General features: G+C 40.6%; 48 protein-coding genes and 1 pseudogene (2 of these 49 running past the window's edge). 19 read left to right on the forward strand and 30 right to left on the reverse strand.

Annotated elements, in window-relative coordinates:
* From H6G96_RS03695 to H6G96_RS03710, 4 genes are all read right to left on the reverse strand, one after another.
* Positions 1 to 2822: the 5' portion of a glycosyltransferase gene (locus H6G96_RS03695; RefSeq protein WP_190910192.1), read on the reverse strand. 931 nt of this gene lie to the left of the window's left edge; only the first 2822 of its 3753 coding nucleotides appear in the window; its start codon is at positions 2820 to 2822; its stop codon lies off the left edge, out of view.
* A gap of 25 nt (positions 2823 to 2847) precedes the next feature.
* Positions 2848 to 4206 (reverse strand): class I SAM-dependent methyltransferase, encoded by a 1359-nt coding sequence (locus H6G96_RS03700; protein WP_190910193.1) that lies wholly within the window; start codon positions 4204 to 4206, stop codon positions 2848 to 2850.
* A gap of 201 nt (positions 4207 to 4407) precedes the next feature.
* Positions 4408 to 5148 carry an ABC transporter ATP-binding protein gene (locus H6G96_RS03705; protein ID WP_190910194.1) on the reverse strand — a complete coding sequence of 247 codons (741 nt, stop codon included), beginning with the start codon at positions 5146 to 5148 and terminating at the stop codon, positions 4408 to 4410.
* Positions 5149 to 5955 (reverse strand): ABC transporter permease, encoded by an 807-nt coding sequence (locus H6G96_RS03710; RefSeq protein ID WP_190910195.1) that lies wholly within the window; start codon positions 5953 to 5955, stop codon positions 5149 to 5151.
* A gap of 437 nt (positions 5956 to 6392) precedes the next feature.
* Here H6G96_RS03710 and H6G96_RS03715 point away from each other — a divergent pair, with 437 nt between their 5' ends.
* The 4 genes from H6G96_RS03715 (at position 6393) to H6G96_RS41105 (ending at position 9318) form a co-directional block, all read left to right on the forward strand.
* Positions 6393 to 6584 (forward strand): DUF2862 domain-containing protein, encoded by a 192-nt coding sequence (locus H6G96_RS03715; protein ID WP_190910196.1) that lies wholly within the window; start codon positions 6393 to 6395, stop codon positions 6582 to 6584.
* 120 nt (positions 6585 to 6704) lie between these two features.
* Positions 6705 to 7805: an ArsA family ATPase gene (locus H6G96_RS03720; protein WP_190910197.1), complete on the forward strand. Its 1101-nt coding sequence runs from the start codon at positions 6705 to 6707 to the stop codon at positions 7803 to 7805.
* Positions 7806 to 7888: 83 nt separating this feature from the next.
* A complete protein-coding gene (gene chlG, locus H6G96_RS03725; RefSeq protein WP_190910198.1) occupies positions 7889 to 8935 on the forward strand; it encodes a chlorophyll synthase ChlG in 1047 nt (348 codons plus the stop codon).
* Between the two features lie 95 nt (positions 8936 to 9030).
* The gene (locus tag H6G96_RS41105; RefSeq protein WP_347242171.1) at positions 9031 to 9318 is read left to right on the forward strand and encodes a hypothetical protein; all 288 of its coding nucleotides are present in this window, start codon (positions 9031 to 9033) and stop codon (positions 9316 to 9318) included.
* A gap of 232 nt (positions 9319 to 9550) precedes the next feature.
* On the opposite strand, the gene H6G96_RS03730 is transcribed toward H6G96_RS41105, so the two are convergent.
* The 4 genes from H6G96_RS03730 to H6G96_RS03745 all read right to left on the reverse strand — a co-directional run bounded on the left by H6G96_RS03730 (position 9551) and on the right by H6G96_RS03745 (position 13727).
* Positions 9551 to 10507 carry an alcohol dehydrogenase catalytic domain-containing protein gene (locus tag H6G96_RS03730; protein WP_190910199.1) on the reverse strand — a complete coding sequence of 319 codons (957 nt, stop codon included), beginning with the start codon at positions 10505 to 10507 and terminating at the stop codon, positions 9551 to 9553.
* 105 nt (positions 10508 to 10612) lie between these two features.
* Positions 10613 to 11182, reverse strand: coding sequence for a hypothetical protein (locus H6G96_RS03735; RefSeq protein WP_190910200.1), 570 nt, complete (start codon positions 11180 to 11182; stop codon positions 10613 to 10615).
* Positions 11183 to 11402: 220 nt separating this feature from the next.
* Positions 11403 to 12209 carry an inositol monophosphatase family protein gene (locus H6G96_RS03740; RefSeq protein ID WP_190910201.1) on the reverse strand — a complete coding sequence of 269 codons (807 nt, stop codon included), beginning with the start codon at positions 12207 to 12209 and terminating at the stop codon, positions 11403 to 11405.
* An 84-nt stretch (positions 12210 to 12293) separates the two neighbouring features.
* Entirely contained in the window at positions 12294 to 13727 is a 1434-nt protein-coding gene (locus H6G96_RS03745; protein ID WP_190910202.1) for a BCD family MFS transporter, read from the reverse strand.
* A 335-nt stretch (positions 13728 to 14062) separates the two neighbouring features.
* Between H6G96_RS03745 and H6G96_RS03750 the strand changes: the two genes are divergently transcribed.
* The 3 genes from H6G96_RS03750 to H6G96_RS03760 all read left to right on the forward strand — a co-directional run bounded on the left by H6G96_RS03750 (position 14063) and on the right by H6G96_RS03760 (position 16810).
* The gene (locus H6G96_RS03750) at positions 14063 to 14440 is read left to right on the forward strand and encodes a hypothetical protein (protein ID WP_190910203.1); all 378 of its coding nucleotides are present in this window, start codon (positions 14063 to 14065) and stop codon (positions 14438 to 14440) included.
* A 926-nt stretch (positions 14441 to 15366) separates the two neighbouring features.
* Positions 15367 to 15591 (forward strand): hypothetical protein, encoded by a 225-nt coding sequence (locus tag H6G96_RS03755; RefSeq protein WP_190910204.1) that lies wholly within the window; start codon positions 15367 to 15369, stop codon positions 15589 to 15591.
* A gap of 271 nt (positions 15592 to 15862) precedes the next feature.
* Positions 15863 to 16810: an aldo/keto reductase gene (locus tag H6G96_RS03760; RefSeq protein ID WP_190910205.1), complete on the forward strand. Its 948-nt coding sequence runs from the start codon at positions 15863 to 15865 to the stop codon at positions 16808 to 16810.
* Positions 16811 to 16820: 10 nt separating this feature from the next.
* Here H6G96_RS03760 and H6G96_RS03765 read toward each other — a convergent pair whose 3' ends face one another.
* From H6G96_RS03765 to rimO, 3 genes are all read right to left on the reverse strand, one after another.
* Positions 16821 to 17399 (reverse strand): Uma2 family endonuclease, encoded by a 579-nt coding sequence (locus H6G96_RS03765; protein ID WP_190910206.1) that lies wholly within the window; start codon positions 17397 to 17399, stop codon positions 16821 to 16823.
* A gap of 197 nt (positions 17400 to 17596) precedes the next feature.
* The gene (locus tag H6G96_RS03770; protein WP_190910207.1) at positions 17597 to 19126 is read right to left on the reverse strand and encodes a DEAD/DEAH box helicase; all 1530 of its coding nucleotides are present in this window, start codon (positions 19124 to 19126) and stop codon (positions 17597 to 17599) included.
* Positions 19127 to 19393: 267 nt separating this feature from the next.
* Positions 19394 to 20713, reverse strand: coding sequence for a 30S ribosomal protein S12 methylthiotransferase RimO (gene rimO, locus H6G96_RS03775; RefSeq protein ID WP_190910208.1), 1320 nt, complete (start codon positions 20711 to 20713; stop codon positions 19394 to 19396).
* Between the two features lie 678 nt (positions 20714 to 21391).
* Here rimO and btpA point away from each other — a divergent pair.
* The 4 genes from btpA to H6G96_RS03795 all read left to right on the forward strand — a co-directional run bounded on the left by btpA (position 21392) and on the right by H6G96_RS03795 (position 26725).
* Positions 21392 to 22240: a photosystem I biogenesis protein BtpA gene (btpA, locus tag H6G96_RS03780; RefSeq protein ID WP_190910209.1), complete on the forward strand. Its 849-nt coding sequence runs from the start codon at positions 21392 to 21394 to the stop codon at positions 22238 to 22240.
* A 77-nt stretch (positions 22241 to 22317) separates the two neighbouring features.
* The gene (locus tag H6G96_RS03785) at positions 22318 to 23301 is read left to right on the forward strand and encodes a vitamin K epoxide reductase family protein (RefSeq protein ID WP_190910210.1); all 984 of its coding nucleotides are present in this window, start codon (positions 22318 to 22320) and stop codon (positions 23299 to 23301) included.
* Between the two features lie 421 nt (positions 23302 to 23722).
* Positions 23723 to 25933, forward strand: a complete 2211-nt coding sequence (locus H6G96_RS03790; RefSeq protein ID WP_190910211.1) for a CHASE2 domain-containing protein — start codon at positions 23723 to 23725, stop codon at positions 25931 to 25933.
* Between the two features lie 564 nt (positions 25934 to 26497).
* Entirely contained in the window at positions 26498 to 26725 is a 228-nt protein-coding gene (locus tag H6G96_RS03795; protein ID WP_190910212.1) for a hypothetical protein, read from the forward strand.
* 57 nt (positions 26726 to 26782) lie between these two features.
* Here the strand turns inward: H6G96_RS03795 and nadB are convergent, their stop codons facing one another.
* From nadB to H6G96_RS03810, 3 genes are all read right to left on the reverse strand, one after another.
* Positions 26783 to 28459: an L-aspartate oxidase gene (nadB, locus tag H6G96_RS03800; protein ID WP_190910213.1), complete on the reverse strand. Its 1677-nt coding sequence runs from the start codon at positions 28457 to 28459 to the stop codon at positions 26783 to 26785.
* A gap of 144 nt (positions 28460 to 28603) precedes the next feature.
* Positions 28604 to 29029, reverse strand: a complete 426-nt coding sequence (gene psbU / locus H6G96_RS03805; protein WP_190910214.1) for a photosystem II complex extrinsic protein PsbU — start codon at positions 29027 to 29029, stop codon at positions 28604 to 28606.
* 645 nt (positions 29030 to 29674) lie between these two features.
* Complete coding sequence (locus tag H6G96_RS03810; RefSeq protein WP_190910215.1) at positions 29675 to 30454, reverse strand: DUF3120 domain-containing protein; 780 nt, start codon at positions 30452 to 30454, stop codon at positions 29675 to 29677.
* Between the two features lie 459 nt (positions 30455 to 30913).
* Between H6G96_RS03810 and H6G96_RS03815 the strand changes: the two genes are divergently transcribed.
* The 5 genes from H6G96_RS03815 (at position 30914) to H6G96_RS03835 (ending at position 38068) form a co-directional block, all read left to right on the forward strand.
* A complete protein-coding gene (locus H6G96_RS03815; RefSeq protein ID WP_190910216.1) occupies positions 30914 to 31738 on the forward strand; it encodes an undecaprenyl-diphosphate phosphatase in 825 nt (274 codons plus the stop codon).
* 78 nt (positions 31739 to 31816) lie between these two features.
* Positions 31817 to 33157 carry a TIGR03279 family radical SAM protein gene (locus tag H6G96_RS03820; protein WP_190910217.1) on the forward strand — a complete coding sequence of 447 codons (1341 nt, stop codon included), beginning with the start codon at positions 31817 to 31819 and terminating at the stop codon, positions 33155 to 33157.
* A 97-nt stretch (positions 33158 to 33254) separates the two neighbouring features.
* Positions 33255 to 36047, forward strand: coding sequence for a family 10 glycosylhydrolase (locus H6G96_RS03825; RefSeq protein WP_190910218.1), 2793 nt, complete (start codon positions 33255 to 33257; stop codon positions 36045 to 36047).
* Between the two features lie 245 nt (positions 36048 to 36292).
* Positions 36293 to 36472 (forward strand): hypothetical protein, encoded by a 180-nt coding sequence (locus H6G96_RS03830; protein WP_190910219.1) that lies wholly within the window; start codon positions 36293 to 36295, stop codon positions 36470 to 36472.
* Between the two features lie 402 nt (positions 36473 to 36874).
* Positions 36875 to 38068: an EAL domain-containing response regulator gene (locus H6G96_RS03835; RefSeq protein ID WP_190910220.1), complete on the forward strand. Its 1194-nt coding sequence runs from the start codon at positions 36875 to 36877 to the stop codon at positions 38066 to 38068.
* A 131-nt stretch (positions 38069 to 38199) separates the two neighbouring features.
* Here the strand turns inward: H6G96_RS03835 and H6G96_RS41110 are convergent, their stop codons facing one another.
* Positions 38200 to 38508, reverse strand: coding sequence for a hypothetical protein (locus tag H6G96_RS41110; protein WP_242063160.1), 309 nt, complete (start codon positions 38506 to 38508; stop codon positions 38200 to 38202).
* Here H6G96_RS41110 and H6G96_RS03840 point away from each other — a divergent pair.
* Complete coding sequence (locus tag H6G96_RS03840) at positions 38501 to 39592, forward strand: sorbosone dehydrogenase family protein (RefSeq protein ID WP_347242172.1); 1092 nt, start codon at positions 38501 to 38503, stop codon at positions 39590 to 39592. The two genes, H6G96_RS41110 and H6G96_RS03840, sit on opposite strands and share 8 nt — an antisense overlap.
* A gap of 115 nt (positions 39593 to 39707) precedes the next feature.
* Positions 39708 to 40112, forward strand: a complete 405-nt coding sequence (locus H6G96_RS03845; protein WP_190910222.1) for a phosphomannose isomerase type II C-terminal cupin domain — start codon at positions 39708 to 39710, stop codon at positions 40110 to 40112.
* Between the two features lie 59 nt (positions 40113 to 40171).
* Here H6G96_RS03845 and H6G96_RS03850 read toward each other — a convergent pair whose 3' ends face one another.
* From H6G96_RS03850 to dndC, 9 genes are all read right to left on the reverse strand, one after another.
* Positions 40172 to 40930, reverse strand: a complete 759-nt coding sequence (locus tag H6G96_RS03850; protein WP_190910223.1) for a HEAT repeat domain-containing protein — start codon at positions 40928 to 40930, stop codon at positions 40172 to 40174.
* Positions 40931 to 41106: 176 nt separating this feature from the next.
* The gene (locus H6G96_RS03855; protein ID WP_347242173.1) at positions 41107 to 41646 is read right to left on the reverse strand and encodes a GNAT family N-acetyltransferase; all 540 of its coding nucleotides are present in this window, start codon (positions 41644 to 41646) and stop codon (positions 41107 to 41109) included.
* A gap of 21 nt (positions 41647 to 41667) precedes the next feature.
* Positions 41668 to 41856, reverse strand: a complete 189-nt coding sequence (locus tag H6G96_RS03860) for a hypothetical protein (RefSeq protein WP_190910224.1) — start codon at positions 41854 to 41856, stop codon at positions 41668 to 41670.
* 314 nt (positions 41857 to 42170) lie between these two features.
* Entirely contained in the window at positions 42171 to 42575 is a 405-nt protein-coding gene (locus H6G96_RS03865) for an ABC transporter permease (protein ID WP_190910225.1), read from the reverse strand.
* Positions 42560 to 43852: an AmpG family muropeptide MFS transporter gene (locus H6G96_RS03870; protein ID WP_190910226.1), complete on the reverse strand. Its 1293-nt coding sequence runs from the start codon at positions 43850 to 43852 to the stop codon at positions 42560 to 42562. Before H6G96_RS03870 ends, H6G96_RS03865 begins: the two co-directional genes overlap by 16 nt.
* A 251-nt stretch (positions 43853 to 44103) precedes the next feature.
* Positions 44104 to 45555, reverse strand: coding sequence for a DNA phosphorothioation-associated putative methyltransferase (locus tag H6G96_RS03875; RefSeq protein WP_190910227.1), 1452 nt, complete (start codon positions 45553 to 45555; stop codon positions 44104 to 44106).
* Positions 45556 to 45606: 51 nt separating this feature from the next.
* Positions 45607 to 45993 carry a DNA sulfur modification protein DndE gene (gene dndE / locus H6G96_RS03880; RefSeq protein WP_190910228.1) on the reverse strand — a complete coding sequence of 129 codons (387 nt, stop codon included), beginning with the start codon at positions 45991 to 45993 and terminating at the stop codon, positions 45607 to 45609.
* Between the two features lie 104 nt (positions 45994 to 46097).
* The gene (gene dndD, locus H6G96_RS03885; protein ID WP_190910229.1) at positions 46098 to 48086 is read right to left on the reverse strand and encodes a DNA sulfur modification protein DndD; all 1989 of its coding nucleotides are present in this window, start codon (positions 48084 to 48086) and stop codon (positions 46098 to 46100) included.
* Positions 48087 to 48157: 71 nt separating this feature from the next.
* Entirely contained in the window at positions 48158 to 49837 is a 1680-nt protein-coding gene (dndC, locus tag H6G96_RS03890; RefSeq protein WP_190910230.1) for a DNA phosphorothioation system sulfurtransferase DndC, read from the reverse strand.
* Positions 49838 to 50008: 171 nt separating this feature from the next.
* On the opposite strand from dndC, the gene H6G96_RS03895 reads away from it, so the two are divergent.
* On the forward strand, positions 50009 to 51607 hold the full coding sequence (locus H6G96_RS03895; protein WP_190910231.1) for a DGQHR domain-containing protein: 1599 nt from the start codon (positions 50009 to 50011) through the stop codon (positions 51605 to 51607).
* 70 nt (positions 51608 to 51677) lie between these two features.
* Here H6G96_RS03895 and H6G96_RS03900 read toward each other — a convergent pair whose 3' ends face one another.
* The 6 genes and pseudogenes from H6G96_RS03900 to H6G96_RS03925 form a co-directional block, all read right to left on the reverse strand.
* The gene (locus tag H6G96_RS03900) at positions 51678 to 52625 is read right to left on the reverse strand and encodes an HNH endonuclease signature motif containing protein (RefSeq protein ID WP_190910232.1); all 948 of its coding nucleotides are present in this window, start codon (positions 52623 to 52625) and stop codon (positions 51678 to 51680) included.
* A gap of 17 nt (positions 52626 to 52642) precedes the next feature.
* Positions 52643 to 54376 (reverse strand): hypothetical protein, encoded by a 1734-nt coding sequence (locus H6G96_RS03905; protein WP_190910233.1) that lies wholly within the window; start codon positions 54374 to 54376, stop codon positions 52643 to 52645.
* Positions 54377 to 54388: 12 nt separating this feature from the next.
* Entirely contained in the window at positions 54389 to 54868 is a 480-nt protein-coding gene (locus H6G96_RS03910; protein WP_190910234.1) for a DNA phosphorothioation-associated protein 4, read from the reverse strand.
* A gap of 94 nt (positions 54869 to 54962) precedes the next feature.
* Positions 54963 to 55337: pseudogene (locus H6G96_RS03915) on the reverse strand (Uma2 family endonuclease); the annotation flags it as partial.
* A 55-nt stretch (positions 55338 to 55392) separates the two neighbouring features.
* Entirely contained in the window at positions 55393 to 57291 is a 1899-nt protein-coding gene (locus H6G96_RS03920; RefSeq protein ID WP_190910236.1) for a DUF3370 family protein, read from the reverse strand.
* 105 nt (positions 57292 to 57396) lie between these two features.
* Positions 57397 to 57671 carry the 3' end of an AAA family ATPase gene (locus H6G96_RS03925; protein WP_190910237.1) on the reverse strand. It continues 1798 nt past the right edge of the window, so the window shows 275 of its 2073 coding nt (coding positions 1799–2073); the start codon falls outside the window, past its right edge — the gene reads right to left on this strand; its stop codon occupies positions 57397 to 57399.

The following is a 57671-nucleotide window of genomic DNA, read 5'->3' on the forward strand; positions in this document are numbered from 1 at the left end:
GGTAAATCTAACGGTTTTGGATTCAAATCTATACCAGTGTGATTGTCAATAGAGTAAGGATACAATTTATCGAACCATTCAAAGTACCAATTTCCAGCACATCCAATACTTAATATTTTTTTAGCTTTTGGTATCTTTGCAAGGCAAATAGAACGACACGCGTGTAAAAAATCATTAAAGTTCAGTTCTTTTTGTAGATAAGGTTGTGCTGGTATAACAGTATTATTGAGATTAGAATTTTCAAATACTTTTTGTACTTCTACTTTTTCTTCTTGTTTATAGCAGTTATCAATAGCTTTAGCAAAGTTAGTAAACACTTTTTCAGATATATTGGGTGCAAGTTTAGCTAATTCGCGCCCTACATAGTCAGCGAGATTTTTGCTTTTTGCTTGTGGTGAACAAAGTACTTGCTGAATAAATTCAGAATATAGATTAGCACATCTTTCTGGTGAATGTTCCTCGGCAATATACTTGTATGCATTTTGGCTCAGAGAATTCCTATGGTCTGAGTTTTGAGTTAGCAAAACCAGAGCTTTCAATATCTCTTCTACTTCATCACATTGCCCAGGCTGGGGTATTTTTAACACTACATCATTAGGAAAATCAGAGAAGGAACCGATATCTGTAACAATAGTAGGCTTACCAACAGACAAGATACGCAGAAGAGATGCAGAACTTTCTCCGTTAAAAGGAAATCTTAAATTGAGGCATATATCTGATACTTCTATATATCGGTAAAAGTCCAGCATATTGATATAGCCAGTAACTTTTACTTGACCTTGTAAACTTAGTTTTATAATTTCATCTTCTATATTAATTGTACCAAGGTAATCAGTACCACCCACTAGTACTAAGAAAGCATTAGGTTGAGTTGCAAGATACTTCTTAAATGCATAAAGAAGTTGTAGCGGACGTTTGGTATTATTGATAAAACCAAAAGTTGATATTATAAGTTTATCGTTCGGAAGACCCAACTCTTTATGTTGATCTCTTAGTGATTTTTCCTTAACAACATATTTTGGCACTATTTGAGGTATATGAACAATATAGTTATTATCATTAGCAAATTCTTTAATAGCAGAGTTATAAGCCCATTTACTGTGTAATATAACTCCTAAAGAACGTGTAAAAATTCTTCTATTTACATAAATACCTATTTCAGATAACTTTTCATTAACATCCAAATCTTTTGTTTTTAAAAGTTTTAAAATTTTTATTGCTCTATCTTTTCCGTAACTGTGTTCTAGTTCATTAGAGAATTTAACACCTAGTTCTGGACAACGAGCTTCCATATAATTAATTAGTCCTCCCAAGTAATAGTCATGTAACACAGATATTCCAGAATATCTCATTAACTGGGAGTACATATAAGAATGGTAACTACTGTTCCCTATCTGGTAAATAATACCTTCATATGCTTGACATTTTAATCTTTCTTCAAATTCACTATGAGAGAATAAGTTGTTACTGATATTAATGTCGGGCAAATAACTATCATCATGGTATAAATCAAGGTTAATATGTTGCCCCAAAGATGGCAACAAATCCTGAGTATAGTCTGCTATACCAGATTTCGCTGGTGGAAATGGGCTAAAAAAAGCTATTTGTGGCTTTTGATTAACTCTCGTAACTCTATTAAATGATATAGATACTTTATTTAGTGGCTCATGCTCTTGGAACACGTCTAATATATTTTTAGCAACAGATTCCCAAGAAAATTTTGCTGATTGCTGAAGAGCATCTTCTGAATTCTTTTTTCTAAAGCTCTCATCAGATAAAACTTTTTGCATGATCCTAGCCATATCATAAGGCGAGTAGGGATCAAACAACAATTCATTAGAACCTAAAATCTCTGGCAAAGATGAGTTATTACTTGCAATAGCTGGTGCGCCACATGAAATAGCCTCAAGTAGTGGTAAACCAAAGCCTTCATAAAAAGAAGGAAAAACAAATAGAGAACAGGTTGAGTATAAAGCTCTTAGTTCTTCATCTGTAACATAATTTGTTAATATTATGGATTTCTTAATTTCTAATTTTGATGCTAAACTATTTATTTCTTTACTAAAATTTTCAGAAACTTTACAAGCAACCACTAACTGGTAGCATTCCTGTAAACTCTTTGGTAACTTAGAAAAAGCGATAACTAACCCTTCAATATTCTTTCGCCAGTCTTCACCTCCCGTATAAAGTATAAATTTATTGTCAATACCAAATTTCCTTGCAAAAGTTTCGAGCCAAGCTTGCTGTTCATGAGCGTGAATTGGAGTAAAGAAAGGAGAGACACCACCTGAAACGTTTAAAACTCTTTCAGGGGATATGTCCAGGTATTTAATTACATCTTGACGAGTAGATTCAGAAATGGCAAATATAAAATCAGCATTTTGTATATTTTTTAATCGCTTCATGTACAAGGAGCGCATATTTGGATCATTTAAGTATCTATTAGAAAATATAAGGGGGATTAAATCATAGCAAATAACAAAAACTTTTTTAGGAAAATCACTATAGTCAGGTATTGTGGAGTCTAAACCTTCCATTGGGCTGGGTACAAATATTATGTCAGCATCTGCTACCATGAAAACACTTTTTAATAGCAGATCATTTATGTCACAACTCCCACTGTATGGGTAATCTAGGGAATTATATTGAAAGTAATTTTCATCCAGTTCTGGAGCTGGTAGAGTATTATTAGTATATAATTGGTAGCTGAACCTATTTTGCTGTCTAAATAGAGCTTCTATTACAGATTGTGTATAACGTCCAATACCTCTACTTCTAGAATTATTTGTTTGCAGAGCTTGAATATCAATGGCTATTTTCATGTTATGTCTATTCTGATTTTAGTTTTTATACAAGATTTTTTTTACATACCAGCATAGCTACTGCACCAGGAAGGTAATTATTGGGATTATGTTCCTTTTCAGATGCTTCTAATTCGTTTTCAGTAATAGTCCAAGTAAAGTCATCCTTACGTACTCCATAAGATATTTGAACTACTTTGAAATCTTGAATCAGCTCTTGGAGTGATTCTTGATTATATATTCTATGTACTGGCGTTAAAGCTTTTTTCCCATAGGGAACTGTGAGTATAAAACTACCTTCTGGCTTTAAAAGTAAACTAATCTGTTGTACAGCTTTAATATCATAACTCTCTCCTGTTTCATCTCCATACCATCCCAAGCCAATATGTTCTAAAGTAGATAAAGCAATAACACAATCAAAACTAGCTGGTGGTAATACAGGTTTGCAGATATCAGTTTTAACAAACTTCAAGTTGGGATGAAATAACGCTATGGGGCGAATATCTATTGCTGTAACTGAGTAATTAAAACTAGCTAACTCATACGAAAGGAGACTTTCGGCAGCACCTACATCTAGAATTTCTATATGTCTAGATTGATACAAGTAAGCCAGACAATGCATCACAAAAGTCTTTTCTAAAATTCTTTCAGTAGTCTCAACCCAGTAGGCTTCGCCATTATCACGATAACCTACCCAGATTGGATCATTAAACCATAACCCACTCTTAATTTTTGCTTCCTCAGCAGAAGCAAATTTACTAGTTACACTATTATTAACTTGTAGTTCAGTAGAGAGCTGTTCTACTTTCTGTTCCAGTTGAGGAAGCTGTTCTACTTTGTGTTCCAGTTGAGAAAGCTGTTCTACTTTGTGTTCCAGTTGAGAAAGCTGTTCTACTTTGTGTTCCAATTGAGAAAGCTGTTCTACTTTCTGTTCCAGTTGAGGAAGCTGTTCTACTTTCTGTTCTAGTTGAGAAAGCTGTTCTACTTTCTGTTCTAGTTGAGAAAGCTGTTCTACTTTGTGTTCCAGTTGAGAAAGCTGTTCTACTTTCTGTTCCAGTTGAGAAAGCTTCTCGTTTACTTCTCGATCTCTTGTAGAATATTCCTCACTTTCTTGTATTAACTGATATAAAAGTTGTCTAACAGCAGAATTATAATAAACTTGTCTTTTCAAAATAGGCCATGCTATTTTCTTTAAAATATTTTTTAACCCTTTACGAATAGTATTTGTATATATATCATTAAAAAATAGTAAATAGTTACCATCAATTTCTGTAACGGAACTATTATGAATTAATTTATTAGGTATATTTATTACTTTATTTTGATCCTTTCCAGCAGGATGATAAAACATAAGAGATTCTTGATAAACGTTATGAATACGGTCTAGTAATTTGTCGTAATCCATCTGATTTTCCTAAAATTTATCATTCTGTGGAAAAGAATATATTTTTATTAGCAAATTTTACAAAAAGCTTAAGTAAATCTCTGCCTAAGTCTATCTAATAATATACTAATCTCATTTATCTATCTCACTAAACAGTTTAGTTAAAACAGAATTACTAATATAAGTCAATAACTTATATTAGGTAGTCTACATTAAATTAAGTTAAATTTGATTTATTGAGTTTAAATAGTAATCGGTGGTTTCATCTGCGTATCCCATAAAACGCACTCTTCCTTGATCTAACCAAATTCCTCGAACACAAGACTGTTTTATAAACTTTAAATCATGGGAAACTACTAATACAGTAGCGTTATGATCCCAAAATTGCTCAATTCTTCGCTTACACTTATTTTTGAAACTTTCATCTCCGACCGACAACACTTCATCCAATATCAAAATGTCTGGCTGTATGTCTGTGGCGATCGCAAATCCTAATCGCGCTACCATACCAGAAGATAATCCCTTCACTGGTACTAATGCATAATCTTCTAACTCTGCAAACTCTAATATTGAAAACGTTCTTTCCCGCATTTCTGCTCGAGAATATCCTAGTAATACACCATATAACAGAATATTATCCATCACAGAAATCTCTGCATCAAACCCTGCTCCAAGTTCAATCAATGGAGCAATTTGACCGCGCACTCGTACTAAACCACTGGTAGGTTGTAAAATTCCAGAAATTATCTTTAATAGTGTTGATTTACCAGAGCCATTTGCCCCTATAATACCTATTTTTTCGCCTCTTTCAACAACCAAATCAATTTCATTTAGCACCAGTTTCTTCGCAGGTTGGTGATATTTACCTTCCAAAACAGATAGCAAAGTTTTCTTGAGGTCATAAGAAAACTCTTCTTGTGTCCGTCGCCACAGCGAAACTTGATTTAGGCGAATTACTTCCATTCACAGCAAATCCATAAATTGATGCCGCCACAATTGAAAACAAACCCATCCCAGTGACAAAATAATTATGCCACTGAGCAAGGCTCCCCAAATTAAAGTTAAATCCGGCAACGCTCCCGATAGTGTAATCTGACGGATACTTTCAATAATTGGTGATAAAGGATTTAATCCTAAAAACGTTTTTACTGCTTTTGGAACAATGTCCGGCGGATAAAATACAGGACTACTGATCCAAATTACAAATATAATTAACTCATAAAAATAAGGTAAATCTCTAAAAAATACATATAAAGCGCTTACCAAAAAACCAACTCCCGTACAGACTAAAATTAGTGCTAGAAATGGAAACAGCAATGCTAGCACATTTACTAAACTTTTAGATTTAACGAAAGTTATGACTGCTAGCAAGGGCAACACCCCGACGGCAAACTGAAATACATTTGCTGCAATCATTGATATAGGAAAAATACTGACTGGCAGACGAATTTTATTCAAAAGTGAGCCATTACCCACTACACTACTCAATGCCTGAGAAGTAGCAGCTGAAAAAAAATTGATTACCACAAGCCCAGTAAACGCTGCTAATACATAATTTGGGATCGAGTTATTGTAATAGGACGCAAACGTTGTCCCAAAAATTGCAGTGTACAACCCCGTCATAATCAACGGGTTCAAAAGTGACCAATAAACCCCCAGGAATGAACCTCGGTAACGCACTTTAAGATTCCGTCCTACCAATACATGCAGCAATTCCCAGTAGCGCAACACTTGCAACCAAGTTGAATTACTTTTAACCGAAAGCTTCATCCTCACACACCGGTATACATCACAGGTAAATTATTCGCAAATTTTATACTATTGGTGGGTACTTTACCGCATTACTTTAACAATAAAAACTGTATTTTAAAAAGCATTGTTAAACATACAAGTTACTAATTACCATTTTTATACTCTTAACCACATTTTATCCCGGCAAGACCAGTTAATTTATCAATTGGTTCCTAGAACTCTCTGCCACAATCAACAAGCTTCGCTTATCACAAAAATAATTAAAAGTCAAACATCTTCTCTTCTAGCTGTTGTACTGTAACAAACATCATCGTTGTAGCTATTTGGTTGTTGATTTAATTTTAAGCTGTTAGCTCAGGAGTTTGGAATTTTATCCCTTATTTCCACTGAATTTGTGAAAGCAGAGTCACGGATTCCGCTACACTGAGACTTGGTTTATTGCATTGTAATCAGGCATGGAAATCGGACAAAAGGTTAAAGTCTATCGTTTGCGCGATCGCGTCTCTGCCCCTGTTGTAAAAAAACTAGGACAAGTGGGTATCATCCAAGGCTACAAAGTCACCGATGGGCGTGGGATTGGTGTAGTCGTGATGTTTGACGACAATACTTCTACTTGGTTTTTTGAAGATGAAATCAAACCTGTGTAACTCTAAAGAACTCAGAACCGGGTTTTTCTAGGAATCTGAAACTTAAAGTACAGGCTGAGAATCTTTGTTGAGTGCTAAGTTGGAGTTGAAAAAACCGGCGGTGAAAATAGGAATCAAGTAATGGCTCTAATATTGACATTTTTGGGCAAAGGCGGCACCGCTCGTACCAAAATTGCGATCGCCGCCGCCAAATTATTGGCAAGTCAAGGCAAGCGTGTACTCCTAGCAGGACATCCAGAACCAACGTTACCAACCCTCCTGGGTACCCCCATTTCTGCCGATCCTCAGGAAATCGCCCCCAATTTGCAAGTAGTCCAGTTTCAAGCATCTGTACTGCTAGAACGCAACTGGGACGAAGCCAAAAAACTTGAGGCTCAATACCTCCGCACGCCCATTTTCAAAGACGTTTTTGGTCAAGAACTGGTAGTATTGCCGGGGATGGACAGCGCTCTAGCCCTAAATGCTATCCGCGAATATGATGCCAGTGGCAAATATGATGCGATCGTATATGATGGCACAGGCGACTCTTTAACGTTGCGAATGTTGGGTTTGCCAGAATCTCTCAGTTGGTATGTCCGGCGATTTCGACAATTGTTTATCAACTCCGATTTGGGGAAGACGATTACTGAATCGCCCTTGATTCAACCGTTGATTAGCAGCTTTTTCAATGTCAACTGGACAACAGATAACTTTGCAGCGCCCACTAATCAAGTCAATAATTTATTAGAAAAGGGGAGAGCCGCTCTTACTGACCCCAAACGTCTCGCTGCTTTCTTAGTGACCACAGGGGATCCCATAGAGGTAGCAAATGCTCGTTATTTGTGGGGTAGTGCTCAACAAATTGGTTTAACTGTCGGTGGTGTTCTGCTTGTGTCTCCTGAGACAAATATCAACCTATCAGAGCAATTTATCCCCCTACCTGTGAGCGTCGTTCCCGACTTGCCCACAGGTGACTGGCAACCACTAATAGACGCTTTACCAAACTTTGAAGCACAAGCTCTACAGGCTCCCAAACCCATTGAAATAGACATCCACAATCGTCAAGTACGCTTATTTTTGCCAGGATTTGACAAAAAGCAAGTCAAGCTCACCCAATATGGACCAGAAGTCACCGTAGAAGCAGGAGATCAGCGACGAAATATTTCCCTACCCCCAGCTTTGAGTGGCAAACCTGTTGCTGGAGCAAAGTTTCAGAATAATTATTTGATAATTTCGTTTTAAGTTAGTAAGGAGTTAGGAGTGAAGAGTTAGGAATAAACAATAATTCATAACTCCTAACTCCTTACTTAAAAAAAATACGCCTTATGTCAGAATCAAATCCCATTACCCCAGACCCCAACTCAACTGAGGCACTAGACTCAGTGGCAAATAATCCCAACGAGCAAGCGATCGCATCTGCTGATCGTAATGCCAAAACTAGGCAGCTACTGGGGATGAAAGGTGCAGCTGCTGGGGAAACTTCAATTTGGAAAATTCGCTTGCAGCTAATGAAGCCCATTACCTGGATTCCCCTAATTTGGGGCGTAGTCTGTGGTGCGGCTTCTTCTGGTAACTATACTTGGACACTGGAAAATGTGTTGAAGGTAGCAACCTGTATGCTGCTGGCTGGGCCATTGATGACAGGTTACACCCAAATCCTCAATGATTACTACGATCGCGAAATCGATGCCATCAATGAACCTTATCGCCCAATTCCCTCTGGGGCAATTCCTTTACCCCAGGTAATTACTCAGATTTGGGTATTACTGATTGCTGGCTATGGTTTGGCATTTGTGCTAGATGTGTGGTCTGGTCATGAATTCCCAACAATTACAGCGATCGCGATCATTGGTTCTTTCATCGCCTACATTTATTCTGCGCCTCCCCTGAAACTCAAGCAAAACGGTTGGCTAGGTAGCTACGCCTTGGGTGCAAGCTATATCACCTTACCTTGGTCTACAGGACACGCTTTGTTTGGCGATCTCAATTCCACAATTGTGATTTTGACAATGTTCTACAGCTTGGCTGGATTGGGAATTGCGATTGTCAATGACTTCAAGAGTGTAGAAGGCGATCGCCAGTTAGGATTACAGTCACTACCCGTAATGTTTGGCATCACCACTGCGGCATGGATTTGTGTAGTAACGATTGATGTATTTCAAGGATTGATAGCAGCTTATCTCGTCAGCATCCATGAGAATTTGTATGCAACAATACTAATACTCTTAATCATTCCGCAAATCACCTTGCAGGATATGTATTTCCTGCGTGACCCGGTGAAGAATGATGTTAAGTACCAAGCCAGCGCCCAACCGTTTCTTGTTCTAGGAATGCTCGTCACTGGTTTAGCGCTGGGTCATGCTGGCGTTTAATATACTTCTATAGTGAGAAGTTATGAGTGAGAAGTTACGAGTTAGGAGTTAAGAGTTAATATACTTTTAACTACTAATTTGTATCAGCAAATGCCGTGTTAGAAATAATATCTTTCCTTATTCATGGGATTCAGCCTTTTTTAATCCCTATTTGCTTTATCACTGCTTGGACTGTAACTATTCTCGTTGTTTTGAATCTCTGGACAGCTGCGCGAGATAGTGTTAGTACAGCCAAACAAATGCATCAAATACCCTGTACTGGTTGCCAATTTTTTACCGACAATTACCGTCTTAAATGTACTGTACGCCCATCTATTGCCAATACAGAAGAAGCGATCCATTGTTTGGATTATCAACCGAAGACAAATCCTTATTTGTATTAGTTAGAGAGTGGGGAGTAGGGAATAGAGAAAATAAGGGAGATGAAGGGGCAGAGGGAAAGTAATTAATGCCCAATGCCCAATACTTCTCTAGGGGAGGCTTTGCCCGAAGCCTAGCTATGCCGGAGGCTTTACGGTTTCTCTATGAACGTGAACAGGGTGTCGGAGACAGACGCTACGCGTAGCTTGCTTATCGGTAAGAGTACGCTCAGTAAAAGTGCCCAATGCCCAATAACTATTTACTAATATCAAGCAATATTTTTAAAACACCCCGACTCTGAGCGTGTTCAAAAGCTGCAAGTCCTTCAATGAGGGGATAGGAAGCTTGAATCAGAGGTTGCACGTCAACTTGTTCTGTGGCTAGCAACTGGAGTGCTGGAGTAAAGGGACCGCAACGGGAGCCGATGAGGGTAATTTCATCCACTACTAACGAGGAAGCATCAAGACTGAGGTTGCCAGCATAAGTACTTTTAAGCACTAAGGTTCCACGGGGGCGTAAGGCGCGGCGGGCGATCGCAAATCCTTCTGGGTTTCCAGTACATTCTACTGAGATATCGAAATATCCATCTTTTACAGCATTAGCTAAACCAGTTTTAATCCCCCGTGCCTCTAAGTTAGCCAATTTGTCTCGATGTCGCCCCACAGCTAAGAGTTCACAGCCAGTTAGGGCTAATGTCTGAGCTACTAACTGCCCTAGTTTGCCATCTCCAACCACCAGCACCCGATCATCTGGATGCAATGGTACTTGTTGCTGAATTTCCAAAGCTGCTGCTATAGGTTCGGTAAATGTTGCTACTTCTGTTGGCACATTATCAGGTACTAAATGTAAATTTTCCACTGGCAAACAGAGATATTCACCAAAGGCTCCATTACGGTTAACAATACCTAACACTGTGCGATTTTCGCAGTGAGTTGATTGCCCTCTGCGACAAAATCGACAATGCCCACATACAGCGTTGATTTCTCCAACTACGCGTTGGTTTATTAAATGTTCTGGCCCTTTTTCAACTATGCCGACAAATTCATGCCCCAAAATACCAGTGTAGGGATAATAGCCTCTGAGAAGTTCCAAGTCAGTGTTACAAATACCCGCACGTAAAACACGTATCAAGGCTTCTCCCAATGGTGGTTCAGGAATGGGAATATCCGTGCGTAAGTGCAACTGGTTGTTTTCGAGCCAGAGTCCTTTCATTTTTCTTTACGTAATTTGCCTAATATTTTGTCATACTACTTTCAAAAATTTTTGTAAAATAATCAATTGGCTCTGTGGATGTATAGATGTAGCGCATAGGAACGCCTATGTTTCTGTAGTGGTTATTTCTTTAATTTTGATATCAACCTTACTTAACCAAGTAACTAGGTCATCTGAGTCAAGTGCTATCTCACTTCCTAAAGTTTTGATATAGAGCAGTCCGTCGCTAATAATTAAATCTCTGATTGGATACCATGAACTTCGTTTTCTAATCAGAAGTTCTAACGGAATCCCTAGGCTTGAGGCATACTTGCGATATTTCCACCAAGCTCGCCATAAAATTACAGACCTAGTACAGTGCATCTCATAGCCCTTGGGAACTTCACAGTATTGATACTGATAGAAACCCCGACTATCTACTTCTCCTTTAAGGAGATAACTATATTCTGCTAATGCCTGATTTATCAATTCCCACTGAGATGATTTTGGAGAAACCGAAAATTCAGGTAGTGTGGTAGATAGTTGAACGATGGCTATCACGCCTTCAGATTTCGCTGTCAGTTGGTTTGTTTTATATACTGTTTGCGCTGTCAAAGCAGGATTTGACAACAAAACGTCTTTTTTATGAATAGAGTTTTGCACAAACTCTCGAATTAAATCTAGATTAGACAACATAAAATTACTTGTACCAAGTTAATCAGTGTAACCGAAGCTACAATACTGCTTAAATTAGTAACTACACTGATTTTGCATTTAAATCAGGATTATCACCAGCTTTATTTATACTCAATTCTTTGTTTAACTAGGGTTTTATTAAGTTTAATGTCGGGGATGTCGCCACTTGGTAGCTTATTTGACAAAATCCCTGTTTCCAAATAACGGAGTGGCGGATTAGCTAAATTTTTACGCCATCTAAAAAAGGTGTAAATACCGAAACTAATTCGGGGCGACTAACCACAAGGGTGGGAAAAGAGCGATCGCTATAATCCTCTCCCGGTGACAACGGAAAGGGTTCTGACTTCAGCGATAACCAGGCCCCACCAGCAGCCTGGACGATTACCCAAGCCCCGGCTAAGTCCCAAACTTTTGGTGTTGCCTCAATACCACCCAGAGTAGCCCCAGTTGCAACCGTCAAAAAGTTATAGCTAGCCACACCCAACATCCGAATTTTGCAGGGAAAGCCGTTTTGCATAGCTGCGGTGCTGCGGGAGCAGAGGTTGAAAAAGTGATTGTTGCTGGGACTATCAATACTCGTGTGGATGGGGTGGAGATTGAGAAATGCTCCTATGGGCGTTGCTAACCCAGATGAACCTGCCCAGAAACCATGAAAAGCTTGATTTAAGGTTGGTGCATAAATATAACCAAAAATGGGTGTGCCTCGATATAGCAAACCCAGAGATATTGTCCAGATAGGGATGCCGCGTGTGAAGTTGGTTGTACCATCGAGAGGATCAATTACCCAGCACCACTCAGTACCGGGAAATGACTGATCGCTCTCTTCGCTCAAAATGCCGTAACCAGAGAAAGTAGAAGCGATCGCATCCCGAATTTCCTGATCTGCCCATTTATCTGCTTGCGTCACCAAACTACCATCAGCTTTTTGGGAAGCTTGTACTTGCCCAAAATCTTGCATTAGCTGCTTGCCCACTCTGGTAGTGGTAGTTTGGGCAAAATCTAAAATTGTTGTCCAAAAATCATTCATTGGTTAATATTCATTTGTCATTTGTCATTGGTCATTGGTCATTTGTCCCATGCCCAATGCCCAATGCCCCATGCCCTATACAGTTTAATCCAAATCGCTTTCTAAAACCGAAGCGATCGCTTGCTTTGTACTTGTTTGAAATTCTGTGATGTTCACCCGATTCAGAAACCAAATTGACACCACCATTCCCACTGCTTCTAAAACGAATACCAGTCCATAAGCTAACTCTAGGCTAGGTAGCAGCTTGCGTCCAATATCGAAAACTGTACCTCCGATTACCACCGCTATTCCTCTAGACATGGACTGTGCTAATCCCCATGCCCCAATAAACGTACCTGCGGCTTCTGCTGCGGTAAGATCCAACATCAAGCTAATTGCAGCCGTTGTTAAGAAACCTGTGGCTAAACCGAACAAGACTAAACCTAGTTTGAGAACAGCTGCATTAGCTGTGAATCCTGATATACCTAGCAATATTGCACAGAATGCTACCAACATACAGCCTAGACGTGCAGTTCTGCGCTTACCTAATCGCGGCACTATGAAAAAGCCCGTAACGCCGTAGGCAATCAGTAGACCCGTTCCATAAAAAATATTTAATTTGGTACTTTCCGCTAGGGGCATTTTAAACACTTGACCCGCATAAGGTTCCAAAATCGGGTCTTGCATAAACAAACTGATAGTCATCACCAATAAAAAGGTGAAAAATATACCTGTTTGTGGGCTAGCTGTCAAGATTTTCCAAGCATTGCCTAAAGTAATACTGTCTTCCCGGTTCGCCAGTGTGGAACGGGTTGAGTATTGGGAGTATTTTTTTTCTACGCCGAATGTGGCTGCGATCGCTAAACCAAATACAATTGCTGGGACGATAGTAAACAATCTGTTGATTGCTGGCTGCAAGGTTTCTATAGTTGCTTCTGGAGTTAACTGCTTGAGCAAGCTGGCACTAATAATCGCCCCAACAATAATCCCCACCATTAGCATCGACCAAACCACACCGACTACTTTAGAACGGTTATCTTCTTCAGATATATCCACCAACAAAGCAGCAAAGGCAGTACCACTAGCACAAATTCCTAGACCGTATATAGCGAAAACTAAAGCCAAAAGCGCTGTCCAGCCGATTGTTTGGGTTGTCCATATCCAAGTACCTGCACTATTTCCAGCAATATTCATCTGCCACATTACTTGTACAGCTAAAAATGCTGCGATCGCAAATATTGCCGCCCCTACCCAAACATAAGCTGTGCGGTGGTATCCCCATAACGGCTTGGCATCGGAAATCTGTCCGAACCAGACACGCGAAGGAGCAACAAATAAAGGCAGTGCTAGAACTACTGATACCAGCGTTGCCGGAATTGCTATTTCTTGAATCATGACTCTGTTGAGTACGCCCAGAGTCAAAATAGACATCATGCTCAACCCCATTTGAAATAAACCTAGCCGGAACATGGTCAGCAGGTTGACCCTTGGCACAGATAGGGATTTTTTTTGGGTATCAAATATTTCACCGCTTGTCATAGCTACTTTTTTGTATAGTTTATGGAATATAGTCTCTTTAATTAAATATAAACTGTTCAATATTCCAAAAAACTACTAATTTCGGGGCATCAATTTTTGGGTTTGGCGGTAGACACCGCAGCATAACGTACATAAAACTTTTTGGTTATTCAAGGCTTGTTGTGCAACCATAACTAGATTAAACGTGATTGAGCATTAACAGAGGCTAACTGAGATAGTTGCTTGCTTACCCCTGTCTTTTATCACTAAAACTAGTGTCATAGTTGGCGATCGCTGCTATCTAGATGTAGCATTCACATCTCACTATTTTAAACTTTCTTAAGGTTGTCAGGGATATGGAAGAAATATTAAACCAATACTGTAAACAAGATAATCCTGGTCTGCTTCTCCTGAGTTGGATTAAGGAGCTTTATCCAGCAGTATTTACAGACGATAAGACCATTTTATTTCTTAGTATAAATAAATTCGTTGCTCAAAATACAACACTTGTTGAACCATCATATTACTTCACTGAGCGGTTGATTAATAAATCACTTGTTTTTATTGATCAGTTTGATACTACCAAAGACGCTGTACTCAAAAATATTATTCAGTCAGGATTACGAGATCGAATGGATCTTCTTGATTTATTCTTGAATATTCATAATCATCTAATGCAAACTGAATGTCCTGCGGTACTTTTGCAAGAATCAAAATGGAGAAAAAAACTATAGTATTCCTGACCTTTCTAAAATTGAAGCTATTCTCAGGGAAGTCGAAACTGAACTTCCCGAAAACAAGCGAAATGGAGATGAGTTAGCTAATATAGTTGAAGAATTTTTACAAGAACCATCTGACCTTGATATTGAAAAATTTAAATTATTATCATTGGAACTTATAAAAATTGGTAGCCAACCTATATCGAAAGGAGATTTTAAGTCTTTAATCGCACAGTATTTGGGGACAACAAAGAAGGTAGGAGACAAGGATATTGATGTCAGTAGTACAAGTGAGGCTACTCGTTTTAGAGATTACCTTCTCGATCAATATCAAATTCGATTGAAGTTCCCCATGATAACCAGAGCAAAGAAGATTTATTCGACGCTTCTCTTAACATAAAATATTTTGGTGAAACCGAAAAATAAGCTTATTACTTTGTTGGAGACCGAAAAAAAAGGTGCAATTCTCTTTCAAAGATGCCTATTATCTTCGTAAAATCGTGGCGGTGGATGACTCAAAACTGATATTCAGACAACTCCTTGAAACTATGGATGTTGATTTTGTCCGCACAGGGCAAAGTACTGTAATCCCTTTTCCATTTAAGTATATTAGGGAGTATAAAAATTTTGGTGTTGCTAAATGACTGTATTAATCAGTATTGATCAACGGCAATAACTCTTAGTTTTACGTTAGTTTGACGGATTGTACTTATTTTTCTACCCCAACACCTGAGAAATATTTTCAAATATACCCAATAGTAAAATTTACTAAAGTTCTAGCATTGCCCTGTAACTTTATCGGACGCAATCAAACCACATAAAAATATCAATATTAAAATGTGGTTTTAACTACGCTATTCCATTGAATTAGTAAGATAAGCTTGCTGTATGTATGTCATCAAGCTACTTAACTTCATCTAGTAACCAAACAGCCATAAGCAATGAGTAAAGAACCAGCCAAAGTAATATTATGGGAAGAAAATCAAAAAGATTTTCTAAAAAAGTTCTACGATCTCCAATTTGCTCCCAGAGTAGGAGAGGAAGTTTACCTAAAAAAAGAGAAATGGAAAGTAACCAGAGTTGAGCATGACATAGAAATTAGTGAGATTAATGTCTACATGGAATTAATCAAAAAAGCCAAGCAGGATAAATCATCTAATTCTTAAATACAAGTAAATACACTCAACTCAACTATCATAAAAGGGAGGTTATTAGCCTCCCTTAATTCTGAGAATAGATATATTGTCAGGTGTAATTTGTAAATCTTTATGCAAGCCGCGATGTCTACGACAGGCTACGCCTACGGACAACAAGAGTTGCGGTCAAATGGTGGCGATCGCACTTTGAATATACTACATCAACTTCCCCACACCCAACCTTGTCTGTAACGATAGACTATAAAAGTAAAGAAATGTAAATAAATTAAATTTTGCAACCGTGGAAAATCTCACATTGGGGCAAAATGGCCCAGTTGTTACACCTTTATGCATAGGCACTTGGGCTTGGGGTGATAAACTATTTTGGAATTATGGCAACGCCTACGGACCAGAACAGTTACAAGAAGCCTTTACAGCAGCCTTAGAAGCTGGTATCACCTTCTTTGATACTGCCGAAATCTACGGAATGGGACTATCAGAGAAATTTTTGGGGCAATTTCTTCAACAGACACAACAACCCGTACAAATTGCCACAAAATTTGGCCCTTTACCGTGGCGATTTACAGCCCAATCCGTCTCTGATGCTTTAACAGCAAGCCTCAAACGCTTACAATTAGAGCGAATTGCCCTGTACCAAGTGCATTGGCCTTTTGCCTTCTTTTTAAGCCAAGAAACTTTGATGAATGCCCTAGCGGATGAAGTGAAGGAGGGCAGAATTGGCGCAGTCGGTGTAAGTAATTACTCAGCAGAGCAAATGCGAGATGCGCATCAAATATTAGCGGCCCGTGGAGTACCTTTGGCTGTAAACCAAGTCCGCTATTCTCTACTCACTCGCCAAATTGAAAGTAAGGGTATTTTAGCAACTGCCCGTGAGTTAGGGGTGACTATCTTGGCTTATAGTCCTTTAGCTCAGGGGTTACTCACAGGTAAGTACAGTATTGATAGTGTTGAAACCCCAACTGGAGCAAGAAAAATAGACCCACGATTTAAGAAAGAAGGTTTGCAAAAAATTGCCCCAGTCATATCTTTGCTACGCAACTTCGGGGAAAAATACGATCGCACCCCCGCCCAAGTTGCTCTCAACTGGTTAATTGCTCAGGGGAACGTTATTCCCATTGCTGGTGTGAAGACAGCTGAACACGTGCGGCAAAATGCTGGCGCTTTGGGCTGGAAATTGAGCGACGATGAAATTGGAGAGTTAGAACTAGTTAGTCGTTCTTGGTTATAGTATTTTTGAACTACTCAAATACAGGAGGCCAAATTTCTGACACTACTAGCTCCCAACCAGGCAATAAGTCTGGTAGTGTCAGTTTGTCGTTATCTTGCAAAACTATTGGTTCTTGGTTAAGCCGATAAACTGTGAGCGTCAATTTGTCAGGATCAATTAGGATACCAACTGCACATCCGAGTTGTAAGAATAGCTGAATCTTTTCTACCAGTGGTTTGATCCGGTCTGACTTAGATTTTATTTCTACCATTAAGTCAGGTACAAGTTCTACAAAGTCACGTTTGCTTGTTTTCAGTCTCCCAGCACGAACAAAAGACACATCGGGAGCGCGGAGATTTCGTTTTTCGTTATCAGCTTCTTTGCCGTTTTGAGTTTCTAAGGTAGGTAAAATGAAACCCGCGCTAGAACCAGTTATCCGTCCTAGCCTCTGTGGGCGTACCCAGTTGCCGAGTAATCTAACTAATTCAGCACCAATTTCCTCTGACTCATAATCTGATGGACCCATAACAACTATATTTCCGTCTACTAGCTCCATCTGCCATTCTGGATGCTCTGCTTGTAGTTGCTCTAAGTCTGGAATAGTGAACATAAGACCACGATGAATGCATCTTTAATTGATCTTCCTACAAACGGGTAGAAAAAGTTATCCAAAAAGCCAAAAAGTCAAGAGCCAAAGTCAAAATCCTGACTCTTAACTCTCAACTCTCTAATTTTATATTTGGATTTTGGATTGAAGAAAAAATCTAAAAATCTAAAATCCAAAATTGATTAACTTCTAACTTTTAACTAAGAAGCTGATTCTCTAGCTGTAGGTGAACCTATCTTTTTACTAGGGGATGCAGAAGAATCCTGCCCACTTGTCCGCAGTTTTGGCTTAGGAGAAGAATGTCTTTCTTCACCATTGTTGCTATCTGATTTCCACGCAGTACGAGGGCGATCGCTAGAAGATTCACGACGCTTACCGAGCCTTGGTTTGGGAGCAGAAGATTCCTCTTGAGGAATTTCCACGTCTGAACTCAACCAAGCGGGACGAGTTTGATCGTAAGCAATTTGTAGTGCTGCTGCGGCGATCGCTTGAGCATCGTATTCTTCAATCAATTCGCTAACAATTGGCAAGAATGAAGCCAAACGCTCTCCTGTCAAAGCTTCCCGAACCTGTTCTTGCAATTTCAGGATGTGCCGCGCTTCAATTTGTGCGCGTGTTGGAATCGACAGCAATTGCCAACTTTGGCGGTTATGACGTTCAAATGTTTGCTGTTTGCGCCGCTCAAATGGTTGTACTAGAGAGATTGCTGTTCCTTCTTTACCAGCACGACCAGTACGACCAATACGGTGGACGTAGGTTTCTACGCTATCGGGTAAGTCGAAGTTGATTACATGGGAGAGTTGATCGACATCTAACCCTCGTGCTGCAATATCAGTTGCTACCACCCAGCGAACTTGACGGTTACGGAATCTGATTAATAACCGTTCCCGCGCTTGTTGCGACAAGTCACCGTGGTATTCATCTACACTGTGACCAGCACCTTGCAACTGACTAGTGAGTTCTGCGGCTGTGCGTCTGGTGCGGACAAAGATTAAAGCTGTTTCTGGATCTTCCATTTCCAGAATTGGCTGTAAAGCTTTGGCTTTTGTCCAGTGGCGGGGGATCAAGTAAGCTACCTGATTAATCTTGTTGGGAGCGGCTTTTGGCTGCTCAACGGTGACAGTTGCAGGCGATCGCAAGAACTTATTCACTAACATCCGAATTGATGGTGGCATTGTTGCCGAGAATAAAGCTGTTTGGCGATCTACAGGTGCTTGCGAGAGGATTTTGATCACATCGTCGATGAAGCCCATGCTCAACATTTCATCGGCTTCATCCAACACAAACCACTTCACTTGATCGAGCTTTAAACAGCCGCGATCTAGCAAATCGATCACCCGTCCGGGAGTGCCCACAACCATGTGAACGCCACGTTTGAGTTGTAACATTTGGCGGTCAATTGATTGACCACCGTAGATTGCTAACACCCGCAATCCTTCGTTACCGATGAATTGGGCGATCGCATCGTGAACTTGCATCGCTAATTCACGAGTTGGTGTTAAAACTATGGCTTGTACAGCTTTTTGATTTACATCCAGCCGTTCTAAAATAGGCAGCGAGAAAGCTGCTGTTTTGCCTGTTCCTGTTTGAGATTGACCTACTACATCACGACCACCCAGCAATTGGGGAATTGCTTGGACTTGAATGTTAGTTGGTTCGGTAAAACCGATTTTTTCTAGTTGGGCGACACGTTCTTGGGAAATGCCTAATTCTTGGAATGAAAGAGTCATTAATTCGTCCTAAATTTTATGTAAGGATTTTTGGATTAGTCACTAGTCATTAGTCATTAGTCATTAGTCATTAGTTATTGGCTAGTTAGTGAGCCAAGGGCGATAGCAAAGCCTCAACTTTTGGAGAAACTATGCCCACGAGTGAGTCTTTGAACTTCAGGTAAACCCTCATGAAAACTGCTATTAATGCAGCATTGACCTTAATATAAGGATGAATCTGTAAGGGTCATTTAACAAATGGACTTTGGACAAAAGACGAATGACAATTTAGTTATTGACTACTTGACCATAGAGGTCGTATGTATCAGCGTGGTGAATCGCTATTGGCACGATGGTTCCTAACTTTGCCTGGCCTTTGACATACACCAGACCATCAACCTCTGGGGAAAATCTACCTGAACGACCTATTAACTCACCACTTTCAGGATTTTCTTGCTCAATCAGGACATCGACGATTTTGCCTACTTCCTGCTGATTTTTCTTTTGAGAAATCGGTTGCTGGAGTTCCATCAGTTGGTATCGGCGATCGTCCATTACGTCTTGGGGCAACTGATTTTGTAGCTTATAAGCTGGGGTTCCTTCTTCAGGGGAAAAGGTGAAGACGCCAACATGATCGAATTCATGCCGTTGAACGAACTCTAGTAGATGCTCAAAATGCTCAGTTGTTTCTCCTGGGAAACCAACAATAAATGTTGTCCGCAGTACGGCTGTTGGTAGCGCCGTTTTGATGCGATCTATAATCCCATCATTTACCTGTCCTTGGCAAGGACGGTTCATGGCGCGGAGAATCTCTGGATGAGAATGTTGCAAGGGCAAATCCAGATAAGGCAAGACGTTTGCTGTTTCTTGAATCGCCGCGATCACATCTGGGGTCAGTCCCGTGGGATAAGCATAGTGCATTCTGATCCACGGTATATCTACTTTCCCCAAAGCGCGAAGTAGTTCGGCTAATTTTGGCTTACCGTAGATATCCAAACCGTAATTAGTTGTGATTTGGGAAATTAGAATAATTTCCTTTACCCCTTGACTAACTAACTGCTCGGCTTCGGCGACTATAGATTCAATAGTACGCGATCGCTGGTTCCCTCGAAGATGAGGAATTATACAAAATGCACAACGATAATCACATCCTTCTGCAACCCGGAGGTAAGCTACGCCCTCCGTTGTAGTGCGATAGCGCGGTGTAGTCTCGTCGGCAATGTAGGTTGGTTCGATACTAACCTGTTTGACCCGCTCGCCTTGTTCTACACGCTCAATTACATTTACAATTTTGTGATAATCGCCTGTACCCACCACTGCTACTGCTTCAGGCAACTCTTCCAAAAGTTGTTCTTGGAAATGTTGCGCCATACAGCCAGTGATTACAATCTTTTTATTTGCCTCTGCCAGTTCTACTAAAGTTCTGACAGATTCTTGCCGGGCTGCTTCAATAAAACTACAGGTATTAACAATAACGTAATCAGCTAATTCTTCATTTGTATCTACACCGTAGCCTGCTTCTACGAGCATTCCTAGCATGTGTTCTGTATCAATTCGGTTTTTCTCGCAGCCCAGGTGAGAAATAGCAATTGTTGGCTTGTCACCCATATTTTGAAAAAATCTTCATTTTCTTCTTCATTTTGTAGTCAAACATTCCGGCGCTAACTTGGCTTTTTTGCTATCAGCATCCTCATGAAAACAGCGCAGTGGCAAATTCCCACTGTTAGTAACTGTACGTGGACTCATAACCTTATCAATAAATAAAAATAGAGGTCATGTTATGATATTCCTATCAATCTGTTCCCCAGGGTAAATTGAAGTGTCTTTGGGTACATTTGACACTTGTAATCTTTTTTAACAATTCGCCTATTGGTATTTTACATTACCACAGCGTGTGCGTTGTTAATCTACCCATCGGGAAGCCGCCCAAAGGGCTTGTTGTTGAGAAGTCGCTACCCTCAGGGAAATCGACGAAAGCGACTACGCCTAAAAAGCAGTAATACTAGCCTGGCGATTGGCAAGCCCTGCGACTGGGCGCGGACAAGATGCCTAAACCACGGAAAGCTGCCTTGCGTCTAGTGAGTGGCAAACTCCTCTTGATAGCCAAGTTTTATCTTAACATATCTTATGGGAGGTTTGAGGCTAATTTCCATCTGAGGAAGGAGGCAACAAACCGACCATCATAAAACACATTTGACTAGTTAATGAAAAAGTCAAGAGTCAAGGGTCATACAGTCAATAGTCAAAAAATTCTAGACTCTGGACTCCGCGAGGCGGATTAAAGACGTGGACTTATATCAATTATTTAAAACTCGCTCACCGATTATTGGCGTGGTTCACCTGCTACCACTGCCGACCTCACCTCGTTGGGGAGGTAGCCTAAAAGCGGTGATTGACCGCGCTGAACAAGAAGCCGTCGCCCTGGCAAGTGGAGGCGTTGACGGGCTGATTGTGGAAAACTTTTTCGACGCGCCCTTTACCAAAAACCAAGTTGATCCCGTGGTTGTGAGCGCCATGACCATTGTGGTGCAACGGATACAAAACTTGGTGACTTTGCCTATAGGGTTAAATGTTTTGCGAAACGACGGCAAAAGTGCATTGGCGATCGCTAGCTGTGTGCAAGCACAATTCATCCGCGTCAATGTTCTCACAGGGGTGATGGCAACCGACCAAGGATTAATTGAAGGAGAAGCCCATCAACTGCTCCGCTATCGACGCGAATTAGGCAGCAATGTTAAAATCCTGGCCGATGTTTTGGTAAAACACGCCCGTCCTTTGAGTTCTCCAAATCTCACAGTTGCTGTGAAAGACACCATTGAAAGGGGTTTAGCAGACGGAGTGATTTTATCTGGTTGGGCTACTGGTAGCCCTCCTAACTTAGAAGATTTGGAACTAGCTTGTGATGCAGCAGCTGGCACACCAGTATTCATCGGTAGTGGAGCTAATTGGGAAAATATTGATACATTGATGCAGGCAGCAGATGGTGTAATAGTTTCCAGTTCCCTGAAGCGTCACGGACGTATAGAGCAACCAATTGACCCAATTCGCGTCAGTCAATTTGTAGAAGCCGCACGTCGCAATTGGAACTCCAAAAGTGAAAGCAAATCAGCAGAACAAGTGAAGTTACATTCTTAAATGGGGCATGGGGAGAAATAATTAATACTCAATTGCCCAATGCCCAATGCCCAATGCCCATTAACCAATAACAGTTTATGATTCGCCGCCGTTCTACTCCTTGGATTCATAAATGGTCACGTCCATTGATTGCCGCGATCGCTGGATGCGGTGCCTTGATCACAGGTTATCTCACTATAGAGAAGTTAACAGGAGGCAGTGCAGCTTGTGTGGCACAGGTTGGTGCTAAGGGCTGTAATGATGTGCTTTCCAGCCCTTGGGCAACAGTTTTTGGTCAGCCATTAGCTTTGTTTGGGTTTTTGGCATACATTAGTATGGCAATATTTGCTTTGGCTCCTTTGGTATTTAACTCAGGGGACAACAATAATCGCAAACAATTGGAAAATTGGACATGGTGGCTGCTGCTGGCGGGAGCGATCGCTATGTCGGTCTTTAGCGGCTACTTAATGTACGTGCTGGCATCTCAAATCCAAGCTACTTGTCTTTACTGTATTGGTTCAGCTTTATTCTCCCTCAGTCTTTTAGTACTGACGATTATCGGTCGAACTTGGGAGGATATTGGACAAATATTATTTACCGCCCTTATTGTGGGGATGGTAACCCTGATTGGCACTTTAGGCGTCTATGCTGGCGTGAATCAATCAGATGTTACGTCTGGAACTCCTGGACAACCTGCAAAAATTACCTTTACTCCCAAGACAGATCCTAACCCAGCGTTCGGTTGGGAAGTTACCACCACTTCTGGTGAGGCAGAAATAGCCCTAGCTCGCCATCTAGCGAAAGTAGGCGCAAAGGAATACAGTGCTTACTGGTGTCCTCACTGCCATGAACAAAAGCTGCTTTTTGGTAAAGAAGCCGGGGAAATAATCAACAATGATATTAAGGTAGAGTGCGCTCCCGATGGGCTAAAAGCTCAACCCGAACTGTGTAAAGCCGCAAAAATTGAAGGCTTCCCCACTTGGATCATCGATGGTAAGAGCTATAGCGGAGTCCAAAATTTAGAGGAACTAGCGAAAGTTTCTGGTTACACGGGCCCTCGGAACTTCAAGTATTTCAGGTAATCGCCTTGAGAAAGCTTCATCTGCGCTTCTCAATAATTTGAAATGGCAACATCGGAACATCGATGTAGTTCACATCCTATAGCCAACTGCATGAATACAGCAAAGTCTGTTTCCAGTTGGCTTTTTTGTTTTTGGTAATAGACAATAGGTATTGTCCAATACGCAATTACTAATTTTCCTCCGGCTTTTATCTTCAAATATCTCAAGCAGAAGGAACTTAATTAAGTATATTTACTTTAATATAATGTATATTTTAATTTGTTGTTACAGCAATTGGGAGCTACCTTGGGATGTAATCATGTTAGAGCCGAATCCAAAGGTGTATCTATTGAAAGTTATTTAGCTCCCGCTTGAGCTATGTTAGTCCGATAGTTAATAGCTAAAGGAAATAGAGAATATTTCTCGACACTAGGTAATGGGAATGAATCAGCAGCTAGGCAAGCGTCTTGTGAAGTTAATCTTTGGACTGAAACAATCGCTTAGTCGAGGACACAGGGAGTTGATTACTGCTGCCAGCGTTGCAGTCTGCGTCCTGGTTTTGCACTCCATCGGATTACTGCAATCTTTGGAGTTGACAGCTTTGGATCAATTTTTTTGTTTACGTCCAAACGAACCGCCAGAAGAGCGTATTACGATCGTAGCGATTGATGAAACCGATTTAAAGCAAGTAGGTTCGTGGCCGATTCCAGATATAATTATTGCCCAGTTATTGCAAAAATTAAATGTCCACAAACCTCGTGCTATTGGCTTAGATATCTATAGAGATTTGTCAGTAAAGTCTGGTGTTGAAGAACTTAAAGATGTTTATAAGTCAATGCCCAATTTGATTGGTATTGAACTATTAGCAAATGATGAAAATAAAAACGTTAGGGTTTCACCTCCGCAAGGTCTAAATCAGGAGCAAGTGGGCTTTAACAACGTGTTATATGATCTTGATGGTAAAGTACGTCGCAGCTTGTTGTATTGGCACATTAATAGTCAGGGACACGAAAGTTTTGCTTTAAAGTTAGCTTTATTGTATTTAAAGCCAAAGGGAATTACTCCCACCGAAGCAAAAAACAACCCTACGTATTTGCAATTGGGTAAGGCAGTATTTACTCGTTTTGAAGCTAATGATGGTGGTTATGTGGGAGCTGATGACAGAGGCTATCAAATTTTGTCTAATTTTCCCAAACCCAAACTCAAATGTCAAAGTTTATCTGAAGAATTTTGTCATTTTCATCAGGTATCAATGAGAGATGTACTGGCAGATAAAGTCAAAGACAACTTGATTAAAGATCGAATTATACTAATTGGCTCCACTGCACCCAGTCTCCAAGATTTTGTCTTTATTCCCTATTCCAGCAGTCTAATGGGCCCGGCAAAACGTGTACCTGGTATTCAACTACAAGCTTATTTCATTAGTGAGTTAATCTCAGCGGCTCTGCAAGGACGACCCTTACTCAAAGTCTGGCCTGACTTAGTGGAAGACTTGTGGATTTTTATCTGGTCTTATCTAGGAACCGTGACGACATTGCGAATACGACACGCAACTAAAAGCCTCCTCAGCATTCTAGTTGCTTGTTTTATATTAACCCTGAGTGCGTATCTTGCTTTTTTGTCCGGTTGCTGGATACCGCTCATTCCCTCTCTGTTTAGCTTTGGCAGTTCAGCTATTTGGATGATCAGTCATATTGCCCATATGCAGGAAGAGTGGAAACGTTCCAAAGAATTTTTGCATCACGTAATCAATACAATTCCTGATCCAATTTTTGTGAAAAATGAACAACATCAGTGGATTGTTTTAAATGAGGCGTATTGTCGATTTATCGGTTATCCGAATAAGTTATTAATTGAAAAGTCAGACTATGACTTTTTCTCTAAACATGAAGCCGATGTGTTCCGACAACAGGATGATCTTGTTTTCCGAACTCAGCAACCCCAAGAACATGAAGAAGAATTTACAAATGCAGAGGGACAGACTTATCAAATTGCTACTAAGCGATCGCTCCACAAAGATTCAGCTGGTAATTTATTTTTAGTTGGAGTCATCAGAGATATTACTCAGCGCAAGCTCATGGAAGAGCGGCTTAAACGTACTGCTGCTAAACTATTCCGCTCTAACAACGAATTAAAACTCAAAGAAGACCACTTGCGTCACTTAGCATATCACGACCCCCTGACAGGTCTATCCAATCGCAAGTTTTTTGCCGAACAACTTGACGAGTCGTTACAGTGGGCGCAACACAACAACTTATTGCTAGGGCTGCTGTTTATTGATTTAGATGGCTTTAAGCAAGTCAATGATACTTTAGGACACGAGACGGGCGATCGCTTGCTAATGACTATTGCGAGACGACTAAGCAACTCTTTACGCGCTAGTGATACAGTTTCTCGTTTGGGTGGCGATGAGTTTACTGTGATTTTACGGGCAATTCCTGATGTTCAAATAGCTGCTAAAGTCGCAGAAAAAATTTTAAACAGTATTACTAAGCCAATTGTTTTGGACGGCTATGCAATCCGAGTCTCTGCCAGTATTGGCATTAGTGTTTACCCATACAACAGTCAAGACAGTGAAACTTTGATTAAACAAGCAGATGCAGCAATGTATCGTGCCAAGCACCAGGGCAAAAATCGTTACGAATTTGCTTAATTAGCCAAAACTTAAGCTTTCAGACTTTTATTACTTTAGTCAATATTTTTATCTCATAACTAAGAAACTAACTCTGATAAGTATTTTTACTCCCAAAAAATATACTTATGCTTCCTACTGGCATTACAGTATTTCGTAGGTTCATAGTTTTTTAAATCCTTTTAAAATAGCAATTTTGCTGTTTTCTATTTAAATATACTGAGTATATGCAAATCATATTATACAAATAAAACAGCATTTTTAATATTTTTCTGAGCCTCGATATTCACTTAGCATAGTGTTTATACTTAGAAAATTTAAATACTATTAATAAATAGGGCTTTAGGCATAATCCCCGCAGTCATTTATCAACATATCTAACTTTGGACTGATGTAAAAATAACATATTAAGAATATCACTTAAGTATGAAGACTATCTAATATCACTATTCCTTTTAAACTAATAGTACTAATAGTAAGAATTTAATAAAGTTGAAATTTATTCTTCCAGGAATTAAGTAAATATACGGTAGAAAAATAAAAAATACATTTTTAAGTGAAAAACTAATAAATTTACTGAAACCTATGAAGGCTAATTTGCGAATCACAAAGTTTATAATATTCTGTATAGGCGCTTACATCCTAATACCGAAAATTGCAACTTCCACAGGTATGTTCACTATTGCAAGAGCTGATACTTTTGGCGCTACTAGCAGCAATAGTTTAATTGCTCCTAAAGTTAACGATAAAGACAAATATGTTCCACCAAATTATGGTGGCCCCGACAGTCAGCAGGGTAGCGGCACTCGCTGATAGTAAAGTGCAATAAAAAGTCTAGTTGTCAATAAAAACCTCTTCGGGAAACTTACATCAAGATAATAGTGGAGATTTCCACCAATGATGTTTTTGTACAAGTGTGTGAACCTGCCAATTTGGATCTGGTTGAGGATAATCTAAACGGTAGTGTCCACCTCGACTTTCAGTTCTAAAAGCAGCACTTTTGAGAATTAAATCAGCCACATCTAATAAATTCCGAGTTTCTGCCCAAAGTCTCAATTGCCGTTCAACATCTGGTATGTCAAAACTAGCTGGTTCTGCGGGACGTAAAGCAAGTAAGAATTGACTTAAAGGCAAGATAGCGAAATCTTGCTGCCAAGATTCAACAGTGGCGATCGCAGTTTCCAATCTTGATTGCTCTCGACAAATACCAGCACTTTCCCACACTAAACGTGGTAACTTTTCCCTGAGTGCTTCTAGCTGTGCCTGCTGGATGTGCCACTCGCTAGCATTAGCACTAAATTTCTGTAATGGTAATAATGCTGTTTCTGACGGTAGCCCAATATTTTCTAACTCAATTTTGCCCATCTGGGCCCCAAACACAATACATTCCAGCAGGGAATTACTCGCAAGGCGATTTGCCCCATGCACACCAGTACTAGCGGTTTCACCCACCGCGTACAAACCGCGAATATCCGTGCGATTCATTAGATCCGCGACAATCCCACCCATCCAGTAATGGGCAGCAGGCGCTACAGGAATTGGTTCATGAAAGACATCAATGCCCCAATGCTGACAAACTTTGATGATATTGGGAAAGCGGTGATGAATTTTCTCGGCAGGGATAGGGCGCATATCTAACCACACATGGGCAGTCGCCAAATCAACGGCGGTACGTTGTAAATGGCTGAAAATTGCTCTACTGACAACATCTCTGGGTGCGAGTTCACCCGCAGGGTGGTAGTCAAAGGCAAAACGCCGCCCTTGATTATCGACAAGGTGTGCGCCCTCGCCGCGTACAGCTTCGCTAATTAGAAAGTGATCGGCACCAGGTTTAGTGAGGGCTGTGGGGTGAAATTGCACAAATTCCAAATCGCGGAGGGTAGCCCCAGCACGAGATGCGATCGCTACCCCATCTCCTGTACTTACAGCCGGGTTAGTAGTTTGGGCAAATATTTGACCGCCGCCACCAGTTGCCAGTACCACAGCACTAGCCTTTATCCATGTGATTTCACCTTGATAAAACAAGCTTATTCCCTGACAGCGACCACTTTCGGGTTCAATCCACAAACTCAAAGCTAAAGCTTGCTGAATGACTTGAATATTCTGGCGACGTAATACTTGGGCTGTGAGGGTGGTGGTAACTTCCCTTCCTGTGGTGTCTGCGGCGTGAAGAACACGGTTGCGAGAATGGGCAGCTTCTAAAGTTAAAGCCAAGGCTTGACCATGACGGTCAAAAGCAACTCCCAAGTTAACTAGGGATTGAATGCAGTTAGGAGCAAGTTGGGCGAGAAATTCTACAGCAGTGCGATCGCACAAACCCGCACCTGCTCGCATCGTATCTTCAATGTGTAGCGTCGGAGAATCTTCCGGGGCAACTGCTGCGGCGATGCCACCTTGGGCCCAATCACTGGCAGACAAAGCAACAGTTTCTTTGGTAATCAAGCCGACTCGCAAAGACTCTGGTAGGCACAAGGCGGTGTATAGTCCAGCAGCACCAGCGCCGACTACTAAGACATCAAATTGGCTAGGAATATCTATCTGAGGCAAGGTAATGGAGTAGGGGGAAGTGAGGAGTTAGAAGTTAGGAGTTAGGAGTTTTGAATTTTAACTCATAACTCCTAACTCCTATCATGTCCCACTCCCTAGAATCAGGAATGGGCTACTATTTGCTACATTAACTACAAGTTGTAGTTACCTGTAAATACCATTGTTAAAGCGATCATCTCCCTCGTTAAAGGCAGGCTCTAGTTCTGTCACGGTGAAATTACCGAGGTTAGCTTGCAGGGTTTGTTTTTGGCGATCGCTTAATCCTGGAAGATCCAATACATCCTCTACATTTTTGTAGGGAGCATTCATGATGATTTTCTTAGCCAAGGTAGGATAAAGCCCTGGATACTGTTGAAAAGCCCGGACGTTGGTATTATTCAAATCGATTTTTTTACCAAATTCGGTTCCTAGCTTTGCATCTGCCCGATTCTGCCGTTCAAGTGCCAGAATTGGGACTTGTGGAAAAGCAAAATTGAAACTAGCAGCTTGGGCTATCTGAGTTGTTCCCAGCCATCCCCAGCAACTAAGTAACAAACTAAACACTGTTAATAAACGCGCCAATCCTTTCACAATTTTCTACCTCTTTCCATCAAACAGAAATAAAAGTTTTAAGCTAACAGCAGTCATTAGTCATTAGTCATCAGTCATTAGTCAAAGCGCCAAGGACAAAAGACAAAGGACAAACATAGAAGTCTGTACGTCTGCGGCTACTCTTCTCCTTCGGAGACGCTAACGCGAACGAGAACGCCAAAGGCGAACCCGCAGCGTGCGTCAGCTTCTGGCGAACAGAACTTCAAAGACAAAACCTGATAGCTTAATCAACACAGCAGTCATCAGAAACTAATATACAGCGTATTAATATCCACAATATTTGCCGTTACTGGGTTTGACTATACTTTTGCCAAAAATTTTTATTATGGGAAGAGTATCTGCATAGCTGCAACAGGGTTCCATCCATTATCCTGGTAGCATTTCCAGCTAGACGAAATCTTTTTATAGTGGCTGATTCCACGTTTGAGCCAGACACGAAATTATCCGATGGCTAATACCGAAAACCCTAGCAAGAAGACTTGATGGTGATGGACTGTTATGTAATATTTCTTAACTAATTTATTATCTACAGCATCATTCTTGATGTGCTGTAGACTAGGCTGGAAAAAGTTTCGGTAAAGAAGCCTACACGCTCAGTGAGTGACTTCCTGCTTCTTGTCTTCTTCACGCTGCGATCGCAGCTAACAAAAATAGGCTGTCTACCAAAATTGTGCTTAAAACTGCCCCACTAAAGGCATACCAGTGTCTTTGCTTTAGACCTAAAGGTAAAATCCCGACTGTCAACAGGACTAAGGCAAGAATTATGGCCCAACTTTGTCCCCAAGGTGTTTGTACTTGCATCAGGGCATTATGTAATATTTGCCCTGCGCCATCTGCATCTACTCTCATAATTTGCCGCCAATAGGGCATCAAGTCTGCTATATAGAAATATACGTCGGTTAAGACTGTACCTAGTAAAGAACCTAAATAAAACCAGTTACCTACTTTGCCCCAATTCTTCGCCAAACACCAGCAAGCAAACGGTAATCCTATAGACTCCACTGGCAGATGCCACGCAGGTTCCCAACGTAACCAGCCCCAGTAAATAGCTCCTGCTAACCAACTCCAGCTAAATCCTAAGAGTAAATCTCCCCATACATAAGTCGCAGGACGTGACATTAAGGTAAAACTTAGCCACACCCAAAATGCTGCCAGCGCTAAACTTAGGCTTGGTAGCGATCGCACTATTGGCGCTTCTACAAATACTGGTACTGTTACCAAAAATACCGCCGCCCCAAACACTAACCAAGTTTGTCGGGCCGAAATAGATAAGGGAAGAGACGGAGAACAGGAGAGTGTAGATTCCAATTGCCTAATACCCTTCTGCCCAGTAACAGTTAAATCTAACTCTGTATCAATAGAAGGGGTAGAAGCAGTGTAGGAGGACAGTGTATTATTAATCAAAGTTTTTAATATTTGTTACTAAACTTTATTTTATTTAAGATATCACATTTTAAAATCCCCCCCTAGGGGATTGCCTAGGGCATTGTAATTATACTGAAATTTCGAGGAGCCCTGGCGCAAACTAAACAAAACATTCTGTACCAGACTAATTCACTCAAGTGGTCTTATTTACAGAACTCCTCTATAGTTCGCATTTACAAAGAACTACAGAGAGATGCAAGCTAATGTAACGGGTAAAAAGTCAATGGCATCAGTCCACTAAATATTAAAGTTTGATGAATTGCCAAAATTTCGTTGACTTCTTGAAGTGGGTGTAAGAACATGGCCAGCGTCTTGGATGGTGTTATTGATTTGGGAAAGCGGAATTTTCTATAATATTGGGTGCAGTAAAAAGTATATAAATTAACATCGCCAACTAAGTAATAATTGTTTACAGCAGGAAAAAGGTATTAATTGTATATGGAGTTTATTCAAGCTTTTATTTTGGGTATTGTTCAAGGTGTTACAGAGTTTTTGCCAATCAGCAGCACTGCACATCTTCTGATTGTGACCAAGGTATTTGGTTGGAAAGAACTAGGTTCTAAAGATTTTGTCGATGCAATTCAATTTGGCAGCGTTATAGCAATTGTGGGCTATTTTTGGTCGCTGATTTCTAATATTGTCAAAGGTGGAATTGAAGCAGTAAAAGATAAAGACTGGCAACGTGAGGAGTGGAAAATTCTTGTCGGTATTGTAGTAGGAACAATGCCTGCCTTAATTTTCGGCTTTATTTTGAAAGATGTTCTACCAGAGAGCGCATTAATTATTGCCATAATGTCAATTATCATGGCAATTTTACTAGCTTTGGCAGAAAAAATTGGCACTCGCAAGCGAGATTTTAATTCATTGCAGATTCGGGATGGTATTTTAGTTGGATTAGGACAAACACTTGCTTTAATTCCGGGTGTTTCTCGTTCTGGCTCAACGTTGACGACTGCCTTATTTTTAGGATTAGAACGCGATACAGCAGCGAAATTCTCCTTTTTATTAGGGTTTCCAACTCTTACCATTGCAACGCTGTATAAAAGTCTGAAAATCTTCAAGTTATTTGAAGCCCAACAGTTGCCAGATAACATTGTTGGACTATTAATTGTAGGGATTATTTCAACCTTTATTTTTTCTTACCTATCAATTGCATTCTTAATCAAGTATTTAGCAACCAAAAACACTTTAGTTTTCGTTTGGTATAGATTAGCATTTGGTAGCGTTATTTTAGCTGCGATCGCAGCAGGTTGGAGAGGATAATAATTATTAGTCATTAGTCATTAGTTTAAAAGAAATGACTAATGGCCAATGCCCCATACCCAATGCCCAATATACCCAATGAGTACCATTAATCCTGCCCGAATTACCAAAGTTATTCCAGATTCAATAGCCGCAGAGGTAGGCTTTGAGGCTGGTGATGCGATCGTTGCTATCAATGGTTCACGTCCCCGTGATTTAATTGATTATCAGTTTTTGTGTGCTGATGAAGTTTTAGAATTAGAAGTTTTAGACGCTGCTGGTAAAACTCATAGCCTAGAAATCGAAAAAGATTATGACCAAGACTTGGGGCTAGAATTTGAAACGGCCTTATTTGATGGCTTAATTCAGTGCAACAACCACTGTCCATTTTGCTTTATCGATCAACAGCCACCAGGTAAACGTACCACTTTGTACTTGAAAGATGACGATTACCGTTTGAGTTTTTTGTACGGCTCTTATCTTACCCTAACCAATTTGCCAGAACGAGAATGGCAGCGAATTGAGCAAATGCGCTTGTCTCCGTTGTATGTTTCTGTTCATGCTACAGAACCCGAAGTTAGAATTAGACTGCTAAAAAATCAGCGTGCAGGGCAAATCTTGCAACAACTCAAGTGGTTTCAACAAAGACGGCTACAAATTCATGCTCAAGTAGTTGTTTGTCCTGGCATAAATGATGGTAAACATCTAGAGCAAACTCTCAAAGATTTAGCATCCTTTCATACTGGTGAAGTGCCTGCGGTAGCATCGATAGCAGTTGTACCAGTTGGGTTGACACGGTTTCGGCCTTCAGAAGACGAACTCATACCCGTTACTAGAGAAAAAGCCCAAGAAGTGATTTCCCAAGTGCAAATGCTTTCGCGGCAATTTCGTCAAAAATTCGCCTCAAGCGTTGTTTGGTTAGCCGATGAGTGGTTTTTGATTGCAGGTGAGGAATTACCCAGTGAATCTGAATATGAAGAATATCCCCAAATTGATAACGGAGTTGGTTCGATTCAATTATTTATCAAGCAATTTGCCACCGTTGCAGCAGAATTACTACCACCAAAGGTATATCCTCAGAGGAAGTTGACTTGGGTAGTGGGCAACGCTGTAGAAAAAGCATTTCAACCCATTTTGAAACGGCTAAATTCTGTTGAAGGTTTAGAAGTAAATATGCGTGCTTTATGTAGTGATTATTGGGGACAATCTATCAGTGTAACCGGATTACTAACTGGTCATGATTTGCTTTTAAATTTAGAAGGGCAAGATTTAGGTGATGGCATTCTGCTACCGAATGTGATGTTAAAAAATGGAGAACTAGTGTTTTTAGATGATATGAGTATTGAGGAATTAGCTAGTAGATTAAATACAAAAATTTTTCCAGTAGCTGGAGTTGAAGATTTGGTTAAAAAATGTATTTTCAACTTTGTTCAAGTTTAGTGATGAAAGATCAGTCTTTTTCCGGAGGTAAATTATTGTTAGTTTGGATGATAAATGAGAAGTAATGATTAATAAATAATCCACTGGGGAGTCAGTAGTGAAGAATCAGGAACAATCTCATAAAAAGGTAAATTCACAAATCAAAAAAGCCGGATTCTTCATTTTAAGTTTTAACTTTTTAATTTTAAATAGTTTTAGTATTTTGCCAGTAACGGCGGCAACTGAAGAACCTGTATTGAGCGTAGTGCATAGCCAAGAAAATGCAAATCAATGGGTAGGGATCAGCGATCGCTTACAGGCAATGGGGGCAAAATATTGTGTAATTACCCTAAATGATGTAAAGAGTGTGGCAGATTGGGGCGATCGCCGAGTATTATTTTTGCCAAACGTCGAGACATTAACGCCAACCCAAGCGATCGCTCTCGAAGAATGGATGAGTAAGGGAGGGCGTTTGATTGCCAGTGGCCCTGTAGGTAGTCTGTCATCGCCAGGAGTACGTCAGTTATTGCGATCGCTCTTGGGAGGTTATTGGGGATTCAGCCTTAGTGAAACAGAACAAATCAAACCGACAAAAACCAAAATCTCAGAATGGGCTAATCAAACAGAACTTTTTGGCAAAGTACGCGGTGGTGTTGTGATTCCTAATGAGATGGGCACTGAATCTCCTGCTGTTTGGAATTCCAAAGATAATCCTGCCGCAGTAGTAACAACTGAGCGTTCCACCTTTTTAGGCTGGCGCTGGGGAACAGATACAGCTTCAGCAGTTGGACTAGATAATGCCTGGTTAAAAGCTGCTATCAATTACTATTTGACAGCGCCAGCACCATCGAATCGCATGAAAAAAGTAGCAGGAGGTTCCCCAAACTGTTCTACAACGGTGGCGGCTGCGTCAAGGAGACAAGGGGCACGGGAGCAAAGGGGCAGTTCATCTCCCTCATCTCCTCCTCCTAAAACTGCTACAGCTCCCATAGCTAAACCGCTTCCTACAGTCAAACCCCCAAGTTCCCAAGAGGCTATTGACCAATTAGAACAAGCAGTGGGTCTGGATGTTGTACCCAACTCCAATGAGCCGATTGACAACAATCAAGCGATCGCTCTCCAGCAAGAGCTAGAAAATCTGATTGGTCGGGTAGAAAGCGCTCATTTAGCAGCATCAGCCGATGCAGTTAACGAAGGCGTTGGAATCTCTGAGGAAAAGCAATTCTCTAGGCATTTAGACACCTACGCCTCCCAGTCTGTCAAAGAGCAATCCACGCAATTGGCTTCAACTAAACTGGAAGCGCTAGGTATGAGTAAAGACCAAGCCTTAGTACAAGCAAGGGGAATTGCCAGAAACTTACCCCAATTGATTGCCCAAAAAAACTACGCTTTGGCTCGTCAGCAGTGGCTAGCAGCAAAGACGATTTTGTGGCAGCAGTTTCCTGTTGATCAGAGACTCGCTCAACCAGAAATCCGAGCAGTTTGGTTAGATCGGGGGACGATTGTTCGTGCTGGTAACAAAGCAGGACTGTCCAAAATTTTTGATCGCCTAGCCCAAGCTGGGATTAATACCGTCTTCTTTGAAACTGTTAACGCTGGCTATACCATTTATCCAAGCCAAGTGGCAAAAGAGCAAAACCCATTAATTCGTGGGTGGGATCCACTGGCAGATGCGGTGAAATTAGCCCATGAGCGAGACATGGAATTACACGCGTGGGTTTGGACTTTTGCTGCTGGCAATCAACGGCACAATGAGATTATCAACGTTAATAGTAATTATCCAGGGCCAGTACTGGCGGCTCATCCCGATTGGGCAAACTATGATAACTTGGGCAACATGATTCCTATTGGTCAGACTAAGCCATTCTTCGACCCAGCTAACCCCGAAGTGCGGCAGTACTTGCTCAAGCTGTACGAGGAAATTGTTACTCGCTATAACGTGGATGGTCTACAGCTAGACTATATTCGCTATCCCTTTCAAGACCCATCAGCAGGTCGAAGCTATGGCTATGGCAAAGCTGCAAGAGCGCAATTTCAGCAGCTTACTGGTGTAGATCCAGTGAATATTTCCCCTAGCCAACCAGACTTGTGGCAAAAGTGGACGACATTTCGCACCGACCAAGTTGATAGCTTTGTCGCCCAATTATCACGGCAATTGAGACAAAAACAGCCGAATTTGATTTTATCGGTTGCAGTATTTCCTTTGCCGGAACTAGAGCGGATTCAGAAAATTCAACAAAACTGGGAAACTTGGGCAAGACGGGGGGATGTAGATTTAATTGTTCCCATGACTTATGCTCTAGATACTTCTCGCTTCCAACGACTGGCCCAACCCTGGATCGCTTCTAAACAATTGGGATCTACCTTGTTGCTACCAGGAATCCGCTTACTTTCTTTACCAACAATTGGGGCATTCGATCAACTCCAGTTAGTAAGGGACTTGCCAGTTAGTGGTTATGCCCTCTTTGCGGCAGAGAACTTTAACAACGAGCTACAAAAACTCTTTATTAGCACCCAAGGTAGAGTTAAAGCCACAACATCCACTACAATTGAACCTATTCCTCACCGCCAACCTTTTCAAACTGCCGCGATTCGTTACACCGCGCTGCAACGAGAATGGAAATTTGTTTTCCAAAATGACCAATTACAAAGACCAAATAAGACAATATCAGATTTTAATAACCAGGCAGAAGTTTTACGTAGTGCTTTAAATCAGCTTGGAGCTTCCCCTTCTTCTAGCAAGCTACTAATGGCTAGAGCCTCTCTAACCCGTTTCCAGTCTCAATTTCGGGCATTGATGAGCCAAGAGCTTAAGTCAAATTCTTATCAAGTCAAAGTTTGGGAAAATCGGCTTGTAACTATAGAAAGGCTATTACGTTACGGTGAACGGCGGCTGCAATTGCGTCCTTAGTGAAGAGGAAGTAGGGGAAGCAGGGAAGGCAAAAGAGTCTTAGTCTTATTAGCCAATAATTTTTTCTTCGCCTGCTCAAGAAAAGAAATAGAGAAAACTAGAGTTAACACTAAATATTGGTTCCTTTTGGGTAGAAGATCAAATTCCTCTTGAGAGACAATTACTCAAGTACAAATGGTTACTCGTACGCGCTATAGTACTTAAAGATACGACAAGGCCAACCTACTCACCTCATTGGAGTTTCTGTGGATATTACCTCCTGTTTACAGGCAAAAGTATCATTTCATGAGAGTGAAAGACGATTTAGCCCCATCTTCAACGATCCCTGCCAGTTTATCGGGTTGCTGGCAACAGAGGGTATCGTGCTAGCAGTTAACCAAAAAGCATTCCACTTTGGAGAATTACAGACACAAGATGTAGTTTAGTGTCCATATTGGAAAATAATATGGTGGACGTTACTTGTTAAGCAACAGTATCTGGAATATTATATTTATTCTCCTTCAACCCAGCAGTAATTTACAACTGCAAGAGTTCTGCATATGGCAGTACTACTTATTAGGAAAAATATTGTGGTTATTATGCGCTATCAAGCGCGGGAAATGCTGGAATCCTCTAGCTTTTGGGCTAGCGAACTCCATTCGTTATTGGAATCATTTTATCGCGCCGCGCTATTAATGTCGTTAATATACTAGGCATTGGATTAAAAATGAGAATTTTAAAAACTATATATAGCTACTAAGGTGAAGTATTTACCACAATTATTATAGAATTATATACAAAAATCATCGGTATTTTTCAAAAAAATAGAACATAAATTAAGATAAATTATGGCCAAAATATTAATAATAGAAGATGAAGAAGCCGTTCGTGAAAATATTTTGGATCTGTTAGAAGCTGAAGATTTTGAAACTATTGGTGCAGCTAATGGTAGAATTGGGGTAAATTTGGCTATATCGGAAGTTCCCGATTTAATTCTTTGTGATATGATGATGCCACAACTTGACGGTTATGGCGTATTAATAATATTACGGCAAAATCCAATAACTGCAACAATTCCTTTCATTTTTCTAACTGCAAAATCTGCAAAATCTGACTTCCGCCAAGGTATGAATATGGGTGCTGATGATTATATAACTAAGCCTTTCACCCGTGCTGAGTTATTAAGTGCCATTATAAACAGATTGGAAAAACACGCTACTTTAAAAAGGCATTTATCTCCTACAAGTGTCACTAAAAACTTGTCTCCTAAGATGCAGCTATTAGAAATTAGCTTACACCGGGCTATCAAACAACATAACTTTAAAGAATTTGAAATTTATTATCAACCAATCATTGATATTGCTTCTGGTAAAATAGTAGCTGCTGAAAGTTTATTGCGCTGGCAAAGCCCTGAATTAGGACTGATTTACCCAACAGAATTTATTTCGTTAGCAGAGTCTACGGGTTTAATTGTTCCAATTGGTAAATGGGTATTAAAAAATGTATGTAAGCAAATAAAAGGCTGGCGTGATGCCGGGATTTATTCTTTGACTGTTGCTGTTAATTTGTCAGTAATTGAATTTAATCAACCAGATTTTATTCATAATATAGTTAATTTTATAGCTATGAATAACTTAGAACCAGATGACTTAGAGCTAGAATTAACTGAAAGTATGATTATGCAAGACGTAAATAGTGCGATCGCTACTATGAGCAAATTGCAATCTTTGGGTATAAACATTGCAATTGATGATTTTGGTACAGGCTACTCTTCTTTAATTTATCTGAAAAATTTACCAATTAATACATTAAAAATCGACCGTTATTTTATTCATAATGTTGCTAACGATTCACAAAAATCAGCCATTACTCAAGCATTAATTCAAATGGCTCACAATCTCAATCTAGATGTAATAGCTGAAGGTGTAGAGACGGAATCAGAACTGGCTTTTTTGCGCCAACATAACTGTAATTCTATGCAAGGTTTTCTATTTAGTCGTCCATTGCCAGCAGCAGAATTTGAAAATTTTTTACTTAGCTAATAAATGCTTATATGTATAAATATTGGGGATTGGACATTGAAAATAGGGGAGTAATTATTTTCCTAGTACCTTAATAGTATTGACTAACTAAGAAAAATAGGACAAATAGGACTTTAGACGGGTGACATTGATTAAAACTCAAGTTTAAGGTAAGAAAATTGTGTCATAATATCTACCCCCATGAAAGTCTCTGCGCGTTTCTTGCTGCCAGTCTTTTTACTAACCTTGACAACAGCCTGTAACCAGACTCGCGCTTCTTCAGATAATTTTACACCACAAATATCCGGATCTTCTGCCCAACTGACACAGGATTCTACACAGCCAAAAAATATTGTCCGAACTGAAGCACTCTCACCGAAGCCCATCCGCATCAATCTAAAAAATTTACCAGCACCCTTCGCAACAGAAAGCGCCTCTAAGCGGCCTGAAGTTGTGCCCATTCCGCAAAATCCAGTGCTGCGTGTACCAGCAGGCTTTAGAGTTAACGTATTTGCAGAAGGTTTAGATGCCCCACGCTGGCTAGCTTTAACCCCCAGTGGTGATGTTCTGGTGACTGAAACCGGGCAAAACCGCATTCGTCTGTTACGTGACAGCAACAGTGACGGCGTAGCCGACGTTCGAGAAACTTTTGCTAGTAGCGACAACGAACTCAATAGACCCTTTGGTATGACTTTTGCAGATGATTCCTTTTTCCTAGGAAACACAGATGCTGTGGTGCGTTTTCCCTATACAAAAGGTCAAAATAAAATTACAGGTAAGGGAAAAAAAATTGCCGACTTACCTTCTCAAGGTTATAACAACCATTGGACACGCAATGTCGTTGTCTCGCCCGACGGTAATAAATTATATGTTTCAGTTGGTTCAGGAACGAATGTGGATGAAGAACCCCTACCACGGGCTTCAATACAGGTGATGAATTTAGATGGTTCCCAGCAGCGAACTTTCGCTTCCGGCTTGCGTAATCCTGTTGGTTTGGACTTTCATCCTGTAACTAAGGAGCTTTACACCACTGTCAACGAACGCGATGGAATCGGTGATAAATTAGTTCCAGACTATCTGACACGCGTTAAACAAGGGGCATTTTACGGTTGGCCCTATGCTTACCTAACACCAAACAACCTCGATCCACGCCAAAAGACGGAAGGCAAAAGTAAACGCCCCGACTTAGTAGCCCGTACCCAAACGCCAGATGTGCTGTTCCAAGCGCACTCAGCAGCATTGGGTTTGCAGTTTTATGATGGTAAAACGTTTCCAGAAAAATACCGGAACGGTGCTTTTACTGCTTTTCGTGGTTCTTGGAATCGCGATCGCGGTACTGGTTATAAAATTGTATTTGTTCCCTTCAATGCAAAAGGGCGATCGCTTGGCTACTACGAAGATTTTCTCACAGGCTTTTTACTAAATCCTTCTGTACCCACCACTTGGGGACGACCTGTAGGTTTACTCGTGCTGCTAGATGGCAGCCTACTACTAACAGAAGAAGCTAATAATCGGATTTACCGGATTCAGTATACGGGGGGATGAATGATTCCCTAGAGTAAATTTAGAGCAGTTGTGACTATATCTGCCTATCCAAGTTTATCTCGTTTACGGTAAATTACAGAAAAATACTAATACTCATCTGGTTGAGAAATTGATTATGACTCCCAATGAAAATAATACTCAGTCAAAGATCAACGAATTGCCTACACATTCAGGCACACGATACTGGGGTGAAGTGGAGGTAATTGAGGAGGGAGATACTTATAGAATTAGCCGTGTTGAAATCAAGCCCAGGCACGGAATAAAACCACAAATTCATTATCACCGCAATGAACATTGGGTTGTAGTTTCTGGTGTTGCAAAGGTGACATGTGGAGAAGAAGAAATATTGCTGAATCGAAACGAATCGACTTATGTCCCCGCAGCAACACTACATAAAGTAGAAAATCCTGGACATATTCCCCTAGTTATTCTAGAAATTCAAAATGGTGAATATTTGGGCGAAGATGATACAGAACGTCCTTATGATTTAAATTTGGTCAAACCCGTAGCTGAAGGTTAGTGAGTCCGGAGTTAGGAGTTGGGAATCAAGTGATTAATACCCAATGCCCAATGCCTAACTCAAAACCACCCTTCTTGTTCTAGGGTTTCAATCAGCTGCAAGCCACGCGGATCACCCACTCCTAACAATGAGGCTTTAGCGTCTGCCCGGACTCCTAAATCTTCATCTTCGGCAAAGGCTTGAATTAAAGCATCGATCGCTGTCGCATAAACTACATTAGAAGGCAATTCGCGGCACAGTTGACCAATTGCCCAAGCACTGTTACTTCTCACTGCTGCGACTGGATCTTTAACTAAGGCTTCAATTAATGGTGGTATTGCTCCTATAACTGCTTCATAACCTACTTCTGCCATCTGTGCTAAGGCGCTAGCAGCCCACAAACGCACTGCCGAAATGTCAGTTTTTAAAGCGTCTGCTAGGGGCGGTAAAGTACGGCGATCGCGACAGTTTCCTAAAGCCCAAACAACGCCTTTACGCACATAGCCATTCCAATCACTGTTTAATTGAGCAATTAATGGACTCACTGCTTCTGAACTGGGATTGCGTCCGAGGCCATAGGCTGCACTCACCCGCACCAAGGGACAGGTATCAGTTAACAGACGAATCAGATGGGGGGTAGCACGCGCATCTTCTATATCACAAAAAGCACGCGCCGCTAACATTCTTTGCTGGGGCTGGGGATTTTCCAACAGGGCCAGCATCACTTCTGGATCTGGTTTTGCCACAACTGATTCGTCAGTTAGCGGCTCTATTTTATCTAAGGGGCTTTCTAGCTCCTCCTCAATATCGAGTAGGCTTAGATCGTCTTCGTCATACATAATTTCATCTCAATCCCTTTTCGGGATCAACACATAATCCCCCGCGCCAATAAGTTAAAGCTTTATAAGTAGTATTAGTTGCGTAATTATACACTTTCCTTTCGCCTCGTTGAGATATAACTCAACGAGGAACGCTATAACTCAGACGCTAAAGTATGTTACTGCTATCCTATAGTTTATTTTTCTGCACTCAGAAATTTTACCATCCACAGGGATTGGGTTTGATAACCTAACTGATTATAAAGATTTAATGCAGGTTTGTTTGATTGAAATACTTGCAGTCCAATCTGGCGATCGCCTCTTTGAATAGCCCAATTCTCCACATATCGCATCAAGGCTCTACCAATACCCAGTCGCCGATGTTCTGGTACAACGTAGAGGATAAAGATGTGAGCATGACGGTTCCCATGCACTTGATCTATTGCATTGCCCACCCAGAGGCACGCTATCGGGGGATGGGCATTGGGCATTGGGAATGGCGCATGGAGAGGAATTTGCCCTTGCTTCCTGCTTCCTGCTCCCTGCTCCCCCTCTTCTTCTACCCACCACAAGGGCGTATCGCTAGAGAAGTATTGCTTAACTGTTTGTTCTAGGTGAAAAAAATCCTCATTGGGAAAGAGATCCTGGTAAGTTCGCTGCATGAATTTAAGCAGCAGCGCTCGATCCGAAGTGGAGCCACGGCGAATAATATACCCAGGTAATAGTTGCTCAGACACTGCTGATCTTTATTGACTTAGCTAGCTCGCGTTCTTTACTGCTAATGGTAAATCAGTTGGAGTAGGTTGAAAACTTACCCCAACCTCTTCAATTGGTGCGGGTGCTGCCATATCAGAGGGTAAAAAGATGCGGGCGCTAACTGCCACTAGGGCAAAGAAAAATACTAATACTGCAAACAGGGGGGCAATGTATTGACGAAAAATGGCCATATTCTAATTGCAAAAAGAGCTACGAACTTTTATGAAAATTTAGCTGAAGATTTGTGAAGTATTCTTGATTCATTTTAACAATTTTCTGTGCAAGGGAATCGGGCATTGGGTACTTGTACTGACAGTGGAGCCGAAGTACCGATCTGTCCGAATCTCAACTTCGCTTGATTTTCGTAAAGCCCCGTTGGCGCAGCCTTTGGCAGAGAAGTATTGGGCATTGGGTATAAGTCATGGAGCAAAGGTGAGAATTAAAATCACCTCTTTCCCATCTGCTCCCTGCTCCTCCTCATTCCCTGTCCCCTACTCTCACAGTACTATTGACCTTGCTCCAAGTCATCAAGCACTTTCTGGCAATACCAATTCTCCGGCAGTCCAGGATAAGTTTCTTTTGCCTGTTCAATTAACCTTTCAGCTTCAGCAGTGTCACCGGATAACTTAGCGATCAGCCTGTTTCTGAGATAGCTATCAGATACACCATCGTCTACCTGCTCTGGTATCCCTTGATTTATAGTTGATGGTCGAGACTGATCTCTTCGTAACTGCCAAAATAAAACGTAATAAAGTGTCCCAAAAATTAAAATTAGGCTGAGTGTTCCGAAAAAAGTTAGGAGGTTAAATGCTAGAAATCCCAGAACTAATTGTGAGAGAACATACCCAAGTAATAAACCAGTGAGTAAGAGGATGAATGTGCCGACAGCAATAACTACTTGATTCCCCATATATCCTCTTCTTCGTCCTCAAGTCCTGGTCTGGATACTGCCACTGGCTGAAGGTTCCAGGGGGCAAATACTGGCAATAGGAGTAATCCTGGAACAGCAGCGGCGATGGTAATTAAGAAAAATACTGGCCAACCCGTGCTTTGTGCGATCGCTCCTCCAGGTGCGGCCAGAATATCGCGGCTGACAGCCATTAAGCTGGATAACAAAGCATATTGGGTTGCGGAAAACCGCTGGTTACAAAGACTCATCAAAAAGGCAACAAAGGCTGCTGTCCCCAATCCACCACAAAATTGTTCTACGTTGATGGCAAGTACCATAGCTTGGTAGTTTTTACCGATGTATGCTAGGAAAAAGTAAGCTAAATTACTTACTGCTTGTAGAATACCAAAAACCCAAAGCGATCGATTGATGCCAATAGCACTCAAAATTGAACCACCTGCTAAAGCGCCAACAATCGTAGCAATTAAACCCATCCCCACTTGAATTGCCCCAATGTCGGTTTTGGTAAAACCAGTTTGCAGCAAAAAAGGTGTGGTCATATTGCTCAACAAAGCATCACCTAGCTTATATAGGGTAATGAATGCAAGCATTAGAATTGCTTTGATAATCCCTTGACGCTGAAAAAATTCTTGGAAGGGCAAGATTACAGCATCAGCGAGAGAACCTGGAGGGCTAATTTCCTTGGGTTCTGGTGCGAACAAGGTGGCAAGAATACCAACTACCATCGTCCCTGCCATAAACAAATAAACCGATGACCAAGGCAGTTTTTCAGCAATTATCAACGCTAAAGCACCTGCGGCTAATAGGGCTATTCGATAACCTAAGATAAAAACAGCTGCACCAGCACCCATTTCTAGTTTTTCTAAAACGTCGGTACGGTAGGCATCAGCAGCGATATCTTGAGTTGCACTGATAAAAGCAATGACTATGGCGTTGATGGCTAGTAGCTGTAATGCTTGTTTGGGTTGTTGAAAACCCATGACTGCGATCGCTACAATCAAAGCAATCTGCGTCAAAATTAACCAACCCCGTCGTCGCCCCAAAACTGGCAAAGTGAACCTGTCCACCACGGGTGCCCACAAAAACTTCAAGGAATAAGGCAAACTAGCAAGGCTAAACCAACCAATAGCGGCTAAATTTACCTTCTCCTCGGTCATCCAAGCCTTTAAGGTATTACCGATTAACAATAATGGTAAACCCGATGAAAAACCTAAAAATAATAAAGCCGCCATCTTGCGGCTACCGAAAACTCCCAGTAGCGATTTAATTTTCCTCATAGTTTCAACTTTTTGCCTCTTTTGAGGAAATTTCAATAAAATACAACGAGGAAATCGAAAAGTATATCATTTAACTACTACCTATAAGGGTTTGGATTATCGGAGTGGCAGCAGTTCCGATTAATTTCTATCAAAGATTGAAACTTGCCATAGCTGCTATGTGATTTTCCGTAAACATGAGAAACTACCAAGATTTACTTGGGTTAAATACAAATTCAGGATAACCTTATAGCGTCAGCGTTTTTTTAACTTTATTGAATTGGATAAACCTGATGCCCCCTGATTTCTACTCTGTGTGCGGTGAGGCATTTTTCCCAACCTTCACGCGTACCAATGTCGCTTTTTTGGTTAAGCAGCCCTAATTCCTGTTCTTGTTGGGTGAGTTTAGCAAATTCTTCGTAGCGTGGGTAGTTGCTGGTAACAAATGTTTCCTTACGGTGCAAAATTGGCGGATTTGCTCTATTTTCGTAGTCTCGGTGAGTGACGAATAGGGTTTTTAAATCAATACCAATGCTAGCTTTTAAAGCCGGGTGGGGATCAATGTCGAATTCGGGGTAAAACAGATAGGAGATTTGCGGCTTATCAGTGTGATATTTGATCAATGTTGCTCCATCTACACGCCCAATGGTGCGGCTAGCGCAGCCTTCACAAATTCGCAGCAACGGATCAAGATCTGCTAATGCCGAAACATGGATGTAAATAGCACCGCGTGTATGTTTACCAATTTTGCTTTTTTCACACGCAGTTTTAATCACCCCAGGTTTACCTAAGCTGAAAAGCTTTTGGTCAGCTACTTGACAAGCTTCTTCATAGCTGCTGAAAAAGGCTTTAATATCGTGGCGCATTTCAGGGGCTAGTTTCTGCCATGCAGGACGTTTATCAAAGTGGGTGAGGGCGAGATAAACTTGGATGTCGAGAGAACGACGATAAGCGATCGCATCCCATTCAGCCTCATCAGTAGCTTGCAAAACTACACCGAAGGCACGGCGAAAGTTACCAAATTCGCTCAGTAATTCCTGTTCATTTTCCAATTCGCCTTTCACAGGTAGTCTACCGCGCTTGGTAAAAAAAGCCATGAGTGGTTGCAGCTGTTCTTGATAATCTTCAAACCGCTTTGTGGGGATGCGGACTCGCGGTGTAGAAGTGGTAGAAAAGAAGCGGATAGCTTTGTAACTTTCTTTTTCAGCTTCATCTCGAAAAACAAAATAAACGCCTAGTGCGATCGGTACTGCATCTACATTTAAGACTTCATCAATATAAGTTTTGAGTTCTTGTTGTTCGTAATATTTCTGAAAAGTATTGCGGCGCGTCACAATGCCATCATTGTAAGCAAGTTGGGTTTTGCTGGGAGCGTTAATCAGGATTTGAGCCGCGACAATTAAAACTTTCCCGGTGAGTTCCCAGGCTTGGATCAAGCTTTGACGGCGTTCCTCTGAGTCTTCAATGACGTTGAGGACATAACCCAGATTAACCACATCGGCGGGGGTGCGTGGTACATCGGGATAGTAATAAGGGTCCCAGCCTGCGCTGGTGTAGCCTAAGTTTTTTACTCGCTGGACATCGCCACCGTAGCCGCAACCGTAGTCAAAAAAAGTGGTGTCTTGATTGAGGATTGATCCTTCTATAGCCAATCGCACGGGGCGAGATATATCAGTGCGAGCGATCGCAGCTCTATGACGCTCAATTTCTAGCGCTTCAGGCATAATATTAGTTGTCAGTTAACGGTGAACAGTTAACAGTCAACTAATATCCTTTCAATTTTTAACCGCCAGTTCAATTAAATCTTCAATTTTCTTGATATTTGGATCGCCTGCTAAGTAACCAATACCGCGATGCAAATGTAAGCGGAATTGGGTGGCGAGGGTTTCTTTGTCGGTGGGATAGCCATCGTTGTGACAGCGTTGCTTAAGGGCGAGGAGGAGAATATCGGACATTTCGCCACCAAAGACACGCCAACTCATTTCGACGTTGCTATCTTGGGGAATTGGGACAGGGGACGGTGCAGTTGATTCAGCGAGGGAGCGGCAAAAGGCCCAACGGCATAGGATATTCCATTGGTCGATTTTGGTACTGCGCTTAAGTTTGGTAAGTTGGTCTTTAGCTGTTTGAGAGAGTTTTATTCTTTCAATGGGTGATTCCATTATCTTCCTAAAAATTGAGCTAGTTTTCATTCATAAACCCAAACAGTAGCGAACCGCAGTTTCAACTTCCAGCATTTTGGAGCTAGAAATCTTGCCAATATCTACTACCAAAAATATTGATTTTCTACTACTGTTGTTTGGCGAGTGGAAGAGTCGTATTTGAGCAGGTATTCGCGGGCGATCGCTTCATTTTCTCGCAGTGTTTCTACTTCTTTTTTGCCAATCTCAGTATCCGTAGATAACAAAATCACTTGGTGGCTAGCAGATGGAAAGTAACGTTCAACTAAGTTACTGCGGTGAGAGGAGTCTAGTCTACCTAGTGGCGTATCGATTGCTACTGGTAGGCGGTGTCCAGAGACTTTTGCTAAACCCCAGAGGAATGCGATCGCAAGTAGTTGTTTTTCGCCTGCTGATAAACGATGTTTAGGAACAGGTTTACCATTTAAATCGTAAAGCAAAAGGCTAAAAGTCTTAGTATCAATGGTAATGCGATGCACTAAGTCTGATTTATGGAGGAGATAAAGAAAGCAATTTTTAACTTCCTCCTCTAATTTGTTGAGTTTTCGCAGGGTTAACTTTTCACGAAAAATCTTGAGTGTGTTTTGAACTTTAGCCGCAGAGGTAATAATATGTTCGCTATTTTTATGTTTAATATTTTCTACAGTATAATCACTTAATTCTCGCTTTGACTTAGCAATAATAGTTTCTAATTCACCTAAACGGCGGCGGATTGTTTCGTAATTTGCTTTAGCTTCAACAACTTGATTTTGTGCCGCTTCTAATGCTTGACGCAGCTTTGTATAATCTTCTGGTGCTGCTGCTGTTTGCACTTGCCTTTCTAGAGTATGAATTTCTTCTTCTTTATTTTTGAGAATAGCTAATTTCTCTTTTGCAGAAAGTTTAGAATTTTGTAAGTGATATATAAGATTATCTAGCTGACTTAAGGTTTCATCATCGGCTAATAGCCAAGGTGCTTCTATCTGGATAGTCTTTGCATATAAACTATCTACATCTTGGATTAAAAATGATTGAATTTTTTCAACTTGTATCGGAGAAATTTCTACTTGATTTAGCCAAGCGAGTAAGCGCTGATCTCGTTCTATTAACAAATCTTTAGAAATTTGTATCTGTTGATGGCGAAATTCTTTTTCTCCCTGTGCTTGCGCCTGAGTAAGGAGATTGGGAATTAATGCCAGAGGTAAAACATCAGCTGCCAATTCACACATCGACTGACGTACTTGTTCGATTTCCGCAGTTTTTGTATTCTGTTGTAGTTCTAGTTGATTGCGTTCGGCTGCAATCTTCCCACCTTCAGAAATGAATTTATCAAAGGCTTCTTGCTGCTTTTGTTCTAACTCTTCTACCTGATCTTTGAGAATTTCTACTTTCTCTTCTGTTGTTTGATAATCTTCTTGCTGTTGGGTTAACCTAGTTTCAATTTCCTCTAGATTTGCTAAATCCTTACTATTACCAACTTCTTTAAGTTTACGGTTAACTAAAATATCTAAATCAACTGCTAAACGATCTGCTAATTCTAGCCCTAAAAGTCCGCGTATCGCGTCTACTACAACTGGTGGTGGTGTTTCCTGTTCTGCAAGTTCTTTAACCTGTTCACCATCAAAGAGAAATAAGTTAGAAATACCTAATGGCAAGAGATTCTCGATATACTCATCCCATATATTAACTAAAGCATCAGGCCAGGTATCACTGTCACCTAAAATACCTAATGTATCTTTACCGTCTTTAGGATTTTTTGTCCAACTACGGACAACACGGTATTTTATTGGTTTGTCGTTTTCAATATGTTCAAAAAGTAATTCAATCCGCGTGTCTGCAACTGGATCTATTTTGTTGTTAACACATTGATTGAGAAAATCACTATAACTCAAATTACCACGGGTAGAACATTGGGCACGAGCGCCATAAAGAGCGAGACGAATGGCATCCATCAGCGTAGTTTTTCCGCCGCCATTCATCCCACCTAATAAGATAATTGGGTGTGAGTTTTCCTCATCAATTTTTGGGCTAAGATTGATTACCTGTTTACCACTGTAGGGACCAAAGTTTTGTAGAACGAGTTCAAGAAATATCATGATTATTTTGAAGATTTAAGCCTAAAGCAAAGGTACTGAGATATACTTTGCATCTTGGCGCAAAATTATTATTAGTCTTTGGCTGGAAATTTGATATTTCCCCAAGTTTGCGGTTTTTCAGTCTCCTCTGTAGGGGAAGTTGCGGATACATTATTGTTTGAATTTACAAATAATTCATTTGTTGTATCTTTTGTTTCATTCACTACCTCAGCATCACCCAATGTCAACTGCTTAAACTTTTCCCTGAATTTTACAACATCACCCTGACTAATAGCTTCTCTTAAATCGCGTTTTAAATGAGCATTATCAATTGCATCTTTTTGTGAGCGTGAACTTGTATCAAAACATTTCTCTAAAGTGTTGTATATTCCCGTGCGACGAGTTTTTTTGCGATATTGGTGTTCTGTGTCTAATAGCTTTGCCATGAGTTCAAAGTGCATAGTATCGCCTTCACAAATTTCTTCTAGTACTGCCCATTCATCTACACCTAACAAGCTATAATCAGCACCAGGACGTGGGTCTGTGAACTCTTCACCAGTCACTTCTTGATAAATTCGGGGTAAGCTATCATCAAATTCATGTTTTTCTTCTAGCCAAATGCGGCGAATTTCGCTCATCTCTTCTAGAGTAATTAAGGTGATATCGCGCATATTTTCTGGCGCTGTACGACGGGTTTTTGTTTGCGCTTCTAATAATCGTCTTAACCAATGTTCACGCCAATATTTAGTATAAGGACCAGGTATTGGTTCAACAGATATTTCCCCATCTTTGTTACGCTCAAATAGTTGGACTTCACCCCAAATTCTTCTAAAGTCTCTCTTATCCCAATCCTCTTTAATATCTAATTCATTACGAATATCCAATAGAGGTTGCATCCATTCTTTGTCTTCATCATTCTGGATCATCGCTTCCATCGATTTATCCTGACTCACCAATGTGCAAACCCAACAACCAAATCGGGAATCACCACAACTAGGAGTAGAAGTATCAACAACTAGAGGACACTCATTATCTGCTGTTGCACCTCTATACAAAGTAAATAAGTCTTTGTTATTTCCTCCCCAAGGATTCTGCCACTGCATCAAGTAAAGCCATACTTCATCATTACGCCAGTCTTCAATAGGAGTATAAACGAGAGAATTAATCAAACTCGATCTAGGACTCAGGCGATCGCGCACCCGTCCTTTTTCGTGCTTTTCCATAACGGTCGCACGTTTGTTGCTTTCAGCCTTACGCATACCTAAAACGAGAATTACTTCACCATTATCTCGAACCATATTACGGATAAAGGTATTCGCAGGCTGTATTTTCAGCCGTTCAGTACACCACCGAAACCGCATACGCGGCGCAGGATAGCCTTTGCCAATTAAGTTTACCCAAAAGGTATCTTTGACTGCGGGATAAAGCAGATGAGTTTCAATTGGCATCCCTCTTTCTTTTGCAGCAGATGCAAGCTGGTGCATGGATGTACGAACCCAAGCAGAAACAATTGGATTTTCTACCTGAGTATCTGTCGTAATAACATGAATTGTTTTAGTTCTTTTTTCTGGAGGAAGAGCAGCGATCGCATTCCAAACGAGTTGCAATACTGCACTCGAATCTTTTCCCCAAGACACGCCTAAAACCCAAGGTACTTGGTCTAAACAATACAATTCTTGAATTTCGGTGGTGAGAGCTTGGATATAGTCCACTAACTCTGCTACAGTACGTGCTTGCTGACCTTTATTTTCTGGTTGTTGTGCTGTAGTCATTTCTCCCTACCTCTAGAAACACTGGTCTAATATCTGGACAAATAGAATTTGCAATAACACAGACAAAACCCACTTCCGTGGGTTGAAAAAAGTTTTTAAAAACTTTAAGACTGATATATACTTTTTTAGATAATTAAACTACATAATACTATTCTGTTTTTAAAATTTAACATGAAAGATAGTGTATCTGATCCCACTGCTGAGATCGCTAGAGAATACCTGGAACGGGAAAACAAGGAAAAACAGGTGCTAGCTTTACTCTTAGAGAAGTTTTTAGGGAGAAAAGATCAGATTCTCGTTCAAAAAACCGAAATGGGTGGTACTGAGGCTTATGTTAGCTCTGTTACCTTGGAATGGTTTGCAGGTCGGGTTCACTTCGCCTCTGGCTTACCTCTGTTTCAAAAAAAGTATAATCCAGAGACTGATAATGTCGAGATTGACGCAGATAGCATTGATGAAATTCAGCAGCGTCCCCTTGATTGGTCACGTCAAGCGCCACTAGTGCAGTATTTAGCGGCTCGACACAACCATAAGTTTCCGCCAGTGCTGGTAGTAATTAATCAACCGTGGGTGGATAATCCCAAAGCTCCTGAGTGGGATAGCGAAGGACGCGCCACAAAGTCTACTACTGATTTTATACCTTTAGATAAAGACGGTAAGGTAGGTCTGCTAAATATTTCTGAGGATGATGTAACCATTTATGCACTAGATGGTCAACACCGATTAATGGGGGTTCAAGGGTTGATGGAGTTAATCAAAACTCGTAAACTCCAGCGATATAAAAAAGATAAAGGTGCTGATGACAGTTTTATTACAGTCAATGATTTGATAGAAAAGTACCAGGTAGACCTTGCTTACTTGCAAAATTTACCCAAGGAAAAAATTGGTATTGAGTTCATTTGTGCAGTAGCAGCTGGGGAAACTCGCACCGAGGCGAGGCGGAGGGTGAGATCGATTTTTGTTCATGTCAACCTGATGGCTGCACCCTTGACTAAAGGTCAGCTAACGCAGTTGAATGAAGATGATGGTTTTGCGATCGTTGCTAGAAAAATTGCAGTTACACATCCACTATTAGAACAACGACAAGAGCGCAATCCTCGCGTTAATTGGAATAGTGCAACAGTCGCTTCCAATTCTACAGTTTTGACGACTTTGCAAGCTCTGCAAGATATGTCTGAGCGATATTTAGTTCATAAGTTTCCTCACTGGAAACCTTTAGAAAAAGGTCTAATTCCCATGCGTCCAGAGGATGAAGAAATTGAGCAGGGAATTGAGGAATTTAAAAAGCTATTTGATTCTTTGGCTAGTCTTTCTAGTTATAAGATTTTAGAACATGAGGATACACCAGCTTTGCGGCGCTTCAGCTTTGAGAAAGATGGAGGTGAAGGAAATATGCTTTTCCGTCCAGTTGCTCAAGTTGCATTAGCGCAAGCTTTGGGAATTTTGGTTTTTAAAAAAGGTTTTTCTCTGGCGGATATTTTTAAGAAATTGCGAAAGTTTGACCAGCAAGGTGGTTTTAGCGGTATGGAATATCCCCAATCTCTCTGGTATGGGGTTTTGTATGACCCAAATAAAAAGCGGGTGCAGGTTGCTGGACGAGATTTAGCCGCGAAGTTATTGGTTTACATTCTGGGTGGAATTCAGGAACAGATGGAACGTGCTGAACTTCGTAAGGCTTTGGCGGATGCTAGAACTGTGGAAGATAAAACTATAAGTTTTGATGGCGAGTTTGTTGACCCAAAGAGTGTTGGACTTCCGCCTTTTCTTTAAATCTGAAATTAATGGATACTAAGAACCTATAAAATTTTCCAAAACCGAGCTTTAAAAATAGAAATACTATTTATTCACGAACTTGCTTTGCAATTTTACTACTTACAAAACGATTTGAGCCTAAAGGATCGTGATCGGGACATATAACACGTAGGTTAGTTGGATTTATTGCACCTTCAGGATGTCTAGGAAATACAGTCAATTGCCCATTTTCTACAGCCTGATTACAGCCACCTTCATATTCACAGGATCTACGTACAGACAATAGTCGAACAATCCAAAAGGGGTGGGGAATACTCTGTTTTCCTAATTTTGGATGAATTAATGTACGTGGTTTAAGAGAGACATCATACAAAGATACTCGATTACTTTTATGAGAGTTACACCATCCACAAGCTAACCGGAGATTATCTTCTTCGTCACCGCCTTTTGAGAAGGGAACAGCGTGATCGACTTCAACACAAATATGACGTTCTTTCAGACCATGTAAGGTCATATAGTCAACGAACAGAGGAAGAGGAGCTTCATTATAGTTTGTATTACTTAAGAACTTATTTTCAGCCCACTTAGTAAATTTATATCCACAAATCCAACAACGTTGTTCAGGGCCGTAGATATCCCATAATAATTTCCTATCATATAGGCTAGGAGAAATACGTTTTCTAGTCTTTCTACGCTGGACTTCTTTATCTACCAATCTTGCAATATATGTTGAAATTTTATTTCTTTCTTCTTCAGTAATCCCAGAGAAAATAACAGGTACTCTTTTTTGAACTGCTGTAAATATGTGAGCATATCCCTGGTTATAATTAGTAAATAAACCTGGATCACAGATTGATTCGATAAACCACTGCGTCCAGAGTATATGGATATCAGCTCTCAACAAAGTTCCTCGACCGCTCATTACGAAGTCAGGAACTCTTTGATTGGCTATATTGCTTAAGCATTTAATATCCCAAAACTCTTCCAGTTTATCTGCTGTAGTGTCTAGAAAAGAACTAATTTCTGCAAATTCCATAGTTATATATAAAAATTTTAAGTACCAAGCGGATCGCGATATTGATTTGATCTTGGTAATCTCTGTGGGTCTTTTCTATACTCTACCCAAAGCTTTGACCATCTTTTTTTGATACCAGGAACATCTTTTTTAACTCCTTTTAGATTCCAGTCACGATTAAAGTAGTTAGGATCAACGCCTTTCAACCATTGATCCACAAGAGAGGGGATATCATTTGCACTATCAATGCCAATACCTCGATCGCCGAGAAACTGGAAGAAATCTGCCGCAAGAATAGTCAAAGATGTTTGATTAAAAATATTAGATCGGGTTGGAGAACCCCAGTAATGGTAAGCTTCATCGTTATTTTGTACTGCTAATTTATCACGTACTGAAGTCCAGAACAAAATAAATACATCTCTCCAACAACCATCAAGTCTATGCCAATAATCAAAAGCATTTTCACATTCTTCAATTTCCCAATTTTCGACAATTTTTGAATCAGGTAAGAACTCACGTCTCCATTTATCAGCATAATCAACACTTTCGTGGAAAAGTTTACCTCCTTTTAAATCACGGAAAATTTTTACTATAGATGAAAGTACATTCCATTTCAGCAGGTCTTTCCTATTATTATTAATTCCTCTGTCAACCAAATCATAAAATGGACTTCTTGGATATCTAGTAAGAAATGTTACTGCTCTTGATTCTTCAAGCTTAATACCAGCAGCTTCAAGTCTATCTGATACTCTAGTCAATTCTTCGTTAGAAAGACTAGTCGATATAATAGTTCCCAATAGAGAATTTTTTATGGGTGTTGCCTTTTGATTAACTACTACAAATTGAAAAACTTGCTCTGCTGGATCATTATTCATAAGGAGTGAAACTGGAAGTTTACGTGCTACATCAGCTTCTATCCTTCTTTGAGCTTCTTCTGGTTCCAATTGTTTATCTATAATCAATTTTTCTAGTGCATCTTTATATATATCTTGGTTAACTATTTCTTTCGCTGATCCAATTGCTGCTCGTAGTCTGTGTTGTCCATCAACAACTACTATAGGACGTAGAAAAGCAATCATTGCCTCTTTGGAATAGTCTAAAAATTTTTCACCATCAAAAGTATCTTTTATCTCTTCTAGTACAGAGATATAAGCTGCAATTTCTTGCCAAAAATCTAAAATATGAGACTCATCATTTAATGAAAGTCCTAAATTGCTATCATCATCTGTTTCCTCAAGAGTCTCTTCTTCATTTTCATCAAATGTCTCTTGATTATTACGATCAATTTGTATAATTTTTGCACGTTGTTTCAGTTCTCGTGTCATTTTTTCGGGAACTAGTTGATTGGCAAGATCAGGCACTCTCACTTCTAAATCTGCTTTTACTCTTTTAAGTAATTCCAGCAAACTCAATTTCTCTAATAACTCAGCATTGATGGTTAAAAATCCTTGCTGAATACTCTCACTATCATTACTAAGTGTTTCACTCGCTTCAAATTTAATAAGCGATTCATTAGGTTGACGCAACGCACACAGTAAAGGATTCTGAATTATATTTTTTTCATTCCGATAAAATTCACTTATTTCTTTAATACGTTTACTGTTTTCTTCTCTTTGGAAACCAGTAGTTTCCTTAGATTGTGACCCAATTTTCTTTTTCTGCGGTACTCCTGCCCAAAGATCAATCTCTATTGCAGAAGCTGCAAAAAGTACCAACCAATCACCAGAACTCGTTTGTTTTATACGAACGGCTTTATATTTAAAATTATGCATATCTTTTCCTAGTTATATAAAACGACTTAAGTCAAAATTTGTTTCTTCTTGTAGCGTTTCGTTGAATCTTTCAGCCATCAAAATTAAAAGCAGCCTTTCTGAATAATCTACTGCACCTCTTAACTCATTTTGTAATATTTCAAGCCCACCATTAGCATATTCTTCAAACATACGAAGGCGTTGATTTTCATATTTATCGTTTTCATAAGATAAAATAATAAGTTCTTTAGCTTCAACAATTGCTAGTAGCTTGATTACCAAATCGTATCCCTTAATTAAGAAATGTTCTTGTCCAATTGGTGATGGTTCTCTTTTAGAAATTTCCCCCAAAGCCACCCGCTTTTTATGCTTGACACCTAAAGCTGCTGCAAACACAATCACATCAGCATAGGTTTGAAAAGGCCCTGTTCCACCATCTGAAGACGTTAATGTTAAGTCCTTGACTAACTCAGCTTTATCTTTAGCAACCCTAATTCGGCCAGTTTCCGCCATTGTTTTAATATCTAACGTGTAGCTATCTTAACTGAAAGTCAAAAGCGATTGCCCACCTTAACGCATTATTTTATACTAGTATGTGAGCGATCGCCTAAACAAACAAATCATCCACTAACATAGTCCATCCTGGTACTGCGAGTTCAGCTTCAGCTACCTCATCACGGCGATAAACTTGCGGTTCTTCAGGATTATTAGCGCGATATACTCTAATAACTTCCTCTTTGAGTACATCTACATCCCAAACTACCAATGTACCAGCCACAAAATAATCACGGCGTTTATTAGCCATTTCTTCTTCAGCCTTATCACCGTAATCATTTTCGCTTCTTACCTCAGCAGCAAATACAGGCGCACCATTAAGAAACTTCCCGCCTGTAGGTTTGCCAGTATAAAACGCAGCATCAGGACTTAAAGAACGGCGGTTAGGAAGATTAATAATAAAACCGACATTATCAGGCAAAGCGTAACCACTTTTTTTCTCAACTTTAACTAAAAAACCTCCGCGCCTCTGCGTGAAAAAATCAACCGTCCGTTCTTACCGTCAAAACCTGCGGCGGCGTAGAATCTGGAGGATACAAAAAGTCCACTTGTACTTCTCGCTTACCACCCGCCAACATCTTCAGCGTCACCAACGGTTCACCCCTTTGTCCCCGACGTTGTACCAAATGTACATAGCGAGTCTTTTCCACACCATTATCATCGATGTAACGTACCCGCACCGTTCCTCGAAAGAATATTTGTTCTACACCTGGCTTTAAAAACAGCAGTCTATCTGTTCCCCCTTCATCTTTCACAGGAGTCTGGATTGATACAGTTACCGTCTGAGTTTGATTAGTAATATTTCTGAGGGGTAGAGTTAGATTATATTCAACACCATAGTTACTGTGAGCAAAGTACGCAGTATCAGGATAGCGTTTTAACATTGGTGCGCTTTGAATTTGCCCAGTGCTGAGAGTAATTAAATGTACAGTTCCCAAAGGATAAGAAAACGCCTTTCCTGGTTGGGGTATCGTTAATTCAGACACATTGGAATTATCCGTAAGCTGTGTCTGCCATTGCGTTCCTTGGGAGACACCAGCGACGCGACTAAATACTGTTGGTTCTCTGGGAGGGTCGAGAGGTGTTGGAATGGGGTCACGCTTTCCTGCTAAACTGCCTGTATTCAGAAGCTTTTGCCACTCAGCTAAAGTGGGTGGAATATTACTATTTTTGACTAAATTTGCTACATAAACTGGGCTACTACTTGCCAAGCGCATCATCGTAGTGCGACCGTTAGAAGCAGGAGCCTGTACGGGAATGGCTAAATTCGCTAGGATTTGAGTTCCTTTTGGTTCTATCACCAGCTTGTCAGGAAAAATCCCCTGCCTAATTCCCCGCAACACATCATTCATTGTGCGATCGCCTGGCCCAGAGTAAACTGTACCTTGGGGATTTTCTACCACATCAGGTAAAGCAATAAATGGTGCTTCTCTAGTGAGATAACTAGCTGCTTGTAAAACTTGCAGTGTCACAGGTTCATTCCCTGGATTATGTACGATTATCCCTTGGTAAACAGTGCGGCTTTGGGCTGGTGTTTCCGCCCTGACGATATGATGAGCAAATAAATCAAATCTGCCTTGAAAGGGATAATTTAAATGTGCTTCTTGTACTTGTTTCTCATCTGGGGGGAAAGTTGATAGTAAAATTCCTTCAGTTGTTACCAGTTCGGGACTATTGCTGTTAAAGGTGGGAATAGTATCGAGTTTTCCTGGTAGAGGGCGTACTTCTTGCGGATGTACTTCAACTCCGGCAATATATTGTGGGGGAACCGTGTAAATATTTAACGCCCGACATATCAAAGCTGCAACTTCGCCTCTAGTAGCGCTTTGCAGTGGTTTTAGCTGTTTGACATTGGGATAATTGACAACAATACTATTAATAGTCGCAGATGCGATCGCATTTTGGGCATAGTTAGGAATTTGTCCCGCATCGTTAAAATATTGTTGTAATATCTGCATCGGGTTGGATATAGGGCTGTAATTTTTCCCACCAGCTACAACACCAATGATTTGGGCGCGAGGAATTGGCTGGTTAGGCTGAAAAATCCCACCGGGATAACCAGAAAAAAACCCTTTTTGGTAAGCGGTAGAAATTGCTTTATTTGCCCAATAGTTACCGGGTACATCTTTAAATGACGTAGCAGTGCGTTTCACTGGTGAATCAGGAAAAGCATTGAGCATCAACACTGCTGCTTCAGCGCGTGTCACTGTTGCTTCTGGGCGAAAACTACCATCAGGGTAGCCTGTAATAAGTTTACGCTCTCCTAATTGCTGGACACAATTTTTTGCCCAATAGTTTTGGGTGTCAGAAAAGGCTAGGGCGTTAGAGGTTGATAGAGTTAAGAGTGAGACAGCAAATGCTGTAGTTTTTCGGAGAAGCATTGGTAAACTTTAGTATAAACTAAAGCCATTAAAGCATTTCACGGGGACTTGAGAAGTTAAAAGGACGGTTTGTAATCGCCCTGGTTCTAAGTTGACAAGCTGTAATTACCTATCTCGTTCAACTTCCATAATTTCCGTATACTCAAACTCGTTGGGACTTTGTTTCACCAAAGGATATTTTTCACCACCCAATTCAATATAATCCTGCTCACAATCAGGCTTGGAAGAATAATACGTAAGCACATATTCTCTCGCAATTCTTTCTGTCATTTCTGCTTCAACTTCACCCCGCCACTGAGTTTTAGTAACTAAAACTATCAATTGATTTGCTAATTGGGGAATTGTTTTTGCAATGTGTCGCCGCGAATTCTCATCCAAAC

The organism is Nostoc sp. FACHB-892 (assembly GCF_014698795.1).
GTDB lineage: Bacteria > Cyanobacteriota > Cyanobacteriia > Cyanobacteriales > Nostocaceae > Nostoc.

What these genes read in the sequence shown, in the direction of transcription:
- H6G96_RS03700 (WP_190910193.1), bottom strand. Translation starts at nt 4,206, where the DNA reads ATGGATTACGACAAATTACTAGACCGTATTCATAACGTTTATCAAGAA.
- H6G96_RS03705 (WP_190910194.1), bottom strand. Translation starts at nt 5,148, where the DNA reads ATGGAAGTAATTCGCCTAAATCAAGTTTCGCTGTGGCGACGGACACAA.
- H6G96_RS03710 (WP_190910195.1), bottom strand. Translation starts at nt 5,955, where the DNA reads ATGAAGCTTTCGGTTAAAAGTAATTCAACTTGGTTGCAAGTGTTGCGC.
- H6G96_RS03715 (WP_190910196.1), top strand. Translation starts at nt 6,393, where the DNA reads ATGGAAATCGGACAAAAGGTTAAAGTCTATCGTTTGCGCGATCGCGTC.
- H6G96_RS03720 (WP_190910197.1), top strand. Translation starts at nt 6,705, where the DNA reads ATGGCTCTAATATTGACATTTTTGGGCAAAGGCGGCACCGCTCGTACC.
- chlG (WP_190910198.1), top strand. Translation starts at nt 7,889, where the DNA reads ATGTCAGAATCAAATCCCATTACCCCAGACCCCAACTCAACTGAGGCA.
- H6G96_RS03730 (WP_190910199.1), bottom strand. Translation starts at nt 10,507, where the DNA reads ATGAAAGGACTCTGGCTCGAAAACAACCAGTTGCACTTACGCACGGAT.
- H6G96_RS03735 (WP_190910200.1), bottom strand. Translation starts at nt 11,182, where the DNA reads ATGTTGTCTAATCTAGATTTAATTCGAGAGTTTGTGCAAAACTCTATT.
- H6G96_RS03740 (WP_190910201.1), bottom strand. Translation starts at nt 12,209, where the DNA reads ATGAATGATTTTTGGACAACAATTTTAGATTTTGCCCAAACTACCACT.
- H6G96_RS03745 (WP_190910202.1), bottom strand. Translation starts at nt 13,727, where the DNA reads ATGACAAGCGGTGAAATATTTGATACCCAAAAAAAATCCCTATCTGTG.
- H6G96_RS03750 (WP_190910203.1), top strand. Translation starts at nt 14,063, where the DNA reads ATGGAAGAAATATTAAACCAATACTGTAAACAAGATAATCCTGGTCTG.
- H6G96_RS03755 (WP_190910204.1), top strand. Translation starts at nt 15,367, where the DNA reads ATGAGTAAAGAACCAGCCAAAGTAATATTATGGGAAGAAAATCAAAAA.
- H6G96_RS03765 (WP_190910206.1), bottom strand. Translation starts at nt 17,399, where the DNA reads ATGTTCACTATTCCAGACTTAGAGCAACTACAAGCAGAGCATCCAGAA.
- H6G96_RS03770 (WP_190910207.1), bottom strand. Translation starts at nt 19,126, where the DNA reads ATGACTCTTTCATTCCAAGAATTAGGCATTTCCCAAGAACGTGTCGCC.
- rimO (WP_190910208.1), bottom strand. Translation starts at nt 20,713, where the DNA reads ATGGGTGACAAGCCAACAATTGCTATTTCTCACCTGGGCTGCGAGAAA.
- H6G96_RS03785 (WP_190910210.1), top strand. Translation starts at nt 22,318, where the DNA reads ATGATTCGCCGCCGTTCTACTCCTTGGATTCATAAATGGTCACGTCCA.
- H6G96_RS03790 (WP_190910211.1), top strand. Translation starts at nt 23,723, where the DNA reads ATGAATCAGCAGCTAGGCAAGCGTCTTGTGAAGTTAATCTTTGGACTG.
- H6G96_RS03795 (WP_190910212.1), top strand. Translation starts at nt 26,498, where the DNA reads ATGAAGGCTAATTTGCGAATCACAAAGTTTATAATATTCTGTATAGGC.
- H6G96_RS03815 (WP_190910216.1), top strand. Translation starts at nt 30,914, where the DNA reads ATGGAGTTTATTCAAGCTTTTATTTTGGGTATTGTTCAAGGTGTTACA.
- H6G96_RS03820 (WP_190910217.1), top strand. Translation starts at nt 31,817, where the DNA reads ATGAGTACCATTAATCCTGCCCGAATTACCAAAGTTATTCCAGATTCA.
- H6G96_RS03835 (WP_190910220.1), top strand. Translation starts at nt 36,875, where the DNA reads ATGGCCAAAATATTAATAATAGAAGATGAAGAAGCCGTTCGTGAAAAT.
- H6G96_RS41110 (WP_242063160.1), bottom strand. Translation starts at nt 38,508, where the DNA reads ATGGGCACAACTTCAGGCCGCTTAGAGGCGCTTTCTGTTGCGAAGGGT.
- H6G96_RS03845 (WP_190910222.1), top strand. Translation starts at nt 39,708, where the DNA reads ATGACTCCCAATGAAAATAATACTCAGTCAAAGATCAACGAATTGCCT.
- H6G96_RS03850 (WP_190910223.1), bottom strand. Translation starts at nt 40,930, where the DNA reads ATGTATGACGAAGACGATCTAAGCCTACTCGATATTGAGGAGGAGCTA.
- H6G96_RS03860 (WP_190910224.1), bottom strand. Translation starts at nt 41,856, where the DNA reads ATGGCCATTTTTCGTCAATACATTGCCCCCCTGTTTGCAGTATTAGTA.
- H6G96_RS03865 (WP_190910225.1), bottom strand. Translation starts at nt 42,575, where the DNA reads ATGGGGAATCAAGTAGTTATTGCTGTCGGCACATTCATCCTCTTACTC.
- H6G96_RS03870 (WP_190910226.1), bottom strand. Translation starts at nt 43,852, where the DNA reads ATGAGGAAAATTAAATCGCTACTGGGAGTTTTCGGTAGCCGCAAGATG.
- H6G96_RS03875 (WP_190910227.1), bottom strand. Translation starts at nt 45,555, where the DNA reads ATGCCTGAAGCGCTAGAAATTGAGCGTCATAGAGCTGCGATCGCTCGC.
- dndE (WP_190910228.1), bottom strand. Translation starts at nt 45,993, where the DNA reads ATGGAATCACCCATTGAAAGAATAAAACTCTCTCAAACAGCTAAAGAC.
- dndD (WP_190910229.1), bottom strand. Translation starts at nt 48,086, where the DNA reads ATGATATTTCTTGAACTCGTTCTACAAAACTTTGGTCCCTACAGTGGT.
- dndC (WP_190910230.1), bottom strand. Translation starts at nt 49,837, where the DNA reads ATGACTACAGCACAACAACCAGAAAATAAAGGTCAGCAAGCACGTACT.
- H6G96_RS03895 (WP_190910231.1), top strand. Translation starts at nt 50,009, where the DNA reads ATGAAAGATAGTGTATCTGATCCCACTGCTGAGATCGCTAGAGAATAC.
- H6G96_RS03900 (WP_190910232.1), bottom strand. Translation starts at nt 52,625, where the DNA reads ATGGAATTTGCAGAAATTAGTTCTTTTCTAGACACTACAGCAGATAAA.
- H6G96_RS03905 (WP_190910233.1), bottom strand. Translation starts at nt 54,376, where the DNA reads ATGCATAATTTTAAATATAAAGCCGTTCGTATAAAACAAACGAGTTCT.
- H6G96_RS03910 (WP_190910234.1), bottom strand. Translation starts at nt 54,868, where the DNA reads ATGGCGGAAACTGGCCGAATTAGGGTTGCTAAAGATAAAGCTGAGTTA.
- H6G96_RS03920 (WP_190910236.1), bottom strand. Translation starts at nt 57,291, where the DNA reads ATGCTTCTCCGAAAAACTACAGCATTTGCTGTCTCACTCTTAACTCTA.